55 protein-coding genes and 2 pseudogenes (2 of these 57 cut by a window edge) are annotated in these 55,073 nt (G+C 63.1%); 28 read left to right on the forward strand and 29 right to left on the reverse strand.

The window, feature by feature from the left end; all coding sequences use genetic code 11:
* Positions 1 to 1,053, reverse strand: partial view of an NAD(P)-dependent oxidoreductase gene (locus JNC62_RS13005; RefSeq protein ID WP_374839402.1) — the 5' portion only. The gene continues 309 nt to the left of window position 1, outside the view; the window shows 1,053 of its 1,362 coding nt (coding positions 1–1,053); its start codon is at positions 1,051 to 1,053; its stop codon lies beyond the left edge, outside the window.
* A 255-nt stretch (positions 1,054 to 1,308) separates the two neighbouring features.
* On the opposite strand from JNC62_RS13005, the gene JNC62_RS13010 reads away from it, so the two are divergent.
* Positions 1,309 to 2,262, forward strand: coding sequence for a sugar-binding transcriptional regulator (locus tag JNC62_RS13010; protein WP_374839404.1), 954 nt, complete (start codon positions 1,309 to 1,311; stop codon positions 2,260 to 2,262).
* 40 nt (positions 2,263 to 2,302) lie between these two features.
* On the opposite strand, the gene JNC62_RS13015 is transcribed toward JNC62_RS13010, so the two are convergent.
* Positions 2,303 to 3,316, reverse strand: a complete 1,014-nt coding sequence (locus JNC62_RS13015; RefSeq protein ID WP_374839406.1) for an HAD family hydrolase — start codon at positions 3,314 to 3,316, stop codon at positions 2,303 to 2,305.
* 236 nt (positions 3,317 to 3,552) lie between these two features.
* Positions 3,553 to 3,771, reverse strand: coding sequence for a hypothetical protein (locus JNC62_RS13020; RefSeq protein WP_374839408.1), 219 nt, complete (start codon positions 3,769 to 3,771; stop codon positions 3,553 to 3,555).
* A gap of 264 nt (positions 3,772 to 4,035) precedes the next feature.
* On the opposite strand from JNC62_RS13020, the gene JNC62_RS13025 reads away from it, so the two are divergent.
* The 8 genes from JNC62_RS13025 (at position 4,036) to JNC62_RS13060 (ending at position 12,974) form a co-directional block, all read left to right on the forward strand.
* Positions 4,036 to 5,349, forward strand: coding sequence for an ABC transporter substrate-binding protein (locus JNC62_RS13025; protein WP_374839411.1), 1,314 nt, complete (start codon positions 4,036 to 4,038; stop codon positions 5,347 to 5,349).
* A 226-nt stretch (positions 5,350 to 5,575) separates the two neighbouring features.
* Positions 5,576 to 6,448, forward strand: coding sequence for a carbohydrate ABC transporter permease (locus JNC62_RS13030; protein WP_374839413.1), 873 nt, complete (start codon positions 5,576 to 5,578; stop codon positions 6,446 to 6,448).
* 4 nt (positions 6,449 to 6,452) lie between these two features.
* Entirely contained in the window at positions 6,453 to 7,283 is an 831-nt protein-coding gene (locus tag JNC62_RS13035) for a carbohydrate ABC transporter permease (RefSeq protein ID WP_374839415.1), read from the forward strand.
* Between the two features lie 12 nt (positions 7,284 to 7,295).
* Entirely contained in the window at positions 7,296 to 8,297 is a 1,002-nt protein-coding gene (locus JNC62_RS13040; RefSeq protein ID WP_374839417.1) for an ABC transporter ATP-binding protein, read from the forward strand.
* Positions 8,294 to 9,067 (forward strand): L-iditol 2-dehydrogenase, encoded by a 774-nt coding sequence (locus tag JNC62_RS13045; protein ID WP_374839419.1) that lies wholly within the window; start codon positions 8,294 to 8,296, stop codon positions 9,065 to 9,067. Before JNC62_RS13040 ends, JNC62_RS13045 begins: the two co-directional genes overlap by 4 nt.
* Positions 9,068 to 9,152: 85 nt before the next feature.
* On the forward strand, positions 9,153 to 10,637 hold the full coding sequence (locus JNC62_RS13050; RefSeq protein ID WP_374839421.1) for a mannitol dehydrogenase family protein: 1,485 nt from the start codon (positions 9,153 to 9,155) through the stop codon (positions 10,635 to 10,637).
* Between the two features lie 62 nt (positions 10,638 to 10,699).
* Positions 10,700 to 11,386 (forward strand): HAD family hydrolase, encoded by a 687-nt coding sequence (locus JNC62_RS13055; protein ID WP_374839423.1) that lies wholly within the window; start codon positions 10,700 to 10,702, stop codon positions 11,384 to 11,386.
* A gap of 4 nt (positions 11,387 to 11,390) precedes the next feature.
* Entirely contained in the window at positions 11,391 to 12,974 is a 1,584-nt protein-coding gene (locus tag JNC62_RS13060) for an FGGY-family carbohydrate kinase (RefSeq protein ID WP_374839425.1), read from the forward strand.
* A 193-nt stretch (positions 12,975 to 13,167) separates the two neighbouring features.
* Here JNC62_RS13060 and JNC62_RS13065 read toward each other — a convergent pair whose 3' ends face one another.
* Positions 13,168 to 13,974 carry a response regulator gene (locus JNC62_RS13065; RefSeq protein WP_374839427.1) on the reverse strand — a complete coding sequence of 269 codons (807 nt, stop codon included), beginning with the start codon at positions 13,972 to 13,974 and terminating at the stop codon, positions 13,168 to 13,170.
* 129 nt (positions 13,975 to 14,103) lie between these two features.
* Between JNC62_RS13065 and JNC62_RS13070 the strand changes: the two genes are divergently transcribed.
* From JNC62_RS13070 to JNC62_RS13080, 3 genes are all read left to right on the forward strand, one after another.
* A complete protein-coding gene (locus JNC62_RS13070; protein ID WP_374839429.1) occupies positions 14,104 to 14,301 on the forward strand; it encodes a NepR family anti-sigma factor in 198 nt (65 codons plus the stop codon).
* A 5-nt stretch (positions 14,302 to 14,306) separates the two neighbouring features.
* Positions 14,307 to 14,858 (forward strand): RNA polymerase sigma factor, encoded by a 552-nt coding sequence (locus JNC62_RS13075; RefSeq protein ID WP_374839431.1) that lies wholly within the window; start codon positions 14,307 to 14,309, stop codon positions 14,856 to 14,858.
* A gap of 198 nt (positions 14,859 to 15,056) precedes the next feature.
* On the forward strand, positions 15,057 to 16,571 hold the full coding sequence (locus tag JNC62_RS13080) for a sensor histidine kinase (RefSeq protein WP_374839433.1): 1,515 nt from the start codon (positions 15,057 to 15,059) through the stop codon (positions 16,569 to 16,571).
* A 39-nt stretch (positions 16,572 to 16,610) separates the two neighbouring features.
* Here JNC62_RS13080 and JNC62_RS13085 read toward each other — a convergent pair whose 3' ends face one another.
* From JNC62_RS13085 to JNC62_RS13110, 6 genes are all read right to left on the reverse strand, one after another.
* Positions 16,611 to 17,051 carry a hypothetical protein gene (locus tag JNC62_RS13085; RefSeq protein ID WP_374839435.1) on the reverse strand — a complete coding sequence of 147 codons (441 nt, stop codon included), beginning with the start codon at positions 17,049 to 17,051 and terminating at the stop codon, positions 16,611 to 16,613.
* Between the two features lie 101 nt (positions 17,052 to 17,152).
* A complete protein-coding gene (locus tag JNC62_RS13090) occupies positions 17,153 to 17,530 on the reverse strand; it encodes a hypothetical protein (protein WP_374839437.1) in 378 nt (125 codons plus the stop codon).
* 98 nt (positions 17,531 to 17,628) lie between these two features.
* On the reverse strand, positions 17,629 to 18,417 hold the full coding sequence (locus tag JNC62_RS13095; RefSeq protein WP_374839439.1) for a heme ABC transporter ATP-binding protein: 789 nt from the start codon (positions 18,415 to 18,417) through the stop codon (positions 17,629 to 17,631).
* Between the two features lie 35 nt (positions 18,418 to 18,452).
* Positions 18,453 to 19,544: a FecCD family ABC transporter permease gene (locus tag JNC62_RS13100; RefSeq protein WP_374839441.1), complete on the reverse strand. Its 1,092-nt coding sequence runs from the start codon at positions 19,542 to 19,544 to the stop codon at positions 18,453 to 18,455.
* A gap of 4 nt (positions 19,545 to 19,548) precedes the next feature.
* Positions 19,549 to 20,496 carry a heme/hemin ABC transporter substrate-binding protein gene (locus tag JNC62_RS13105; protein WP_374839443.1) on the reverse strand — a complete coding sequence of 316 codons (948 nt, stop codon included), beginning with the start codon at positions 20,494 to 20,496 and terminating at the stop codon, positions 19,549 to 19,551.
* 12 nt (positions 20,497 to 20,508) lie between these two features.
* Positions 20,509 to 21,561 carry a hemin-degrading factor gene (locus JNC62_RS13110; RefSeq protein ID WP_374839445.1) on the reverse strand — a complete coding sequence of 351 codons (1,053 nt, stop codon included), beginning with the start codon at positions 21,559 to 21,561 and terminating at the stop codon, positions 20,509 to 20,511.
* A 318-nt stretch (positions 21,562 to 21,879) separates the two neighbouring features.
* Between JNC62_RS13110 and JNC62_RS13115 the strand changes: the two genes are divergently transcribed.
* The 3 genes from JNC62_RS13115 (at position 21,880) to JNC62_RS13125 (ending at position 24,051) form a co-directional block, all read left to right on the forward strand.
* On the forward strand, positions 21,880 to 22,308 hold the full coding sequence (locus JNC62_RS13115; RefSeq protein WP_374839447.1) for a hypothetical protein: 429 nt from the start codon (positions 21,880 to 21,882) through the stop codon (positions 22,306 to 22,308).
* 46 nt (positions 22,309 to 22,354) lie between these two features.
* On the forward strand, positions 22,355 to 23,257 hold the full coding sequence (locus JNC62_RS13120; protein WP_374839449.1) for an energy transducer TonB family protein: 903 nt from the start codon (positions 22,355 to 22,357) through the stop codon (positions 23,255 to 23,257).
* 404 nt (positions 23,258 to 23,661) lie between these two features.
* Positions 23,662 to 24,051 carry a DUF2325 domain-containing protein gene (locus JNC62_RS13125; RefSeq protein WP_374839589.1) on the forward strand — a complete coding sequence of 130 codons (390 nt, stop codon included), beginning with the start codon at positions 23,662 to 23,664 and terminating at the stop codon, positions 24,049 to 24,051.
* 120 nt (positions 24,052 to 24,171) lie between these two features.
* Here the strand turns inward: JNC62_RS13125 and JNC62_RS13130 are convergent, their stop codons facing one another.
* A complete protein-coding gene (locus JNC62_RS13130; RefSeq protein WP_374839451.1) occupies positions 24,172 to 24,546 on the reverse strand; it encodes a DUF423 domain-containing protein in 375 nt (124 codons plus the stop codon).
* Positions 24,547 to 24,556: 10 nt separating this feature from the next.
* On the reverse strand, positions 24,557 to 24,964 hold the full coding sequence (locus JNC62_RS13135; RefSeq protein WP_374839590.1) for a globin domain-containing protein: 408 nt from the start codon (positions 24,962 to 24,964) through the stop codon (positions 24,557 to 24,559).
* 162 nt (positions 24,965 to 25,126) lie between these two features.
* Between JNC62_RS13135 and JNC62_RS13140 the strand changes: the two genes are divergently transcribed.
* Together JNC62_RS13140 and JNC62_RS13145 are read left to right on the forward strand one after the other, a co-directional pair.
* Positions 25,127 to 25,687, forward strand: a complete 561-nt coding sequence (locus JNC62_RS13140) for a TetR/AcrR family transcriptional regulator (protein ID WP_374839453.1) — start codon at positions 25,127 to 25,129, stop codon at positions 25,685 to 25,687.
* 37 nt (positions 25,688 to 25,724) lie between these two features.
* The gene (locus tag JNC62_RS13145; RefSeq protein ID WP_374839455.1) at positions 25,725 to 26,066 is read left to right on the forward strand and encodes a DMT family transporter; all 342 of its coding nucleotides are present in this window, start codon (positions 25,725 to 25,727) and stop codon (positions 26,064 to 26,066) included.
* Positions 26,067 to 26,166: 100 nt separating this feature from the next.
* On the opposite strand, the gene JNC62_RS13150 is transcribed toward JNC62_RS13145, so the two are convergent.
* Positions 26,167 to 26,526, reverse strand: a complete 360-nt coding sequence (locus JNC62_RS13150) for a DUF488 domain-containing protein (protein WP_374839457.1) — start codon at positions 26,524 to 26,526, stop codon at positions 26,167 to 26,169.
* A gap of 215 nt (positions 26,527 to 26,741) precedes the next feature.
* Entirely contained in the window at positions 26,742 to 27,170 is a 429-nt protein-coding gene (locus JNC62_RS13155; RefSeq protein ID WP_374839458.1) for a GFA family protein, read from the reverse strand.
* 240 nt (positions 27,171 to 27,410) lie between these two features.
* Here JNC62_RS13155 and JNC62_RS13160 point away from each other — a divergent pair, with 240 nt between their 5' ends.
* Complete coding sequence (locus JNC62_RS13160) at positions 27,411 to 27,881, forward strand: aminoacyl-tRNA deacylase (protein ID WP_374839460.1); 471 nt, start codon at positions 27,411 to 27,413, stop codon at positions 27,879 to 27,881.
* Between the two features lie 258 nt (positions 27,882 to 28,139).
* Here JNC62_RS13160 and JNC62_RS13165 read toward each other — a convergent pair whose 3' ends face one another.
* Positions 28,140 to 28,985, reverse strand: coding sequence for an EamA family transporter (locus JNC62_RS13165; RefSeq protein WP_374839462.1), 846 nt, complete (start codon positions 28,983 to 28,985; stop codon positions 28,140 to 28,142).
* On the reverse strand, positions 28,982 to 29,596 hold the full coding sequence (locus tag JNC62_RS13170; RefSeq protein ID WP_374839463.1) for a nitroreductase family protein: 615 nt from the start codon (positions 29,594 to 29,596) through the stop codon (positions 28,982 to 28,984). The genes JNC62_RS13165 and JNC62_RS13170 overlap by 4 nt, the downstream gene beginning before the upstream one ends.
* Before the next feature lie 107 nt (positions 29,597 to 29,703).
* Between JNC62_RS13170 and JNC62_RS13175 the strand changes: the two genes are divergently transcribed.
* The 8 genes from JNC62_RS13175 (at position 29,704) to JNC62_RS13210 (ending at position 36,073) form a co-directional block, all read left to right on the forward strand.
* Positions 29,704 to 30,600 (forward strand): LysR family transcriptional regulator, encoded by an 897-nt coding sequence (locus JNC62_RS13175; protein WP_374839465.1) that lies wholly within the window; start codon positions 29,704 to 29,706, stop codon positions 30,598 to 30,600.
* A gap of 93 nt (positions 30,601 to 30,693) precedes the next feature.
* Complete coding sequence (locus tag JNC62_RS13180) at positions 30,694 to 31,044, forward strand: ArsR/SmtB family transcription factor (protein WP_374839467.1); 351 nt, start codon at positions 30,694 to 30,696, stop codon at positions 31,042 to 31,044.
* A 121-nt stretch (positions 31,045 to 31,165) separates the two neighbouring features.
* The gene (locus JNC62_RS13185; protein WP_374839469.1) at positions 31,166 to 31,693 is read left to right on the forward strand and encodes an arsenate reductase ArsC; all 528 of its coding nucleotides are present in this window, start codon (positions 31,166 to 31,168) and stop codon (positions 31,691 to 31,693) included.
* Positions 31,693 to 32,751, forward strand: a complete 1,059-nt coding sequence (gene arsB, locus JNC62_RS13190; protein ID WP_374839471.1) for an ACR3 family arsenite efflux transporter — start codon at positions 31,693 to 31,695, stop codon at positions 32,749 to 32,751. Before JNC62_RS13185 ends, arsB begins: the two co-directional genes overlap by 1 nt.
* On the forward strand, positions 32,748 to 33,176 hold the full coding sequence (gene arsC / locus JNC62_RS13195) for an arsenate reductase (glutaredoxin) (RefSeq protein ID WP_374839473.1): 429 nt from the start codon (positions 32,748 to 32,750) through the stop codon (positions 33,174 to 33,176). The genes arsB and arsC overlap by 4 nt, the downstream gene beginning before the upstream one ends.
* Complete coding sequence (gene arsH / locus JNC62_RS13200) at positions 33,133 to 33,879, forward strand: arsenical resistance protein ArsH (protein WP_374839475.1); 747 nt, start codon at positions 33,133 to 33,135, stop codon at positions 33,877 to 33,879. Before arsC ends, arsH begins: the two co-directional genes overlap by 44 nt.
* On the forward strand, positions 33,876 to 35,177 hold the full coding sequence (arsK, locus tag JNC62_RS13205) for an arsenite efflux MFS transporter ArsK (RefSeq protein WP_374839477.1): 1,302 nt from the start codon (positions 33,876 to 33,878) through the stop codon (positions 35,175 to 35,177). The genes arsH and arsK overlap by 4 nt, the downstream gene beginning before the upstream one ends.
* Before the next feature lie 200 nt (positions 35,178 to 35,377).
* Entirely contained in the window at positions 35,378 to 36,073 is a 696-nt protein-coding gene (locus JNC62_RS13210; protein WP_374839479.1) for a VIT1/CCC1 transporter family protein, read from the forward strand.
* Between the two features lie 42 nt (positions 36,074 to 36,115).
* Here the strand turns inward: JNC62_RS13210 and JNC62_RS13215 are convergent.
* The 7 genes and pseudogenes from JNC62_RS13215 to JNC62_RS13245 form a co-directional block, all read right to left on the reverse strand.
* Positions 36,116 to 36,487: pseudogene (locus JNC62_RS13215) on the reverse strand (DUF302 domain-containing protein); the annotation flags it as partial.
* Between the two features lie 183 nt (positions 36,488 to 36,670).
* Positions 36,671 to 36,937: a hypothetical protein gene (locus tag JNC62_RS13220; protein WP_374839596.1), complete on the reverse strand. Its 267-nt coding sequence runs from the start codon at positions 36,935 to 36,937 to the stop codon at positions 36,671 to 36,673.
* Positions 36,938 to 37,047: 110 nt separating this feature from the next.
* The gene (locus tag JNC62_RS13225) at positions 37,048 to 39,513 is read right to left on the reverse strand and encodes an arsenate reductase (azurin) large subunit (protein WP_374839481.1); all 2,466 of its coding nucleotides are present in this window, start codon (positions 39,511 to 39,513) and stop codon (positions 37,048 to 37,050) included.
* 12 nt (positions 39,514 to 39,525) lie between these two features.
* Complete coding sequence (locus JNC62_RS13230; RefSeq protein WP_374839483.1) at positions 39,526 to 40,050, reverse strand: arsenate reductase (azurin) small subunit; 525 nt, start codon at positions 40,048 to 40,050, stop codon at positions 39,526 to 39,528.
* Between the two features lie 372 nt (positions 40,051 to 40,422).
* Positions 40,423 to 43,653 carry an efflux RND transporter permease subunit gene (locus JNC62_RS13235; RefSeq protein ID WP_374839485.1) on the reverse strand — a complete coding sequence of 1,077 codons (3,231 nt, stop codon included), beginning with the start codon at positions 43,651 to 43,653 and terminating at the stop codon, positions 40,423 to 40,425.
* Complete coding sequence (locus JNC62_RS13240; protein WP_374839487.1) at positions 43,650 to 44,846, reverse strand: efflux RND transporter periplasmic adaptor subunit; 1,197 nt, start codon at positions 44,844 to 44,846, stop codon at positions 43,650 to 43,652. The genes JNC62_RS13235 and JNC62_RS13240 overlap by 4 nt, the downstream gene beginning before the upstream one ends.
* Before the next feature lie 348 nt (positions 44,847 to 45,194).
* Entirely contained in the window at positions 45,195 to 46,235 is a 1,041-nt protein-coding gene (locus JNC62_RS13245; protein WP_374839489.1) for a 2Fe-2S iron-sulfur cluster-binding protein, read from the reverse strand.
* Between the two features lie 183 nt (positions 46,236 to 46,418).
* Here JNC62_RS13245 and JNC62_RS13250 point away from each other — a divergent pair, with 183 nt between their 5' ends.
* A complete protein-coding gene (locus JNC62_RS13250) occupies positions 46,419 to 46,613 on the forward strand; it encodes a heavy-metal-associated domain-containing protein (protein ID WP_374839490.1) in 195 nt (64 codons plus the stop codon).
* A 70-nt stretch (positions 46,614 to 46,683) separates the two neighbouring features.
* Positions 46,684 to 46,776, forward strand: a pseudogene (locus JNC62_RS13255) (IS5/IS1182 family transposase); the annotation flags it as partial.
* Between the two features lie 69 nt (positions 46,777 to 46,845).
* Here the strand turns inward: JNC62_RS13255 and JNC62_RS13260 are convergent.
* The 6 genes from JNC62_RS13260 to JNC62_RS13285 all read right to left on the reverse strand — a co-directional run.
* Complete coding sequence (locus tag JNC62_RS13260; protein WP_374839491.1) at positions 46,846 to 48,102, reverse strand: adenylate/guanylate cyclase domain-containing protein; 1,257 nt, start codon at positions 48,100 to 48,102, stop codon at positions 46,846 to 46,848.
* 189 nt (positions 48,103 to 48,291) lie between these two features.
* Positions 48,292 to 48,741 carry a Cu(I)-responsive transcriptional regulator gene (cueR, locus tag JNC62_RS13265; RefSeq protein ID WP_374839492.1) on the reverse strand — a complete coding sequence of 150 codons (450 nt, stop codon included), beginning with the start codon at positions 48,739 to 48,741 and terminating at the stop codon, positions 48,292 to 48,294.
* Between the two features lie 55 nt (positions 48,742 to 48,796).
* Positions 48,797 to 51,271: a heavy metal translocating P-type ATPase gene (locus JNC62_RS13270; RefSeq protein ID WP_374839493.1), complete on the reverse strand. Its 2,475-nt coding sequence runs from the start codon at positions 51,269 to 51,271 to the stop codon at positions 48,797 to 48,799.
* A gap of 757 nt (positions 51,272 to 52,028) precedes the next feature.
* Positions 52,029 to 52,346 (reverse strand): EF-hand domain-containing protein, encoded by a 318-nt coding sequence (locus JNC62_RS13275; RefSeq protein ID WP_374839591.1) that lies wholly within the window; start codon positions 52,344 to 52,346, stop codon positions 52,029 to 52,031.
* Positions 52,347 to 52,795: 449 nt separating this feature from the next.
* On the reverse strand, positions 52,796 to 52,993 hold the full coding sequence (locus tag JNC62_RS13280; RefSeq protein ID WP_374839494.1) for a DUF2933 domain-containing protein: 198 nt from the start codon (positions 52,991 to 52,993) through the stop codon (positions 52,796 to 52,798).
* Positions 52,990 to 55,073, reverse strand: the 3' portion of a protein-coding gene (locus JNC62_RS13285) for a copper-transporting P-type ATPase (RefSeq protein ID WP_374839592.1). The gene runs 7 nt beyond the window's last position; the window shows 2,084 of its 2,091 coding nt (coding positions 8–2,091); its start codon lies beyond the right edge, outside the window; it ends in the stop codon at positions 52,990 to 52,992. Before JNC62_RS13285 ends, JNC62_RS13280 begins: the two co-directional genes overlap by 4 nt.

Genomic DNA, 55,073 nt, shown 5'->3' on the forward strand with positions numbered 1-55,073 from the left:
TTCGACCTCGATACCGACGACGTGGCCGTCCTTGCCGACAACCCGCTTCGGCTGCAGCCAGTGACGGATCATCACGCCCTTGGAGGTGGCAAGATCCTGTTCGAACGCCGAGGCGTTCATGTGCTCCTTGCCGCGGCGGTAGCAGATCGTCACCTCCTCGGCGCCGAGCAGTTTGGCCTGGACGGCGGCGTCGATCGCCGTCATGCCGCCGCCGATGACGACGACGCGGCGGCCGATTGCGATATCGGCCTTGTTTTCGACCTGGCGCAGCGCGGCGATGAAGTCGACGGCATCCTCGACGCCGGCAAGTTGTTCGCCCTCCACCTGAAGCGCATTGACGCCGGCAAGGCCCATGCCGAGGAAGACGGCGTCGAAATTGTCGGTCAGTTCGCCAAGCGTGAAGTCGCGGCCGAGCCTTTGGCCGTTGCGCACCTCGATGCCGCCGATGGCAAGAACATAGTCCACCTCGCGCTGGGCAAAATCATCCGTCGCCTTGTAGGTGGCGATGCCGTATTCGTTCAGTCCGCCGGGCTTGACCCGGGCGTCGAAGACGACGACGTCATGGCCGTTCATGGCAAGCCGGTGGGCGCAGGCAAGGCCGGCCGGGCCGGCGCCGACGACGGCGACGCGATGACCCGTGCGGGCGGCGCGCTGGTAGAACTGGATGTTGCGTTCCATCGCCGTATCGGTGGCATAACGCTGCAGCCGGCCGATCTCGACGGGGCGCTCTTCCGCGGTGTTGCGCACGCAAGCCTGCTCACACAGCGTCTCGGTGGGACAGACGCGGGCGCACATGCCGCCAAGGATGTTCTGGTCGAAGATGGTCTTGGCCGAGCCTACCGGATTGCCGGTCGAGATCTGGCGGATGAACATCGGAATGTCGATGGTGGTCGGACAGGCCGTCATGCACGGCGCGTCATGGCAGAAGTAACAGCGATCCGCCGCCACCAGGGCCTCGTGATGATCCAGTGGCGGATGCAAGTCGGAGAAGTTTTTCTCATAGTCGGCCGGCGAAAGCCTGCCGCCATGAATCCCAGATGCGTTTGTTCCCATTGTTATCTCCCATTCGAGTGGGCTTTGAAGGCTGAAACGGTAACACGCTTTATTTTTTTATCAAACGGTAAAAGTTTTCCTGGAAGTGCCGGATTTCCAGGCGGTTGAGCTGAATAAATCCTGACTGCGAAAGTCATAAATGCGGTTTTGTTCGATGCTGCGATGCAAGCTTTTGGTTGCAGTGCAACCTCAACGACCGATTTGACAGCGCTGCTGAAATGATGTCAGCACATCGAGACAGTTTGAGGTCAGACCATGGCAAGGCGATCCGAAACAGGCGGCAGGCTGGACGATGCGGCGAGAGCCGGCTGGCTCTATTACGTCGCCGGGCGCACCCAGGACGAGATCGCAGCCGCCATGGGCATATCGCGGCAGTCCGCGCAGCGCCTTGTCTCGCTCGCGGTCGCCGAGCGATTGATCAAGGTGCGGCTCGATCACCCGATCGCCGAGTGCCTCGAGCTGGCCCAGCGGCTCAAGCAGCGCTTCGCGCTGCGCTACGTCGATGTCGTGCCCACCGACCCGGCCTCGACCTCGACGACCGTCGGCATCGCGGAAGCGGGGGCGGCGGAAATCGAGCGCTGGCTGAAGCGTCCCGACCCGATCGTGCTCGCGGTCGGAACCGGCCGCACGCTCAAGGCGGCAATCGACCAGTTGCCGGCCATGGAGTGTCCGCAGCATCGCATCATGTCGCTGACCGGCAATCTCGGACCGGACGGCTCGGCCGCCTATTACAACGTCATCTTCAGCATGGCGGACGCCGTCAAGGCGCGGCATTTTCCGATGCCACTGCCCGTTCTGGTTTCCTCAGCAGAGGAGCGGGAGCTCTTGCACAGACAGAGCCTCGTGCAGCGGGCGCTGAAGCTCGGAGAGGAGGCTGACGTTGCGTTCGTCGGGATCGGCGAGCTCGGTCCCGACGCGCCGCTCTGCGAGGACGGCTTCCTCGGGCGGGATGAAATGGCGCGCCTGATGGAGCAGGGGGCGGCAGGCGAGATCTGCGGCTGGATGTTCGACCGCGAAGGCGTGCTGATGCCTGGAAGCATCAACGAGCGCGTCGCGTCTGTCCCGCTTCCCTCGACCGACAGGGCAACCGTCATCGGCCTTGCCAAGGGCAAGCGCAAGCATCTGGCTATCCTTTCGGCCCTGAAGGGGCGGATGATCAACGGTCTGATCACGGACGAGGCGACGGCGCGCTATCTGCTGTCGGTGTGAACCGCATGCGAAAGCGCCTTCGACATCGCTGCGGCCATGGTTACTTGTGCGGAAATATTTCCTTCCAGTCGGATTTCATGTCGACGACCGTCCAGCCGTTTATCGGTGCGATGGCGAGCGCTTCGTCCAGACGGCCGAAATCGGTGTCGCGATCATAGGCGTATTCCCTTTCGGCATCCGTATGGTGAATGATCATCCCGAAGCGGGGTGTCGATGCCCCCAGCGTCGTCCACTGCAACATCTGCAGGTCGCCGTCGGAATTGCCGACCGCCGCGATCGGCCGTTGTCCGATGTGTGCATTGATGCCGACCGGTTTTCCGGCCTTGTCGTCGACAAAATTAACCTGCGGCAGGCGCAGTAGCACCGGTACGCCATCTCGCATGAAGAACTCCGTCTTGATCGACGAGCCGACCACCTGGTCGGGCGGGACGCCGTAGACGCTCTCGGACCAGGGGCGCATGAACTCGATGCCACCGCCCGAAACGATGAAGGTCTTGAAGCCGTTCGCCCGTAGGTAAGCGAGCAGTTCCAGCATCGGCTGGTAGACAAGTTCGGTATAGGGACGCTTGAACCGAGGGTCCCGAGCCTTAGCGAGCCATTCGGTCACGATCGTTGCGAACTGGTCATCGGTCATTCCCGCGTGAGTGGTCATGATGAGGTCCACGAGACCCTTTTCGCCGGCGGCTGCCAACGCCTTCAGGTCACCTTCCAGAACAGCCTTGAACGGTTGCTTATCCTTCCATTCCGGATGGTCCTTCGCCATGGTCTTGACCCGGTCGAGGGCAAAGACGAGCTGGGTGTACATTGGATGCTCGGTCCACAACGTACCGTCATTGTCGAACACCGCGATGCGCGCCGGTGCCGGCACGAAGTCGGGTGATCCCTCCTTTGTGACCCTCTCGACAAAGGTGACGATCGCCTTCTTCGGGGCGGTGTCGTTCCATGAAGGCAGGGGATCGGACTGCGCCTGCACGGCGGTGGCAATTGCAAACCAGGCAACGAGGCCAAGTGCGGTGTTGCGAGCAAAAATCAGACATTCCGAAGCCGAAATCATCTTGAAAACTCCTTGCTGGCATTCAGTGGCGCCGGCCGCGCAAAGCGTGGCAGCTATCGCAATTCAATTGCCGGCTGGCGTTGCCAAGCCGAGGACTTCCTTTTGCGTTGTGTCTAATGGAACCGCTGATAGATCGATATTGTCAGAGGCCCGGTTCAGGTCAAGCGCTGCGTCTTTTCCGGCCGTTTCGGCTCCCGGCTGAAAGCAGCCGAACGCAATCGTTTGCCGGCACCGCTCTATGCGAGGCGCTTGAAGGTCCATTTCACGACGTAGCTGCCGTTTCGCTTGATCTTGGTCTTCATCTTGACCTTCACCGGCCCGCCGAGCGCGGTTTCGGCATTTTCGAAGGCCCGGCGGGCTTCGGCGACGGCCGCGTGATAGGCGCTGTTGTCGCGCCTGGGGCTCTTCGCCATCGCGTCGAGAAGGGCGACGATGTCCAGCGTGTCTTGGCCCATGCGTGTACGTGCTCCATCGCGATGCTATCGGGGCGTGCCCGATGCGGATTGGGAAAGCCGGGAATAACCAACGCCCGCGCTCTTCTCAATCCGCATCCTGCGCTGGGCTGAAGAAGGCAAGGCGAAAAATTTGTCGAGGCACATCAATCGCCGTTCCCCGCTCTTCGGCGGCGCAGCAAAGAATCAGCGTTGACATTTGGCGGCAATGGGTGGGTAATTGCCCACGAGCGAAGCAAATGCTCATTTGGCTTCTGGGAGGAAGAGATGAAACTGAAAACGCTTCTGCTGGGCGCCTGCTCGGCCGTTGTTCTGTGCGGATTTGCCAATGCGGAGACGCTGACCATCGCCACCGTGAACAACGGTGACATGATCCGCATGCAGAAACTGACGGACGACTTCACCTCCAAAAATCCGGACATCCAGCTCGACTGGGTCACGCTCGAGGAGAACGTGCTGCGCCAGCGCGTGACGACCGACATCGCCACCAAGGGCGGCCAGTACGACATCCTGACGATCGGAACCTATGAAGTGCCGATCTGGGCCAAGCAGGGCTGGCTCCTGCCGCTCGACAATCTCGGGGCTGACTACGACGTCAACGACCTGTTGCCGGCGATCCGCTCCGGCCTGACCGGCGAGGACGGCAAGCTCTATGCCGCACCCTTCTATGGCGAAAGCTCCATGGTGATGTACCGCAAGGACCTGTTCGAAAAGGCCGGGCTGAGCATGCCAGAGGCGCCGACCTGGGACTTCATCGCCGACGCGGCCCGCAAGATCACCGATAAGGACAAGGAGATCTACGGCATCTGCCTGCGCGGCAAGGCGGGCTGGGGCGAGAACATGGCCTTCCTGACGGCGACCGCGAACGCGTTTGGCGCACGCTGGTTCGACGAAAACTGGCGGCCGCAGTTCGACCAGCCTGAATGGAAGAACACGCTCGACTTCTATGTCAAGCTGATGAACGACGCCGGCCCTCCGGGCGCCTCCTCGAACGGCTTCAACGAAAACCTCGCGCTGTTCCAGACCGGCAAGTGCGGCATGTGGATCGACGCCACGGTCGCCGCTTCCTTCGTTACAGACCCGAAGGCATCGACGGTCGCCGACAAGGTCGGCTTCGCCTTGGCGCCCGATACGGGCCTCGGCAAGCGCGGCAACTGGCTGTGGGCCTGGAACCTTGCGATTCCGGCTGGCACGCAGAAGCAGGCTGCGGCGGAAAAGTTCATCGCCTGGGCGACCGGCAAGGACTACCTGAAGCTGGTGGCCGAGAAGGATGGCTGGGCGAACGTGCCTCCGGGTACGCGCACTTCGCTCTATGAGAACCCCGAGTACCTGAAGGCCGCACCGTTCGCGAAGATGACGCTCGACAGCATCAACGCGGCCGACCCGAAGAGCCCGGCCGTCAAGCCGGTGCCCTATGTCGGCGTGCAGTTTGTGGCGATCCCGGAATTTCAGGGTCTCGGCACGGCGGTCGGCCAGCAGTTCTCGGCAGCGCTTGCGGGGCAGACGAGCGTGGATGATGCGCTCGCCGCGGCCCAGCAACTGACGACGCGCGAGATGACCAAGGCCGGCTACATCAAATAAGGCTCCCAAGGCCTGGTGCGCGCGACAGTGTCGGCGCGCCGGGTTGGGGTTCCCAGCTCCTTTTCTCCGGGGAAGGGAACCTCCCTGCCGGCGCCGCCGGGACAACTGTCGAGCCCAAGCGGCAGGTGTCCTGAAAGGTTGCGCCGGCTTTTTTACAACCGGACTTGCCGCCTTCCTATCGCCCAGTGGAACGGAAGGCTGGCGGTCAAACTGACCGGGAACTGCCATGGCGACACTCCACACCCGATCCGCCGCCCGCCTGATGATGGCCCCCTCGGTGCTGCTTTTGCTTGCCTGGATGGTGGTGCCGCTGGCGATGACGGTCTACTTCTCCTTCCTGCGCTACAATCTGCTGATGCCTGGCATGGAGGAGTGGGCGGGCCTCGATAACTACAGGTATTTCCTGACCGATCCCGCCTTCTTCCAGGCAATCTTCAACACGCTTGCAATCGTGCTTGGCGTCCTTCTCATCACCGTGCTCGGCGGCATCGCCTTAGCGATCCTGCTCGACCAGCCGATGTTCGGGCAAGGGATCGTTCGCATCCTGGTGATTGCGCCGTTTTTGATCATGCCGACGGTGGCGGCGCTCGTCTGGAAGAACATGTTCATGAACCCGGTGAACGGGCTCTTCGCCTACCTGGCGAAACTGGTCGGCCTGCAGCCCTTCGATTTCCTCAACAACGCGCCGCTGATGTCGATCATCCTGATCGTCGCCTGGCAATGGCTGCCGTTTGCCACCCTGATCCTTTTGACCGCGCTGCAGTCGCTCGACGAGGAGCAGAAGGAAGCGGCGCAGATGGACGGGGCCGGCGCCTGGTCGCGCTTCGTCTACCTGACACTGCCGCACCTTTCGCGCGCGATCACCGTCGTCATCCTGATCCAGACGATCTTTTTGCTCTCGGTCTTCGCCGAAATCCTCGTCACCACCAATGGCGGACCGGGCACGCAGAGCACCAACCTGACCTTCCTCGTCTATGCGCAGGCGCTGCTGCAGTTCGACGTGGGCGGTGCATCGGCCGGCGGCATCATCGCCGTCATCCTCGCCAACATCGTCGCATTCTTCCTGATGCGCATGATCGGCAAGACCCTGGAGGCGTGAAACCATGGCCCGCACCGTTTCCAGCCAACGCAAGATCGTCAACACGGTCGTCGCATGGACGATCGGCGTCCTGATCTTCTTCCCGATCCTCTGGACGGTCCTGACGAGCTTCAAGACCGAGGCCGAGGCGATCGCCTCGCCGCCGTCGCTCGTGTTCTTCGACTGGACATTCGAGAACTACCGCGAGGTCCAGGTTCGTTCCGACTACGTCAAGCACTTCATGAATTCGGTGGTGATCTCGTTCGGCTCGACGCTCCTGGGGCTGCTCATCGCCATTCCCGCCGCCTGGGCCATGGCGTTTGCGCCGACGCCGAAGACCAAGGATGTGCTGATGTGGATGCTGTCCACGAAGATGATGCCGGCGGTCGGCGTGCTGGTGCCGATGTATCTCTTGTTTCGCAATACCGGGCTGCTCGATACGCGCATCGGTCTCGTCGTGATCCTGACGCTGATCAACCTGCCGATCATCATCTGGATGCTCTACACCTACTTCAAGGAGATCCCCGGCGAGATCCTCGAAGCGGCCCGCATGGATGGCGCCTCGCTCGCCAAGGAGATCGTCTACGTGCTGACGCCGATGGCCGTGCCGGGGATCGCCTCCACGCTCCTGCTCAACATCATCCTCGCCTGGAACGAGGCGTTCTGGACACTCAATCTGACGGCATCCAAGGCCGCACCGCTGACGGCGTTCATTGCCTCATATTCAAGTCCCGAGGGTCTCTTCTACGCGAAGCTCTCGGCCGCCTCGACCATGGCGATCGCTCCGATTCTCATTCTCGGCTGGTTCTCGCAGAAGCAGCTGGTGCGCGGGCTCACCTTCGGCGCCGTCAAATAGGGAACAAGAACAATGGGAAGCATAACGCTCAGGAATGTGTCGAAGGTCTTTGGCACCCATACCGTCATCCCGTCCATCGATCTCAGTATCGATAACGGTGAATTCGTCGTCTTTGTCGGCCCCTCCGGCTGCGGCAAGTCCACGCTGCTGCGCCTGATCGCCGGCCTTGAGGATGTTTCCGGCGGCCAGATCGTCATCGACGGCAAGGATGCCACCAACCTTCCGCCGGCCAAGCGACGGCTGTCGATGGTGTTCCAATCCTATGCGCTCTATCCGCATATGAGCGTCCGCTCGAACATTGCCTTCCCGTTGAAGATGGCCGGCGAAGACAAGACTGCGATCGAGCGGAAGGTCGAGGAGGCCGCCCGGATCCTGAACCTCACCGACTATCTCGACCGCAAGCCGCGGCAGCTTTCGGGCGGCCAGCGCCAGCGGGTGGCGATCGGCCGGGCGATCGTCCGCCAGCCGGTCGCGTTCCTGTTCGACGAGCCGCTGTCCAACCTTGACGCGGCGCTGCGCGTCAACATGCGACTGGAGATCAGTCAGCTGCACCAGCAGCTGAAGACGACGATGGTCTACGTCACGCACGACCAGGTTGAGGCGATGACCATGGCCGACAAGATCGTCGTTCTCAACAAGGGCAATGTTGAGCAGGTCGGCTCGCCGCTGGAGCTTTATCGCCGGCCGGCAAACCTCTTCGTCGCCGGCTTCATCGGCTCGCCGAGAATGAACTTCATCACCGGCGACATTGCGAGGAGCCAAGGCGCGCACACGATCGGCGTGCGACCGGAGCACATCGATCTGTCCACTTCGGCCGGCGCCTGGCGCGGCACGGTCGGGGTCGCCGAGCATCTCGGCTCCGACACCTTCCTGCACGTGGCGGTCGACGGCGTGGGCACGCTAACGGCGCGCGTCGGTGGTGACTTCCCCGTCAGGCATGGCGATCAGGTGTATCTGAGCCCGCAGGAGGGGCGCATACACCGTTTCGACGACGAAGGACTGGCGATCCGATGAAAAGATTGGACGGAAAGAGCGCCCTGATCACCGGGGCAGCGCGGGGGATCGGACGCGCATTCGCCGAAGCCTACGTGCGGGAAGGTGCGCGCGTGGCGATCGCAGATATCGACATCGGGCGCGCGCAACAGACCGCCGCCGAGATCGGTCCCGCGACCTATGCGGTGGAAATGGATGTCACCAGCCAGTCCTCGATCGACAATGCCGTTGCGGCTTGCGTGAAGGAGGCGGGCGGCATCGACATCCTCGTCAACAACGCGGCCCTCTTCGATCTTGCGCCGATTGTCGAGATCACCCGCGAGAGCTACGAGAAGCTGTTTTCGATCAATGTCGCCGGTACGCTGTTCACGCTGCAGGCGGTGGCCCGGCAGATGATCGTGCAGGGGCGCGGCGGTAAGATCATCAACATGGCCAGCCAGGCGGGACGGCGCGGCGAGGCCCTTGTTGCGGTCTACTGCGCCACCAAGGCCTCTGTCATCAGCCTGACCCAGTCGGCAGGCCTCGACCTCATCAAGCACCGCATCAATGTCAACGCGATCGCGCCCGGCGTGGTCGACGGCGAGCATTGGGACGGGGTCGATGCACTCTTTGCCAAATACGAGAACCGGCCGCTCGGCGAGAAGAAGCGGCTGGTCGGGCAGGAGGTGCCGTTCGGGCGCATGGGCACGGCCGAGGATCTGACCGGCATGGCGATCTTTCTCGCCTCTGCCGAAAGCGACTATGTCGTCGCCCAGACCTACAACGTCGACGGCGGCAACTGGATGAGTTGAAGCTTTGCTGCACCGGCCGCGTTGCAGGCCGCAAATTGCGTGAACGGGAAGCGGCCTCGTCGCTCATGCCCGGAAGGAAGAGAACATGACGACCAAACTGTCGCTGGCAAACCTGGAACAGGTGAAGAAGACCGCAGGGGTGCCATCCTATCGCCGATCCGCGTTGACGGCCGGGATCGTTCATTTCGGCGTCGGCAATTTCCACCGGGCGCACCAGGCGGTTTATCTCGACGCGCTGTTCAACGCCGGCCGGGATCACGACTGGGCCGTCGTCGGCGCGGGCGTGCTGCCATCGGACGAGACGATGCGGGTCAAGCTCGAGAGCCAGGACTTTCTGACCACCGTCGTCGAGCAGGACAACAACCGTACCGGTGCGCATGTGACCGGTGTGATGATCGGCTACCTGAAACCGGGCGACGTCGCGGCGACCGTGGCACAACTGGCCGACCCGGCCATCCGCATCGTCTCGCTGACGATCACCGAGGGCGGCTACTTCATCGATCCGGCCTCGGGCGTGTTCGATGCGACGCACCCGGCGATCGCAGCGGACGGCGCCGATCCGGAGAACCCGAAGACCGTCTTCGGTCTGATCGTCGCCGGGCTGAAGGCCCGCAGGGCCAAGGGCGTTGCGCCGTTCACCGTCATGTCCTGCGACAACATTCCCGGCAACGGCGAGGTGACGCACGCTGCCGTCTGCGGGCTTGCAAGGCTGTCCGATCCGTCCTTCGCCGAGTGGATCGACGCGAACGTGGCCTTTCCGAACGGCATGGTCGATCGGATAACGCCGGCGACGGGGCCTCGCGAGATCGCGATTGTCGAGGCCGACTACGGCATCGAGGATCAGTGGCCGGTGTTCTGTGAGGAGTTCAAGCAGTGGGTGCTGGAGGACAAGTTCCCACTGGGGCGGCCCGCGCTCGAGACGGTCGGCGTGCAGTTCGTACCCGAGGTGGCGCCTTACGAGCACATGAAGATCCGCATCCTCAACGGCGGTCACGCGGCGATCGCCTATCCCGCCGCACTCCTCGACATCCATTTCGTGCATGAGGCGATGGAGGACGCCGACATCCGCGCCTTCCTCGCCAAGCTCGAACGCGAGGAGATTATCCCGGTCGTCCCGCCGGTGCCGGGCAACGACCTTGATGACTATTTCAAGCTGATCGAGAGGCGCTTCTCCAACACCAAGATCGGCGACACGATTCCGCGCCTTGCCCAGGACGGATCGAACCGGCAGCCGAAATTCATCCTGCCGTCGACGGCCGACCGGTTGCGGCGCGGCGAGGACGTCATCGGACTTTCGCTCGTGTCAGCGCTCTGGTGCCGCTACTTTGCCGGCACCTCCGACAGCGGCAAGAACATCGTCTTCAACGATGCCAGCGCCGACCGCCTGCACGCGGCCGCCGTCAAGGCGAAGGACGATCCAGCCGCCTTCCTTGCGCTCTCCGACATTTTCGGGGAGGTTGCAGCCTCCGAGCTGTTCCGGCGTCGATTCGCCAAAGCCTTGAGAACACTGTGGAAAAAGGGAACGCGCACAACGCTTCGGCTCTACCTCGACGACCGTCTGGCAGACTGAACGCAAAACCCGCACGAACGAAACAGGCCGTTTCCGCGGCCGAACGGCCTGGAATGGAGAGCATGGCTGCACGCCCGATCGACCTGATAATCTTCGACTGCGACGGCGTGCTCGTCGACAGCGAGCCGATCTCCCTTGCCGTTCTGGTCGACGCGCTCGACGCGGCCGGCGTGACGATGGATGCAGAGGAGGCCACGGACCGGTTTCTCGGCAGAAGCCTCAAGAGCATGTCGGACATTCTGCACGAGGACTATGGCCTGGCGATCGACGACCATTTCCTGGAAAAGATGCGAACGGCGCTCTATGCGCGCTTCCGACAGGAATTGCGGCCGATCGACGGTGTCCGGGCTGCGGTGGAAGCCCTGCCGATACCGTTTTGCGTCGCCTCCTCCAGCCAGCCCGAACGCATCCGGCTGTCGCTTGCCGTGACGGGACTGCTCGATCGGTTCGAGCCGCATATCTTCAGCGCCTCGATGGTGGAACGCGGCAAGCCGGCACCGGACCTCTTTCTCCACGCCAGCGCGGCGATGGGCATCGTGCCCGATGCCTGCGTGGTGATCGAGGACAGCCCGGCCGGCGTGATGGCCGCGCAGGCCGCCGGCATGCGGGTCTTCGCCTTCGCCGGCGGCTCGCATGCGCGAGGCGAGCGCCATCGACAATCTCTCTCCCGTCTGCAACCCGATGCCCTGTTTGACGACATGCGGGATTTGCTCCAGTTTGTTCGAAAAGAGCATCCGACGGGAACATGAATACATGCGCGATCTGATGGTTGCGGTCGATGTCGGGACCGGAAGCGCCCGTGCGGGCGTGTTCGACCGGGGTGGTGCGATGCTGGCGCGCGCAGAGCACCCCATCGCGATGAACCGGCCGTGCGAAAATCATGCGGAACACGATTCAGAAGACATCTGGTGCGCCGTCTTAAGCGCGGTGAGGCGGGCGCGCGAGACGGCTGGTGTCGGCGCGAACCGGGTTGCGGCCCTCGGCTTCGACGCCACCTGTTCCCTCGTGGTCCGGGATCGCCACGGAAGACCCCTGGCCGTTTCGGGCCGAGAGGATTCGCGCTGGGACACGATCGTCTGGCTGGACCATCGCGCGCTGGCTGAAGCCGACATCTGTACGGCGACCGGGCATCCGCTGCTTGCGCATTCCGGAAAGGTGATGTCGCCGGAGATGCAGATGCCGAAGCTGATGTGGCTGAAGCGCCATCAGCCTCAACAATGGAAAAAGGCCGGCTATTTCTTCGATCTCGCCGATTTCCTGACCTGGCGGGCGACAGGCTCGCTGGCTCGGTCGCGCTGCACGACCACGGCGAAGTGGAACTATCTGGCGCATGAACAGGACGGCTGGCGCGAGGATTTTCTTGCTCAGATCGGTCTTGAGGATCTGCGGGAGCGGGGGGCGCTGCCAAAGGAGACGCTGCCGGTCGGCACCGCGGTCGGGCGGTTGACGGAACAGGCAGCCGCCGACCTCGGCCTCGATACCGGCTGCGTCGTCGGCCCCGGGATGATTGACGCCTATGCCGGGGTGATCGGCGTGCTTGGTGAATTTCTCGGCGATTGCGGGCGTCTGGAGGGTCAGCTGGCGCTGATCGGTGGGACCTCGAGTTGCGTGGCGGCGCTGTCGCGGGACAAGAAATTCGGCTTCGGCATGTGGGGACCATACTACGAAGTGGTTCTGCCCGGGCACTGGCTGGTGGAGGGTGGCCAGTCGGCAACCGGGGCGCTGCTCGATCACATCGTCCGCCTGCACAGTGCAGGTGGCGATCCGGTTGCCGCGACCCATCAGCGCATCGTGACGCGCATCCGCGAGCTGCGAGCCAAGGAGGGCGACGATTTTGCCTCCCGGCTGCACGTCCTGCCGGACTTCCATGGCAATCGCTCGCCGCTGGCCGATCCGCACGGACTCGGCGTCATCAGCGGCCTTTCGCTGGATGCCTCCTTCGATGGATTGTGCAGGCTGTATTGGAAAGCCTGCCTGGCCATTGTTCTGGGCATCCGGCACGTCATCGAAAAGCTGGGCGAGGGCGGCTACGCGCTCGAGACGTTGCATGTGACTGGCGGGCACCTTCGCAATCCTCTGTTGATGGAGATCTATAAGGACGTGACTGGCTGCAAGGTCGTGGTGCCGAAGACGAGCGACGCGGTGCTGCTCGGGACGGCGATGGCTGCAGCGGTCACGGGCGGGCTCTACACGAACCTGGCGTCGGCGGGGGCGGGCATGTATCCGGGAGGGATGGAGTATCTTCCCGATCCTCGCAAGCGCGCTCTTTACGATCGTGAATACAGGCGCTTTTTGGCCATGTACCGGCATCGTGACGAGCTGGAACGGATCGACTGACGAAAGAAGAAGCGCCAACAGCCGGAACCTTTCCCCGGCAACGGCGTTTTGGGCAATGTCACCGGCAAAACCCGCATCCCCCAATGCGAGGCCCTTGAAGTCGGTGAGAGGACCGCGGCCGTGTCCCCTCCGGCACGCGGACAATCAAGCAGCCAGTGCTCCCCGCACTGGCTGCTGTTTTTTGACGCTTGCTTCAAGCGGCCGCCCGATGCGACAGGTTCGTCAGCAGTGCCTGGTTGATGAGCACCTTTATCGTTTCGGGATTGAAAGGCTTGCTGATGAGATAGGCCGGTTCCGGCCGCTCGCCGGTCAGCAGCCTGTCCGGATAGGCGGTCACGAAGATCACCGGCAAGTCGGTGCGTGACAGGATGGAATTGACCGCGTCGATGCCGGAACTGCCGTCGGCGAGCTGAACGTCCGCCAGGATCAGTCCGGGCAGGGTTTCGCTCCAGACCTGTTCCGCCTCGGCCCTGGTGCGGGCAATTCCGCTCACGTGATGGCCCATGTCGATGATCATGTCGGCCAGATCGAGCGCGATCAGCGGTTCGTCCTCGATGATCATGATTCCCGTTTCGGCCTGCGCCGCGATCTCGCGGTAGGCGCTATCGAGCAGGTCGCGCACTCCGCTTTCGTCCAGTTCCAGAATTTTCCCCGCCTGTGTTGTGGAGAAGCCTTCCATCGTCACCAGCAACAGGACCTGCCGGACACGCGGCGGCACAGCCGCAAGGTCGAGCGGCGCCTCCGCGCCGCTGCGGATTGGCATGGTCACGCTTAGCGACAAAGGACCTGTTGAGATCATCCTCGACAGCAGCCGGAAAAGGCACAGACGGTCATCCTCCTCCCCATCACCATCATTGCTGCCGAGGATCTGGGAGTCGGACAGCGCCGCTTCCAGCGTGGCGGCCACGTATGCATCACCAGAAGACTGAGAGCCCGTCAGGGCGCGCGCATAGCGCCGAAGGCCCGGCAGATACGGCAGGATGCGATCGGAAATCGGCATGGAACTCTCCGGTGGTGCGGACCATTAACCTGTCACGATGAACGCTCCCGTTCATTTTCGGTTCCCTCAAGCGGAACCTTTTTGGTTGTCGTGCATTTGTGCGAGATATTGCCAGAGTGTTTTTGAAAGATGCTGATCGTGACACAACGCCAACAATCAGATCCGACGATGCCGACCGGCGCGGAAGCCCAGATCGCGCAGAAATTGCGCTCGTTCTATCTCTCGGTCGAGAATGAGCCGATCCCCAAACAGTTTCTTGATCTTCTTGAGAAACTCGACGGTGCCGAAAAACTGAGCGAACTGCAGATGGAGGACCGAGATCGGTGAGCGAAATGGAACAGGCCACCAATTTCAAGCGGGAGTTGCTCGCGAACCTTCCGAGTCTCAGAGCGTTCGCCATCTCCCTCGTCGGTCGTCACCATGAGGCCGATGACCTCGTGCAGGACACGATCGTGAAGGCCTGGGCCAAGCAAGAGCAGTTCGAGATGGGCACGAACATGAAGGCCTGGCTGTTCACGATCCTGCGCAATGAGCTCTACAGCAAGTTGCGAAAGCGTGGCCGCGAAGTGCAAGACAGCGACGGCTTGCTGACGGAAAGTCTCGCCCAACATCCCGCACAGTACGGCGCGCTGGATATGCAGGATTTCCAGAAGGCCTTGGCCCAGCTTCCCGCCGAGCAGCGGGAAGCGATTGTCCTCGTCGGCGCCTCTGGTCTTTCGTATGAAGAGGCGGCGGAGATCAGCGGCTGCGCGCTCGGCACGATCAAAAGCCGCGTGAACCGGGCGAGACAGAAACTGCAGGAGATCCTGAAAATTTGCGACGAGGATCAGTTCGGCCCGGATGCGGTTTCGGCGCCGCTGACATCACGGGCCTTCGTGTCCTAAAGCGTATCTGCCAAAGCGGAAGGGGGCGAGGCAGGGACATGCGAAACGCCAGGAGCCCAAGGCGCGGCAAACCAACCGGAAGGACTGCGCCAGGGGGAACAATTCAAGCGGGTTGAGTGGGGACAATGTTGTGAGAGAAGCAGGTTCTGGCAACCGAGACGGGGTAACGTCGAGCCGCAGCCGCGGGGTGGTGCGGAAATGACGGGAGCCACGATAAGGAGCGCCAAGCCGCCGCTGTCCGTCGCCGCCGCGCTTTCGTCGCCCGAGCGGCTTGCCGCTGTGCATGCGACGTTACCGGCCTATGCGGGACCGGATTCAGATTTTACTGGAATTGCAGATCTTGCGGCTGGGCTCTTTTCAGCGCCGATCGCGCTTGTCAGTCTGATTGATGATGCCACCCAATGGTTTCTGGCGCGCAAAGGCATCTCCGAGATCAGTGCAAATGCGCGGGAGACCTTCTGCGCCCACCTGCTGACGGGCAGCGGCGCACCGCTCGTCGTCAGGAACGCATTGAAGGACCGGCGTTTTTCCAGACTGCCCACTGTCACCGGCGAGCCCCGCTTGCGCTTCTATGCGGGGGTGCCGATCATGCATGTCGGTCACCCGATCGGAAGCGTCTGCGTCTTCGATGTTGCTCCCCGCGCCGACGTCCCGCAGGACGCCCTGCTTCACTTGCACCAGTTTGCCAAGCTTGCCGGCACGCTTCTCCTGCTCAAGGAGGAGGCGCGGCGCAGGGCCACCGCGAACGAGGCCATCGCGCGAGAGGAGCAGCGACATGCGTCCGCATTGGAGGCCGCCAATGTGGGAAACTGGCTGTGGAACCTCAAGACCGGGACGGTCGTCGGCAATCCACCGCTGATGCGTATGCTCGACCTCAAGCCGGGAGCGCCGCTGACCGCGCGCAAGGTTTTTTCGGCGATACATCCGGAGGACAGGAAAGCGACGATCGCCAGTTTGCGTGAAGCGCTGAAGACGGGCGCCGAATACGATGGCATGTTTCGGGCCGTTGCCACGGGCCGCTGGCTTCTTGGACGGGGGCGGGTCCATGAGTTGGACGGCGAGGGGCGTCCGCTGATGTTTCTTGGCATCACGCTCGACGTTACGGAAGGACAGATTGCCTCGGAACGGATGCGGTTGTTGTTGCGTGAACTGAACCATCGCGTCAAGAACACGCTCGCCATGCTGCAATCGCTCGCGCGTCAGACGCTGCGGCGGACGAATGATCCGGTCGCTTTCATGGAGGCCTTTGCCGGCCGCCTGCAAGCGATCTCCGAGGCGCACGGCCTCTTGAGCGACTATGAGTGGGGCCGCATTCGCCTGACACCACTGCTGCAGGCGCAGATCAAGCCCTATGTCGATGACTTGGATGCGCAGGTGGAAATCCACAAGGACGAGGTGCAACTGGGACCGGATCAGGCGATCGGCCTGGGCCTGGTGCTGCATGAACTCGCGTCGAACGCCCGAAAATATGGTGCCTTGTCCAGGGTCGGCGGCAAGCTGGTGCTGACCGCCCGCGTTGTCAAGGACGAAGGCAAGCCGGTGCTGCACATGACCTGGCACGAGACCGGCGGTCCGCCGGTCGAGCCGCCGAAGCGCGACGGGTTCGGCATCGTGCTCATCGAGCGCAGCCTCGACAAGGTGTTGGGCAGTAGCGTGCATCTCGAATTTTTGCCAAGCGGGCTTACGGCGCTCGTTCGACTGCCGCTGGAGTAAATCGACGGATGTTCGAACCGGTCTGCGCTGCGCGAGTGACTACTCGTCCGGGCGGCGGCGCCGGCGCGAATCGGGCTTGAGAAAGAGGGCAAGGGCGAGCCCAAGCGCGGCGGTCGCCAGCGGCTGGCGCGCGGCGGTCCCGGCGGCAAGCGCAGCAAGCTGCCGACGCGCCTGCATCTGTTTTCGCCGGCGTTGGCGTATCTGGGCGTCGCGGTTGTTGAGATGGAGGAGAATGGCGATGAGCACCAGTGCGATGGTGGTCACGCCGCCTGCAAGGCCGAGCAGGGCTGGGACGGTGCCATAATGGTTGGCCAACGTCACGCAGAGGGCGGCGACCCCCAGCACATAGGCGGTCAGCAGCAGCAGGAACGCTGCTCCGACGAAGATCGCGTTGCGCTTCGACCGGGCCACGGTCTCCTCGATCCTGTCCTCGATCCTGAAAATCAGGCTCTGGGCGAGGGCCGCTACGATCGAACGCATGGATTGCCGCTCCTGTTTTCGGGCCTGTAAGCACCAATCACGATCGATCCCTTCCTCAGCGAATGGCGAAAGACCTTCCCGGCTTTGTCAAAACAAACGGGTCAGCGTCGAAGGATTGCGGCGATGACGAAGCCGGCCAGTGCTGCGGCGCCCAGCGTTGCGAGTGGATGTTCGCGCACCGTCCGGCGCATCTCGCGGCCGGCGTCGCGATACTTCTCCGACAACTCGGCCAGGATCTCCTCGCCGCTGGCGATCAGGTCCTCGAGGTTGGCTTCGGCGTCGCCGCGGGCATCTTCGGCGCGCTTGCGGAACGCAGAAAAGCGGCTGCGCGCATCACCGGCGCCATCCGTCACGTCCCGGGCGACCGCCTTTGCGAGCTCCGAAATCTGATCGCGCAGTTCGGCGATCTGATCCTCGATGGTTTCGGCTACTTCGGATGTGGTGCGATCTTTGCCGCGCGAGAACATTCCGGATGACATTCGCTTTCTCCTTGCCCGGTTGACGTGCAAACCCCTGCTCTGCGAGCACAACGCCGACGGGACGCCTTGGTTCCACCTGTGCGCGCAGGGGAGGGCCGTCAGGCGACGGCAGTCTGAGGCAGAATGAACGGAGTTCCCGCTTCAGGCAAGCCGCCGACGCGCATTCTGCAACCGAAAACCTCCTCCATGGTTTCATCGGTGAGAACGCCGGCCGGCGCGCCGGCGGTCACGATGCGACCGTTCTTCATCATCACGATCACGTCGGCGAACATCGCCGTCAGGTTGAGGTCGTGCATGACGGCGATCACGCCGCCGCCTTCCTTGCAGTAGCTGCGGGCGAGGCGCATGATGGTCAGCTGGTGGCGAACGTCGAGGCTGGAGACCGGCTCGTCGAGCAGGAGGAAGCAGGGCTCGCCGTCCAGCACTGGCTCCCAGATTTGCGCCAGGGCCCGGGCCAACTGGACGCGCTGTTGCTCGCCGCCGGACAGCTCCTGGAAGAAGCGCCTTTCGAAACTGGCAAGACCGACGGCGCAAAGCGCCCGTGTTGCGATTTCGTCGGCGTGTGCGGCGCGACGGTTCCGCCGCGTCGACAGTCCCATACGCACGATCTCGCGAACGGTGAAGGGAAAGGCGATGGTGGTAGCCTGCGGCAGGACGGCCCGGCGGATCGCAAGCTGCCAGGGCTCCAGCGCGCGAATGTCACGACCGTTGAGGGTCAGTTCGCCGGTGCTGGCGATCTCGCCGGCCATCGCCCTCATGCTGGTGGTCTTGCCGCTGCCGTTGGGGCCGACAATCGCCGTCAATTGGCCTGCCTTCGCCTCCAGCGAAAAATCGGCGACGATTGGCTTTCCGGCTAGGCGGACGGAGAGGTTCTTGGCGCGGATCATGACGGTTCCAAACGGTCTCGGGGCGAACGGAAATCCTAGAGGCCGGCGGATGGGCGGTTCCGCAGCAGCATCCAGAGGAAGAAGGGTGCGCCGGCCAGTGCGGTGATGATGCCGATCGGCAGTTCGGCGGGCGCTACGATCGTCCTGGCGGCCATGTCTGCGGCCAGCATCAGGGTTGCGCCGAGCAGGGCGGACGCCGGAAGCAGGTAACGGTGATCGGGCCCGATCACCCTGCGCAGGAGATGCGGCACGACGATGCCGATGAAGGCGATGCCGCCACTGACGGCGACCGAGGCGCCGACCGCTGCGGCGACGCTGACCACGGCGATGTTCTTCAGCTGCTGCACCTTCACGCCCATGTGGAAGGCCGCCGCCTCGCCGAGCGTGATCGCGTTCAGCCCGCGGCCGAGAAACGGCAGGACCGTCAGCGAAACAAGGATGATCGGGCCTGCGGTCAGGACCTTCGGCCAGGTGGCGCCGGCGAGCGAACCGAGGTTCCAGAAGGTGACGTCGCGCAGTTGCTTGTCGTCGGCCGTGTAGATCAGGATGCCGGTGACAGCGCCGGCGAGTGCGGCGATCGCAATCCCGGCCAGCAACATCGTCGCGACCGAGGTCTGGCCGTGTCGGGTGGCGATCCGGTAGAGCAGAAACGTCGTCAGCAGGCCGCCGGCAAATGCGGCGAGCGCCAGCGCGAAGGATCCGACGAGGCCGAGCAGGGTTGCCGGCAGGTATCCGCCGAGCACGATCATGACGACGGCACCGAGGGCGGCGCCAGAGGAAATGCCAATCAGGCCGGGGTCGGCGAGCGGGTTGCGGAAGAGGCCCTGCATGACCGCGCCGGAAACGGCCAGCGCGGCCCCGATCAACACGCCAAGGAGCGCCCGTGGAAGCCGGATGTCGAAAACGATGATCCGGTCGCGGGCACTCAGCAGCGTGGCAGGTTCGCCCCGGATCAAGGAGGCAACGACGTCGAAAGCCGAAGCATCGGACGCGCCGGTTGCCGCCGAGGCAATCATCGCGAGAACGGTGAGCATCGCCAGGAAAGCGATCACCAGTCGCGCCAGGCCGGACCGGTCGCCATCGGCGGCAGGCCGCAGGCGACCGAGAAGGCCGCCCCGGGTTCGCATGGCCTCACTCAGAGACATTGGTCTTGCGGTAGATCCGCTCGTTCAATTCGCGGATCGCCGAGGCCGTGCGCGGGCCGAAGCCGAGCAGGTGCAGGCTCTCCATGCGAATGACGGACTTCGTTGCGGCGGCCGGCGTCAGGGCGATCGCGGGATGCGCCAGAATTTCCGCGTCGCCGGTGTCGTGCGCGCCGCCGCGTGTCATCACCAGGATCACATCGGGTCTGGCCTCGATGATCGCCTCGTCGGAAAGCGGCTTGTAGCCCTGAAAGGCGCCTTCGGTGGCGTTGACGGCGCCGGCGAGCGTCAGGATGCCGTCGGCAGCCGTGTGTGCGCCGGACGCCATGACCCTGCCGTCCTGGAAGCTCAGGATGAAGAGGACGCGCTTGCGCTCCGCGACCGGGCGTCTGTCGGCATCGGCGATGGCTGCGTCGAGATCGGCGCGGACCGTCTCCGCCAGCGCTTTGGCCCTGTCGGGAACGCCGAGCAGGTGGCCAACGGCCGTGATCTTGTTCAAGATGGCTGCCCGGTCAAACCCTTCGGGAATTGTTTCAAACGGGACGCCGGCGCTTTTGAGAACCGCCAGAGCGTCCGGCGGGCCGCTGCCCTCGATCGAGAGGATCGCGCTCGGGTTCACGGCGAGGACGCCTTCCGGCGAGAGCGCGCGCATGTAGCCGATGTCCGGCAGAGCTTGGGTCGCTTGGGGATAGGTGCTGGTGGAATCGCGGGCGACCAGCCGGCCCTCCTCGCCGAGCGCGTACACGATCTCGGTGATGGCACCCCCAATCGAAACGAGCCGGGAGGTGTCGATCATCGGCATTTCTTCAGCGACGGCGTGCGAGACCAATCCGGGCTGGTTGATGCCCAGAGGCAGCAGCAAGGGAGCCGACAGCGCAAAGGCGGTGAGCGCCATTTCCCGGAGGCGGCGGCGGCGGAGCGAAAGGCGGCTTGCCATCTTGCTGTCTCCTCAGGCCGCGGCGCTGGCGTCGGCGCGCGGAAGAGCGTCGAGGATTTCGCGCCATTCGGCGAGTTCGCCCGACCCTTCCTTTCGCTTGCCGAAGAACTGGATCACCATCTCGCTCTTGGCATCATAGGCTTCGAGCGAGGTGACGTGACCGTCCTTGGTCGGCTTGCGCACGACCCAGCATTCGGCAATGTGGTCCTGGCGAAGGTGCAGGTGGAAGGTGGGATCCATGACGTTGATCCAGGGACCCATCGCCTTGATGTTCTCGACAGGGCCGGTGTGGATCTGGATCGCGCCGTGGTTGCCGACGAAGCACATGATCTCCGTGACCTTTTCGGCCGCCGCGCGCATCATGATCTCGGCTGACCGGCGGTCGACCTGCCAGGCGAAGTCTTCGCCGACGCTGCGCACGGCGTCCTGCCGGCCGATCTTCAGCTTCTTCAGCATGCCGAAGAACTGGTGGGTATCGGTCATCTGGCTCCAGTTCTCGCGCAGAAGCGGAACGTCGACCGGACCGGTCTCCTCCGCCGCGGTCGCGGCGACGGCGAGGAACGCCTGCGATTGGTCCTCCAGGCGGAAATCGGCGACGATCGCGTCGTAGGCTTCCAGATTGGAAGCGGGGCGCAGGTGGATCTTCTGCACGGCATTGCCGGCCGCATCGAAGTACTGAAGGCTTCGCCGAACCTCGCCGCCTTCGCTCTTTTTCGTCACGGCGAACCCGTGGGTCCAAACGCCGGGGAAAATGCGCAAATCAACGTTCTCGCCAAGAACCATCGAGGCATGCTTTCCGGTCGAGACATTCTCGTAAACCCCGATCTTCTCGTGGACTGCGCTTTCGTTGCGGGTGAGGACCATGACCTCGCCCAACGCCTCCGCCCGCTCCAGCAGGCGATTGGCGCTGCCGTCGATCCGGATCGCCGTCAGTCCGACCTCGGCGGCGATGAGAGCGGCCTCCGAGATACCGAGCTGGGCAGCGAGGTCACGCTCGCGCATGTTCGGGTTTTCGAGCCTGTATGCGCGGATTTCGGAGGGGGTGGGCCGGTGATGTTCGGTCATGACGTCTGCCTGTCTCAGGTTCAATATGGTCGCGCCCACAGGTCCGCATACGACCATGGAGGGTGCCCGCTTCACCCGGCGCTTTGGCATGCGCGCGGCAAATCGGGCGTCTCCAGGTCCGTTGCGCTGAAAAATCCTCAGCCGGATCAGTGGTTTGACGTTGTTCTCGGTCAAATCTATCTTGACTTTCATACTCATATTTATTTAAGGACGCAAGAGTGGATCGACCGCCGGCCGAAATGTTTTTGCAATCCATAATTGTCCAGTAGGCCGATGGATGATCCCGACACCCGCAAGCGTCGCAAAAGGGCAAAAGCAATGAAACTTCGTAGCGCAATCCTCTCTGTCGCGGCTTCCATGACGCTTGCCGGGTCGCCATGGGCGCAGGACGCCGTAGCGGAAGGGCTCCGGGTTGACCTCAATGCGCTGGCCACGTCGCAGAAGGGATGCGCCTTTATCTTCGTCATCGACAACCGTCTGGCGCGGAGCGTCAGCAAGGCCTCGTTCGAGCTCGTGCTGTTCAACGTGGCCGGGACGGTTGAACGCATGGTGGCGCTCGACTTCCGCGACCTGCCGCAAGGCAAGACGAAGGTGCGGAAGTTCGATCTTCCGGGAACGAAATGCGAGGACGTCAAACGGGTGCTGATCAACGATTCGTCGACGTGCGAGGGGGAAGGGCTGACGGCCGGCGCATGCATGGACGGCATCGTGACGAGTTCCAGCACGCAAGTGGCCCTGGACGGATGAAGCAGGCGTGCGCTCTTTGTGAAGCGGCTGGAGAAAGGGACTGGACATGGTCAGTAGCAGAGCAACCTGGAGCGCTGCGATCGTCCTTTCGCTGATGGCGCACGCGGGCCCAGCGGCAATCCTGACCCTTTCGCCGGAGCCCGAGCCCGAGGCGGCGCAGACCGCTGGCGGCGTTGTGGCCGAGGTTGCGATGCTGGGAAACAATGCCTTCGAAACGATCGAGTCGGGTCGTCCGGATGAGACCGAGCGCCCCGACGAAATCCAGCCTGAGATACTGGAGCCCGTTCCGCCACAACTCGCCGATATCATGCCCGACGATCTCGTCCTTCAACAGGTGATGCCGGTCGAGCGTGCCGAGGTGCCAGAGGCCGATGCGATCGTTCCGCAGGCGAGCGAGGGGAGCGAGCTTCAGGATGCGGCCGTCGAGAGCGCCGCCGTTCCCGTTCCCGGCATCAAGCCCAAGCTTACGGAAAAGCCTCCGGCGGCTGCCCGTCCGCTTCATGCGGACGTAAAAAGGCAGCAGGAGAAGGTCGAGAGGAAAACTGGGAAGAAGGCGGGCGAGAAGGGCGAGAGTGTTCAAGCCACCAGCAAGGGGCACGCTGATGGCGCAGCCGACGTCAAGACGGCCTCGCTGGGCGGGCAAGCGAAGGGAAATGCCTCGGCCGCCGGAAACGCTGCGGTCGAAAATTATCCCGGCAAGGTGCGCAACAAGATCAATCGCGCCAAGCGTCGCGTCGCAGGAACGGGCGTCGGGACCGTGACGGTGAGCTTCACCATTTCCGCTTCGGGGCAGGCGACCGGCATCAAGATTTCGGCCAGCTCGGGCCAACCGGAACTCGACCAAGCCGCCATGGAAGCCGTTCGTCGGGCGGCGCCGTTCCCGGATATCCCGGAGGAATCCGGCCGCTCCTCCTGGTCATTCCGAGTTCCCATCGCCTTCAAGCGATAGTGTCCGGATGCCATGCCGCTTTGGGTCCCCCCGGCGCGGCTGCGTCGGGACATTCCTGCGCGGCGAGTTCGGATATTTGCCATTCATCAAAAAAGATGACAAAAAATCTCAAGTTATACTTTACGACGAAAATCAGGTTTTGTACGGTCGCGCCATCGATCAGGGGCTTCCGGAGCCAGCACGAGGAGCGATAGATGCAGACAGGTAGGGACAGTCAGCGCGAAGCGGTGCTGAGAGCGATGATTACCGCGCGTGACGCCCGTATCGCCGCGCTCGAAAAGGAGGTGGCATCGCTCAAGGCACGGCTTGCCGCACCGCGCCCGCCGGTTGCCGAGCCGCGCGCGTCGCGCCCGGTCGAGGTTACACGGCTGAAACGACGAAGCATCGAGATTGACAGAAGGCCGATGCAGGACCGGGAGAAACAGCAGGCTGGTGGCGGCGACCCGGCCGATGCGGAAGGGGCGGCGAAATCGGCTCTTAAGGGACGCAGCTTTCTCTATGTCGGCGGTCGCGACTGCCAGGTGGCGCACCTGCGGCAGATCGCCAGCGCCTTCGGCGCCAATCTGATCCATCACGATGGCGGCCTTCGCGAAGCGGTCTCGCGCATCGACAACGTGCTGCCTTCGGTCGACTGCGTCTTCTGCCCGATCGACTGCATCAGCCACGACGCCTGCCTGCGGGTCAAAACGGGCTGCAAGAAATGGGAAAAGGCGTTCGTGCCGCTGCGCAACGGCAGCAAGTCCAGTTTCGAGAGGGCTCTGCAGAACCTCAGCGACGGAAATCCCGTCCAATGATCGGTCAGGGGCCGGAGGCGCGGAAGCAGACAAGCGACAACGTGATCGCGTTTCCAATCCGCGCAGTGCCGGCGGGGCGGCAAACCGCTCGATCGTGTCTGGGCGGGTATCGCCGTGGCTTCATTCCGTCATCGTGCGACGGCCGAACGCGCCGAAAGCGACCGTGAGCCAGCCGGCCATCATCAACATGCCGCCGGTTGGGGCCGACATCGGAAACAGCCCGTGGCCCGCCGCGTGCCGCATGGCGAGGTCACCGGCGAACAGAAGCGTTCCAACGACCAGAAGGGCTGCGGCAAATGCCGCCCTGCGCACGGTCGGCCAGGCGGCGTAGAGCGCGATCAGGGCAGGGGCATGCGCGAGGCACATGGCCGATGCGCCTCCGAGCAGGCGCGGATCTGCGCTTGCATGCGACGCCAGCGCGGCGCTCGCCACCCCGGCCACACCGATGATGCCCGCAAAGAAGAGCGTTGCAGAGCGTGCGATCGATCCTGCCATCGGGGCTGTCCTACTGCTGATTGACCATGTGATGCGCCAGGCGCGTCACCGGATCGAGGATGATGGTTCGCAACTGTCGGCTCGAAATCGTTTCCTCCAGTGCCCGGGTGAAGCACAGGAGCCAGCCGTCGCGTTCAGCCTGCCCGATTGGAGCGACAAAGTGACGGCGGCGCAGCATCGGGTGGCCGCGCTTGTCGGTGTAAAGCGGTGGGCCGCCGAGCCAGCCGGTGAGGTATTCGTAGAGTTTTTCCTCGCTGTCGGCGAGGTTTGTCGGGTGAATGGCGCGACAGGCGGCGGCTTCGGGCAGCGTGTCCATCAGCGCATAGAACCGACTGGTCAGGGCACGTACCGTCGCGTCGCCGCCGATGGCGTCGTAGAGCGTGGTCGTCGCTTCCTGCTTGTCGTTCTGCACTGGCATTCCCGCTTGTTGCGTCCGGCTCTTCAGATAGATCAGCGGACGCGCGAGGGCAATGACGGCTCGGAAGCCGTGGCGAGGAATCGCAGGGAATCGTCGAGGGTCGACGCGTCGGCATCCGAATAAGGCAATTGAAATAAAACCGTCCAGACGGTATGTTTCGGCATGAAAACGGCCCATCACCGCAAGAAGCAACCCGAAGCCGTCCGCCAGCTGCTGCTGGGGGTCACCGCCGGCCTTTGTGTCGAGAAGGGGGCGAGCGGCGTCACTTTGGATGCGGTCGCAGCGGCGGCGGGCGTCAGCAAGGGCGGTCTCCTGCATCATTTCCCCAGCAAGGCCGCCTTGCTGGACGGGCTTCTCGACGACCTGATCGACCGGCTGGATGCGGCGATCCATCGGGCCATGACCGACGATCCCGAACCGCGCGGCCGCTTCACCAGAGCGTATCTGAAAGTGTGTTTCGTGCCGGGCGGAATGGCCGAGGAGGAGCGTTGGAAGGCAATGACGATGGCGCTGCTTGGCGAGCCGCACCTGCGCCAGCGCTGGCGCCGCTGGGTGGAAGACCGGTCAGCACTCCACGCCGGAACGGACCTGTCGATCAATTGTGAACTGGTCCGCTTCGCCACCGATGGCCTCTGGCTCGCGTCCCTGCTGGAAAGCCACCGGCTCGATCCGGCCCGCGAGCAGGCGTTGATGCACCGGCTGGTCGAACTCACCCGAACCTGAACATTCCTTTAACTCGTGCGCTGCGCCGGAGTTTGTCATGAACCTTACCCTTGTCTATTCGGTCCTCGTGGTCGCGATCGTGTTCGAGGTGCTTGGCACCTCGGCGATGCAAGCGGCGCAGCACTTTTCGCGTGCACTGCCGACGGTGATGATGGTGGTGTGCTACGCGATCGCGTTCTATTTTCTCTCCTGGAGCCTGCGCTACGTGCCGGTCGGCATCGCCTATGCGATCTGGAGCGGGCTGGGCATCGTGCTGATTTCACTCGTGGGGTACTTTGTCTTCGGACAGACGCTCGATCGCGCGGCCGTCATCGGGTTGGGCCTGATCATTGCCGGCGTCCTTGTCCTGAACCTGTTCTCGAAATCGACATTTCACTGACACATGGCATCGCCGTGCCGTCGACGCCGCCATCCCTGGGACGCGCAACGACGCGCCGCGCCGGCCGGCTGACTTGAACGGCGCTCCCTTAGAAACGACGTCAGCCGTGCCGGTCCAGCCATTCCTTCAGGGCGACGGCATTGTTGTACCGTTCGTCTTTGGCGGCATAGAGCAGGGTGACCGGACCTTTCCGGAGCAGCGCCCGCAGTTCCGCTGCCGCCGCCTGCGTCGCTTCGCCCTGCAGTTCCTCCGCGTAGGCGCTGCGAAAGGCATCCCAACTCTCCGGCTTGGCGTGGAAGCGCTTGCGAAGGTCGTCGCTGGGCGAAATATCCTTGAGCCAAAGGTCGATGTTCGCCTTCGCCTTCGAAATACCGCGCGGCCAGAGTCGATCAACGAGGACCCGCGTCCCGTCGCCGGGTTCGGAGGAGGCATAGATGCGCTTGACGGTGATGTTGCTCATTGTGCGACGTCCACGAAAGCACCTCAGCTAAGCCAGGCGACGCCAGGCGTTTCCCGCGACGGATCTCCGTGTCGAAGAGCCTTGATCGGGTGATGCACGTAGCCGCAGGCATCTTACTCTAGATTGTAAGGCGAGACTTTTCAAATGCCGGGCTTGGATCGCTGTCTCACGGTGCGCAGAGTACAGGGCCGGCCCACCAAATGCCCGCTCGACCTTCATTCCGCCACCATCTCGCCAGATCCGCCGGCTTCGGCTGGAAAGTCCTTCAGTTTGGCCAGGCCGTCGCGTATCGGCAGCACGCATTCGGCATAGTTCAGGTGCACGGTCGGCTCAAAGGCGAGGCCCGAAACGACCGCGGCCCTCACGTCGGTCAGGCCAAGACCGGGATGCTCGGACATGATGTGGCCGCCGCATTTCATGCAGAACTGCCGGTCGCTCATCCCCGATTTGTTGTAACGGCCAATGAACTCTGCGCCGCGTTTCACCTTCACGTCCTCGGTCATCCAGAGGGCGTAGGCGCTGAGCGGCCCACCGGAGTAGGCGCGGCAGGAGTTGCAGTGGCAATAACCCATCTCGAGCGGTGCGCCGGTTGCCTCGATCTCGATTGCCCCGCAGAAGCAGGTTCCGGGATAGCTTTTCTGCATGGCTTGCTCCTTCCGTGTGCGACGGATCGTGAGCGAAGTGTACCGCATCGGTCCGAGAAGTGGAGCCAGGTGGGAACCATGCGGGAAGCGAGGTGCAAATGGCCTTCTTCCCTCGCGGTTGTGCGATCGGCGGCAGGATAGGGGACTTCGGCGAAGGCGCCTTTCGCCGTTGACTTCACCGATGATGGGAGGAGAATGGACCCGTTTCGCGTCACTATGAAAGCAGAAGGGGCGCCGACGATGACAATTGCCAGGAAGCTTCAGGAATATATCGACCGCGAAGGTGTTGCATACGATACCGTCGCGCACCACAGAACTGCCACCACCAGCCAGTCGGCGCAAGCCGCCCATGTTCCCGGACGAAGACTGGCCAAGAGCGTGGTCGTGCACCATGAGACGGGCTACGTCCTGGCGGTGGTTCCGAGCACGCACCGGATCGAACTGACCACCCTGCAGGAAGTCATGGACCGGCGCCTCGGCCTCGCCTCGGAGGAGGAGGTCAGTGCGCTTTTCTCCGACTGCGACGAGGGCGCGGTACCGCCCATCGGACTGGCCTATGACGTTCCGGTTGTTCTGGACGAGAGCCTGGAGAACGGCGGCGACGTTTATTTCGAGGCGGGAGATCATCGAACGCTGGTGCACGTCAGCGGTCCCGCCTTCCGCACCCTGACGAAGGACGCCCGCGTCGCCCGGTTCAGCCATCCGGCCTAGGTCGTCAAGACGAGCTGCGGGCCGAGCACAGCGTCGCGGGGTTCGAGAACGTCGCGGCCACTTCCCTCAGAACATGGATTGCTTCCGCTTCGAGACGCGCTCGCGGGCATGCCTGGTCCTTAGCCGCAAGTTCCGCTCGGTCTTGCGTTTACCGAAACAGGATGGCCGATAGCCGAGGCGGCGCGGGGATCTCGGCTTCCGTCGCACGTCAGCAATCGCCACGGCGCACCTGGGCAAATCCGGTCCGGCACCCCAGGTTCAAGCAGCGCGCTGGCTGAGCCAGATGCTGCCAATCACCAAGCCGATACCGCCAATCTGAAGTGCTGTCAGTGTCTGATCCAGAACACCCCACCCGAGCAGCACCGCCGTCAGCGGACTGAGGAGCAGGAGCGACGACACGACCGTGGAATTCAGCCGCCCGATACCCCTGAACCAGAGGGCATAGGTCAGGGCGGCCCCGATCAGCCCGAGCCAGGCAAGTCCCATCAGGTTGAAGAACGTCGGAACCGGAATGGAATGACCGGCGAGCAAAACGACTGGGACCAGAAGCAATCCGCCGGCGGTCAGTTGCCACGCCGTGAAGGTCAGTGGCGATACCGGGGGCTGCCACTTACGCACCAGGATGATGCCCAGCGCCATGGCGGATGCCCCGGCCAACCCGGCTGCAATGCCGATGGCGTCGAGCGCGGCACCGGGGGTCAGCACCAGCAAGGCAACGCCGCCCATGCCCACCAAGGCACCGATGATCGCCAATGGCCGCACCGGACTGGACAGAAGAAGGGCGGACAGAACGACAACGATCAATGGTTGGGCCGCAAGAACCGTCCCTGCAACTCCGCCAGGGAGCCGGTAAGCGGCGACAAACAGCATGCTCAGGAAGATCGAGATGTTGAGAGCGCCGAGCAGGAAGGAGCGGAGCCACCAGGTGCCCGTCGGCAACTGGCGCACGATCGCCAGCAGGAGCAAGCCTGCAGGCAGCGCCCGCAGCATGGCGACGGTGATCGGAGGAAAGCCCGCAAGGAACTCGGTCGTCACGATGTAGGTGCTGCCCCAGACAACAGGCGCGATTGCGGTCAGCAGAAGATCGGAGATGTTGGATCTCATGATATGCGAAGAACCTCCGAAAGCGGACGGCGCGGCTTCTGCGGCCAGTTGCCAGGCGCTGCGCGACCGACGGGAAGAAGCATGACGGGAACTTCGCCCTCGGTCAGGTCGAAGTCGCGGGCCACGGCGTCGGCATCGAAGCCGACCATGGGGCCGGAGACGAAACCCATGGCTTCGGCGGCATAGATCAGCGTTGCCGCGCCGAGTGTGGCCGAACGGATGGCCTCGTCCCGGGCCGCTTCGCGATCGGCATACTTCGCCTGTGCGTCTTCCTGCCAGCCGGCAGCCATGGCTTGCGGCATCAGCCCGGTTTCGACAAACGGGCGCAGCCGTTCGGCCAGGGCGGTGTGATCGGGCAGCTGGCCACAGACGATGAACGTCACGGCCGCGGCCGAAACCTTGGCCTGCCCATAGGCGAGTTTGCGCAATCTCGCCTTCGCATCCGGTGTCCGGACCGCGATGAAGCGCCAGTTCTGCAGATTGTAGGCAGTGGGCGCGCGCGTCGCGAGATGGACGAGGGTCTCGATCTCGGCATCTGCCAGCGTGTGTGAGGCATCGAAAAGGTTGGCGGAAATCCGCCGCTCGATGAGGTCGATTGTTGAATGCTGCATCGGAAGAATCCCGGCTGTTTTCGTTCGTCAGCAGTGATACGGAATTTACCCGAAGCAGATAATCTGCAAGATTTGCAAGACATTATTATCTGGTGGAGAACAATGGAATGGACCGCTTCACGGCGTTGCAGGTGTTTCGGCACGTGGCGGAACTGGGCAGCTTTGCGGCGGCTGGACGGAAGCTTGGCCTGTCTCCTCCCGCCATCAGCAAGAATGTGGCGGAACTGGAGGCCCATTTAGGGGTGCGTCTGATCAACCGGACAACGCGACGCATGGCTTTGACCGGGGAGGGCAAGACCTACCTGGAACATGTCTCACGTGGTCTCGACGCGCTGATCGAAGCCGAAGCGGCCCTGTCCTCGGCCAAGGCGTCGCCGACCGGCACGCTGCGGGTGAGTGCGCCCATGACGGTCGCGCTTACGCGCTTTTCCGAGGCAATCCCGGAATTTCTCTCGCGATACCCGGATCTGAAGCTCGACCTGCATCTCGACGACCGCCGCGTCGACATCATTCGGGAAGGGTTCGATCTTGCCATTCGCGGTAGCAGCAATCTTGAGGATTCGAGCCTGGTGGCAAGAAAACTGACGGTGATGCCGCATGTTCTCTGTGCTGCACCCGCCTATTTCGAGGCGCATGGAAAGCCTCAAACACCATCCGATCTGAAGACGTTGGCCCACATTCGTTTTCCTTTTGGCGTGAATGCGGACTTTTGGGAGTTCACGAAGGCCGGACACACGGAACGGATCGCGGTCGAGGCGCGCTACTCCGTCACATCGAGCCTTGCCGTCCGGGATGCGCTGCGCGGCGGTTTCGGGGTCAGCCTGATCCCGCTTCCCTATGTGGCGAAAGATTTGGAGGCCGGGCGGCTGCAATCGGCATTAGACGATTGGACGACAGCGGCAACGACCCATTACGCAGTCTATCCATCGCGCCAGCACGTCGCGCCCAAAATCCGGGCCTTTATCGATTTTCTGATCCGGCAGTTCGGCCGCGATCAGAAATAGGGCTGCCTGAGCGAGATTTTCTGCAGAAACCGTCTTGTCGAACGCGCGAACCTGCGTTATGTCTCGCTTCAATTTTTCAAGGATTGTTGAAATATGGATCAACGTCAGGCTCTCATCTCGTTCGGCGCTCTTTCACAGGAAACGCGGCTGCAGATCGTCAGGATCCTGGTCATCGCAGGGCCGCACGGATTGGCAGCCGGCGTGCTTGCCGAGAAGGTCGGCGTTTCGCCATCCAACATTTCGTTCCATCTCAAGGAACTGGAGCGGTCTGGCCTTATCTCGCAGCAGCGGGAGTCGCGATCGATGATCTACCGGGCCGACTATGAAGCGCTCGGTGGTCTCGTCCGGTTTCTGATGGAGGACTGTTGTTCCGGCCATCCGGAGATCTGTGCCCCGGCTGCGGCGGCTGCCGCCTGCTGTGTACCTGCGAGAGAGACTGCATGACGCCCTCATTGGAAGTCATGTCAACTCCGATGGCAATCCTGAACGCCCGGCAGGCGGCTTCGCTCTGTCCGGCATCGGCAACCCTGATGAAGAACGATCTGACGAACTAGGGATCACGATCATGTCCGACCCCGTCTACAACGTGCTGTTCCTCTGCACGGGCAATTCCGCTCGCTCAATCCTCGCCGAAGCCATTCTGGAGAAGGAGGGGGGAGGCCGCTTCAAGGCCTACTCCGCCGGAAGCCAGCCGAAGGGCGAAGTCAATCCGCATGCCCTGCGCGAACTGCAGGCTCTCGGTTATCCGTCTGAGGGCTTCAGTTCGAAGAGCTGGGATGTCTTTGCCGAGCCGGGCGCTCCGCAGATGGATTTCATCTTCACCGTCTGCGACAGTGCTGCGGGTGAGGCGTGCCCGGTCTGGCTCGGTCATCCGATGACGGCGCACTGGGGCGTCGAGGACCCGGCGGCGGTCACGGGCTCCGACATCGAAATCCAGCGGGCATTCGCACAGGCGGCACGCTTCCTGAAGAACCGCATCATGGCCTTCCTGAGCCTGCCGCTGGAGTCCATCGACCGGATCGCGCTGGAAACCCGGTTGCGGCAGATCGGCACGATGGATGGCGCGACCAGCCCGCACGGAAAGGCGAACTGATGTCGACGTTTGAACGCTACCTGACCGTCTGGGTCGCCCTCTGCATCATCGTCGGCATCGCGCTCGGCCATCTGATGCCGGGCGTCTTTCAACTCATCGGTGCAGCCGAGATCGCCAAGGTGAACATCCCGGTCGCGATCCTCATCTGGCTGATGATCATCCCGATGCTCGTGAAGATCGACTTCCGCTCGCTGGCGCAGGTCGGCACCTACTGGCGGGGGATCGGCGTGACGCTGATCATCAACTGGGCCATCAAGCCATTCTCCATGGCGCTGCTCGGCTGGCTCTTCGTCGGTTGGCTGTTCCGCCCCTACCTGCCCGCGGACCAGATCGACTCCTACATCGCCGGGCTGATCATTCTCGCCGCCGCTCCCTGCACCGCCATGGTCTTCGTCTGGTCGAACCTGACGCGCGGCGAGCCGCTGTTTACGCTGTCGCAAGTCGCCCTGAACGATGCGATCATGATCGTGGCGTTCGCGCCGATCGTCGGCCTGCTGCTCGGCCTCTCGGCGATCATCGTGCCGTGGGACACGCTGGTGATTTCGGTCGTCCTCTACATCCTCATTCCGGTCGCGATCGCCCAGATGCTCCGCGGCCGCCTGGTGAAAAATGGAACAACGGCCGCACTCGACAGCCTGCTGTCGAAGCTGCAGCCGCTGTCGCTCGTGGCGCTGCTGGCAACGCTGGTCCTGCTGTTCGGTTTCCAGGGCGAGCAGATCATCGCGCAGCCGGCGATCATCGCACTCCTCGCTGTTCCGATCCTCATCCAGGTCTACTTCAATTCCGGTCTTGCATACCTTTTGAACCGCATCTCCGGCGAGCGTCATTGCGTGGCCGGGCCCTCGGCTCTGATCGGGGCCAGCAACTTCTTCGAGCTTGCGGTCGCCGCCGCCATCAGCCTCTTCGGCTTCCAGTCCGGCGCCGCACTTGCGACCGTCGTCGGCGTCCTCATCGAGGTTCCCGTGATGCTGTCCGTCGTCTGGATCGTGAACAGATCGAAGGGCTGGTACGAAGCCGCCCCCGCCGTCGCCAGAAACTCCATCACCGAAAGGGCATGACAGTGGACGTCACCATCTACCACAACCCCGATTGCGGGACGTCCCGGAACACGCTGGCGATGATCCGCAACGCCGGTATCGAGCCGACCGTAATCGAATATCTGGACACGCCTCCGACGCGTGACCAACTCGCTAGGATGATCGCCGATGCCGGACTGCGCGTCCGCGACGCGATCCGCGAGAAGGGAACGCCCTATGCCGAGCTCGGCCTCGACAATCCGGGCCTCACCGAGGATCAGTTGCTGGACGCGATGCTCGCGCATCCGATCCTGATCAACCGCCCGTTCGTGGTCACGCCGCTCGGCACGCGTCTGGCGCGACCGTCCGAGGTCGTGCTGGAGATCCTGCCGGACACCCACAGGGGAGCATTCGCGAAGGAGGATGGCGAGCAAGTCCTCGACGAAAAGGGGCAGCGCATTGTCTGAAGCATTTCCCGCGGCCGATCCCAGCCACTTCCGGCAGCCCGACCTTGACGCGCTGCGGCCGACATTCTCGACGCACAGGCCGAAGATCCTGATTCTCTACGGGTCTCTCCGGGAGGTCTCCTACAGCCGCCTTCTGGCGCATGAGGCCCGGCGGCTGCTGGAGCACTTCGGATGCGACGTGAGGATCTTCGATCCGCGCGGGCTTCCGCTTCCCGACGAGGAGCCGGCGAACCATCCGAAGGTGCAGGAACTGCGCGCGCTGTCCGAATGGTCGGAGGGACACCTCTGGGTGAGCCCCGAACGCCACGGCGCGATGACCGGCATCATGAAGGCGCAGATCGACTGGATACCGCTCGCTGTCGGCTCGGTGCGCCCCACGCAGGGAAAAACGCTGGCGGTCATGGAAGTCTCCGGCGGCAGCCAGTCGTTCAATGCGGTCAACCAGATGCGCATCCTCGGCCGCTGGATGCGGATGATCACCATCCCCAACCAGAGCAGCGTCGCCAAGGCCTATCAGGAATTCGATGCGGATGGCCGGATGAAGCCGTCGTCGTTTTACGATCGCGTCGTCGACGTCTGCGAGGAACTGGTGAAGTTCACCCTCTTGACGCGCGATGCCTCCGCGTACCTGACCGACCGCTACAGCGAGCGGAAGGAGGACGCCGCCAAGCTCGAGCAACGGGTCTCGCTGACATCGATATGAGCCATACGCGCCTGCCTTGGGCGGCGATTGCCGCGCTCGGCCTGACCCAGAACATCGGCTACGGCACCCTCTACTATTCCTTCTCCATCCTCGCGTCGGACATGGCGCGGGGCTTCGGCCTCTCGACCGAGTGGATATTCGGCATGCTCTCGATCGCTCTGCTTGCGGGCGGTCTGGCCGCTCCGTGGTTGGGCAATGCACTGGACCGTTTCGGGGCAGGCAGGGTGATGACGTTCGGCTCGGCGATCGCGGGGGCCGCGCTGCTGCTCTGCGCATTGGCACCCAATGCAGCCTTCTTCGGAATTGCGTTGGTTCTGACGGAGATGGCCGCAAATCTCGTCCAATATGGTGCCGCATTTGCGCTCCTCGTCCAGCTGCGCCCGGAGGTGGCCGCAAGGAGCATCACCTACCTGACACTTATCGCCGGGTTCGCCTCGACGATGTTCTGGCCGATCACCGCCGCTTTGCATCAGGGCCTGCCCTGGCAGGGCGTCTACGCGGTCTTCGCGGCCGCAAATATCCTGATCTGCGCGCCGGTGCACCTCTGGCTGGCGCGCCAGCTCGGACACGGCATGAGCCGAAGCGGGGTGAACACGGCTGCGGCTGCGGCGGTTCGGGGATCCCTGAGGCCGGAGCAGCGGCAGCTCGGCTTCATCCTCATGGTCGTCGGCTTCTCGTTCCAGGCCCTGGTCAGCTCGGCGATCCTGGTCCATATGGTTCCGCTCTTGTCCGGTCTCGGACTTGCCGCACTCGCCGTCACCGTCGGAAGCCTCTTCGGCCCCTCCCAGGTTGCGAGCCGTCTCATCAACATGCTGCTCGGGCGTGACCTGCCGCCGCTCTGGCTGGCGGCGATTTCGGCGGGGCTGATGGCGATCTCGCCGGCCGTTTTGCTGCTGGGTGCGCCTTCGACCGTCGCCGCCGTCGTCTTCGCCTGCCTGTTCGGCTTCGGCAACGGCCTGTTCAGCATCGTCTCCGGCACGCTTCCGTTGTCGCTGTTCGGCAGCGCTGGCTATGGCGCGCTGCAGGGCAGGGTGATGGCCGCACGGTTGATTGCGTCGGCGGGCGCGCCGTTCGCGTTCGCCTTCGCCATTGGCCATGTCGGCATCCCCTGGTCGCTCGGAAGCGTCATGATCGGCGGTGTCGCTGCCGTTCTGGCGCTTGCGGCGATCGCAGGTCTTGTCCGGACATCGAAGCCCTGCCGGGGCGAAGGCTCAGGGCAGGAGCCGCCGCCATCGCTCACGGCTAAGTCGGCTAGTCAGGCTGCCAGCACCTCGACGGTCAAGTGTGACAGATCGTGAATGGCGGCCAGCCTTTCCTTGTAAGCAGCGACGGGCTTGGGATTGGACGAGACAACCGATACGTTCGCCGCATGATGTCCCGGTCTGCCGCAGCTGATGAATTTGGTTCTCACCCGGTGATTGCAATTGACAAATTCGTTGAATAACTGGAGCTTTTTGCCGATCAAAAACTCGACCGCGCAGACGCGGGGAGCGAATTCATGAGCAGGTTGCATTCCGAGAGCCATCTCGTCTCCCGTATCGGCTGGCTCCGGGCCGCGGTACTCGGAGCCAATGATGGCATCGTCTCGACGGCGAGCCTGATCATGGGTGTGGCCTCGGCCTCGGCCGGAACCTCGGAGATTTTGGTGGCGGGCGTTGCAGGCCTCGTGGCCGGCGCGATGTCCATGGCGGCCGGGGAATATGTGTCGGTCAGCTCACAGTCCGATACCGAGGCGGCCGACCTCGCCCGTGAGCGCCGGGAACTCGCAACACAGCCGGAAGCGGAACTTGATGAACTGACCGAGATTTATGTGGGCCGTGGCCTGACGCATGATCTGGCGCGGCAGGTGGCGGTGCAACTGACTGCCCACAATGTTCTCGATACCCATGCGCGAGATGAACTCGGCATCGTCGAGCATCTTTCGGCGCGCCCCGTCGAAGCGGCGCTCACTTCGGCGGTGACTTTTGCGGTGGGTGCCGCTCTGCCCCTACTGATGGTAGTGCTCTCCCCAGCGTCCATTCTTGTTTATGCTGTCGCCATCGCCTCGCTCATCTTTCTCGCGATCCTCGGTGCCGTCGGGGCTAGGGCCGGTGGCGCAAACGTGATCAAGGCGACCGCACGCGTCACGTTCTGGGGTGCGCTGGCGATGTCACTGACGGCCGGGATCGGCGCGCTGGTCGGCACGGTCGTCTGATTGGCTTGATAGGTTTGCGACGTTCAGATCTCGGCAATCACCCTCCGCAAGCATCGACCGCACATTGCCCGCCAGCCCTTTCAGCGTTGCATTGTCGATGGCCTGCATGGATGCAACCGGATCGATTGCGCTTACCACCACATTGCCAGCTTCGACCGATCTCACGATCACATTGCAGGGCAACATCGCACCGACCTTCGGTTCGAGCTTCATTGCTTCGAAAGCCATGCGAGGGTTGCAGGCACCTAGGATCAGGTAGTCCGCGACGTCGGCATCGATCTTAGTCTTCATCGTGGCTTTCACGTCGATCTCCGTCAGCACCCCGAAGCCATGTTTCGATAGCGCGGCCTTCGTCCGTTCCACGGCAGCCTGGAAGCTAATGTTGGAAAGCGTCCGATCCAAAGTGTAGGACATTTTCAGTCTCCATCCGTCAGCTGAAAACCGGTCAACGGCAGCATGGGTCTACGACCGCGGCCAATTCAAATCGAAAGTATAGACCCCTGCCGGTAGATCGGCCATCTGGCGGTTGGGAAGGTGCTCATTGACCTTATTGGGAAATTCCGAGGGATGGCCTGCTGCCGGTTTTCGGACACGGGGTTAAGCTAGCCTAGCTTCGCCGAGGGGATCTGCCCTGGCGTCATCCCTCGTCCCGTAGACCTTGCGGGCTGTCCGCTCGGTCTTGAGCGATGAAAAGAAGCTCTCCATCGCAGCGTTGTCCCAGACGTTTCCCGACCGGCTCATTGAGCAGGCGATGTCGTCGGGTCGCCAGCTGACCAGACGACCCAGGAAGTCATCGGTCAGCAACTGCTCGGCCCTTCGAACTTTATCGGACCTTTCCAATATGGCGTTGAAGTCTTCATCCATGCTTGGTCGTTGAGCGCCTTCGTCCGGACATCAAGGCCTCGGCTTGCGCGCCTGAAGAGGCAACAGGGATTTCGTGGAAGGATGGGAGGGCGGTCGAGCCGCCCCCGAGGTCAAGCTGACTTGTATTCCGGAGACTTGAAGGTGAGATGAGCGACGCTTTGCGGGGCATCCGCGATCTTGCGGATGTCGGCCCATGTCTGCTTGTAGTTAGGCAGGATCAGCTCGTTCGTGCCTGAATTGACGACGTTGCCCTGCACGCCCGTCGGGTAGCCGAACATCATGAAGGTCTCGCCGCGGCGCGCCGTCGGCGTCGGATAGACCATCGCCTGCGTCGCGCCGGCATCATTGAAGATTTCGACAAGGTCGCCCTCGTTCAAACCGGCATTGGTCATGTCCTGCGGGTTCATCTGGATGAACGGGTAGGGCCAACGGTCCATGACGAAGTCGTTCTCCTGGTCGAGATAGGCCGACTGCCAGACGTGGTTCGTGCGACCATTGTTGATCAGGTACTTGTACTTGTCCTTCTGAGCCTGCTTGCCCGGTGCTTGGAGACCGCGCCACTCCGACACCATGAACTTGGCCCTGCCGTCTTCCGTGCCAAACTTCCCGTCCTCGTAAAGCCTCTTAGTGCCTACCAGTTTCCCGCTCTCGTAGCCCGTGGCGGGCTCCTGGACACCGTTGTTGCCTGCTTCCCGCAGACGCTCGTAGGTGACGAACTCGCCGCCTTTGGCGACCTTGTGGTATCCGTCCATGAAGGCGTCTTCCTCGGTCTTCCAGTCGAAGCCCTTGAACTTGTCGGCGTAGTCCGCGTCGCCCATGTCGCGCAGCACGCGCTCCATGTGGTTCGCGAGCCTGGCCGCGATCAGGCAGTCCGCCATCGCTTGGCCGGGCGGGTCCATGTAGCGCTCGGTGAGGCGCATCCGACGTTCGCCATTCATTGACGTCAGGTTCATTTCGCCCGACGTCGCGGCGGGAAGGATGACGTGGCAGGCCTGGCCGATCTTGGTTGGGATGATGTCCACATTGACCGCGAAAAGACCACCTTGGTTGATCCCATCGACGATCGCCTTGACCATCGCGTCCCGGTCGCCGTAGGGCGCGGCGCTCATCGCGTCCTTCACGATGTCCGTCCGCTTCTTGTAGACTTTCTTGAACTCAAGGGCGTTCAAGGTCGTCTTGTAATGGTCGCATCCCCAGATGTGATGCACAGCTCCCTGTCCGCCGATCAGCAACTGGTCGACATAGGGGGCAGGCTTGCCGACATGCGCGTCGGACGGGCGCGCGTAGCCTTCCTGATGGCCGCCGAGGCGCACGCAGCCACCGCCCGGACGGCCTATGTTTCCGGTCGCCAACGCTATGTTCACAAGCGCCGCGTTGGTGCGGTAGTTGTCGTTGCCCCAGATCAGACCCTTCTCGTAGGGCATCATCGTTCGGCGGCGCTTGCCGTCCGACTTCGGTTCGGCGATCCATTGAGCCGCCTTTTCGATGTCAGCCGCGGGCACCCCGCAGATGTTCGACGCCTCTTCGAGTGTCATCCTGTTGCCATTGACGGCGTCCTCGAATCCTGTCGTGCTGGTGTCGATGAAGGCCTTGTCGGTCCAGCCCCTTTCGACAACGTGCGTGAAGATCGCATTGAACAACGCGAGGTCCGTGCCCGAGTTGATCGCGAGGTGCAGCACGTTGTCCGGGCCGACTTCCGCCTCGCATGCATTTATGCTGACGGTGCGCCGCGGATCGACGAAGACGATTCTGACGGGAGGATGTTCCTCGCCAGGCAACTGCTCGCTCTTCTTGCCGGCCGTGGTGCCGCGCATGTTCGGAACCCAGTGGTTCAGGAAGTAGTTCGTCTGGGTTTCGAGTGGATTGGCACCGACGCAGAAGATCGTGTCGGCGAGTTCCGCATCCTCGTAGCAGTTGTTCAGTTCGCCGACGCCCATGTCGCGGGTCGCGTGAACCTCGGAGTTGTATGCGGGGCGGTTGTGGATGCGGATGTTCTTGATCTTCATCGCCTCGAAGTACAGCTTGCCCGTACCCCAGGTGTTCTCGTAGCCGCCGCCAGCACCGCCGTGGTCGTAGGCGGAGACGAAGAGCGCATCCTCGCCCTTTTCTGTAATGACGGCTGCGGTCACGCGGGCGACGAGATCGAGCGCATCCTCCCAGCTGGTCGGCTGCATCTGGCCGTAGCGCCACACGAGCGGATCGGTGAGCCGCTGCTGCTGGGTGTTGCGGGCTTCCGAGTAGCTCATCTCCGCCATGCGCGCGCCGCGGACCGAGCCTAATCCCGAGTTAACGCTACATTCGCGATCTGGCATGATGACGATGTGGACGTCCTCGCCGTTCTGCTTGACGATGTTGTACATCGAGGGCGCATACCAGGCGACGGTTTCGGCCTGTTGCTGCTTCGAGAGGTCGACGCCGAAAATGTTCCTGTTAGGTTCCGTGCCGCCCTGTTTGTTCACTGGCCAGGTATAGGCGTGATAGCCGCAACCGACGATGCAGAACTGGCAGGTGACGTTGTGATGCTTTGCGTCCGCGGGAATGATCGGCAGACGGTCGATGTTGCGTTTGTAGGCCATCGTCCTCCTCCCTCAGAGCACGTTCGAAAGGCGGCCGTAGATCAGTTCGTCGACGCCCTCGGCGAAGATGTCTCCATTGTCGGCAATCCGGAGGGCGTACTGCGGCAGGTTCTGCGTGGCCTGGCCCCAGACCTGCTGGCCTCCCTTCTCGGGATCGAACACGGAGTAGTGCCCGGGACAGTTGAAGGTCTTGCTGGCGGCCGAATAGGTAAGGGGGAAACCCTTGTGCGGACAGATCGTTGAAAACCCGACGATGTCGCCGTCGAGACCGGCCCCGCCCTCAACCCGTGTCCCTAACTTGAGAAGAACTCCCGGAGCGCCAGCGTCCGGATAGGTTACCTCCAATGGCTCGTTCAGCTTGAGTTCGGAGACATTGGCAAGACGGTTCGACGGATACTCGACCCTCGCGGGGGACGTTGCCGCCTCAGCCCGAGGCGCGGCTCCAGCAGCGGCAACCGTCGCGCTGGCGGCTACCAGAGCGCTCCCGCGCAGGAATTGACGGCGGCCGATATCGACCATCGCTCTACATCTGTGCATCGATCTCTCCTCCCGCTGACCTTGGTCTGACGGGCCGGAGCGACACCTTTCTGGATCAACGACTCAATTCCAATTTCCGTCGCTGACCAAAGTGTCACGCGGATAATCAGACACTTTGTCTATAATTCGTTATGTCTGGAGTGCCCGACATGAAGGATAGTCGAAATATGTTGACTTGTCACCGCCGCGCCGCTCGGCAACTGAAGAGGCGGTGCTTGCAGGAGATTCCATGAAGAACGCGACGCTAGCCGTTGTCGGACACGCGCAAGGATCGCGGCCGAGCCCACTTTCCGAGCGAAATGGGAGCCAGGTAAACTCTGGCCTCCATTTCGGAAAAGCTGACGGCCCGGTCAACGGCGATTCCTCTCGTGGTCAATGATGGATATCTTCATGGTTAGACTGCAGACCGATACTGCGGGCTTCTAAATGACCTATCGGCTCTATTCGACCCAAGGAAGCGGTTGGCGTGCCTGCCGCTGCAGTCGATGACATGCGGCGGACGAAGACGTAGAACGCGGGCGTCAACACAAGGCCGAAAAGCGTCACGCCGATCATGCCGCCGAACACTGCGATCCCCATTGCGCTCCGCATCTCCGCTCCCGCACCCGTCGCCAGAACCAGAGGCACCACGCCCGCTATGAAGGCAACCGACGTCATCAGGATAGGTCGTAGACGCAACTTTGCGGCCTCGACCACTGCCTCAAGGGGCGCGATACCGTGCTTCTCCCTGTCTCGCGCGAATTCGACGATGAGGATGGCATTCTTGGCCGCGAGGCCCACCAGCACCACGAAGCCGATCTGGGTGAACACGTTGTTGTCTCCTCCCACAAGCCAGACAGCGCCCAATGCTCCCGTAATGGAAAGAGGTGCGATCAGCATGACAGAGAGCGGAATCGACCAGCTGTTGTATTGGGCGGCGAGGAACAGGAACGCCAGCAGCACCGAAAGCGGGAACACTATCAGAGCCGCGTTTCCGGCCAGCTTCTCTTGATAGGCGAGTTCGGTCCACTCCCAGTCGAAGCCCGGCAGTAGAGTTTCGGACAAGACCGCCTCCATTGCAGCGGTCGCCTGTCCCGACGAATATCCGCGAGCCGGTCCGCCGGAGACGTCAGCTGAGGGAAACCCGTTGTAGTGCATCACCCGGTCTGGTCCGTTGGTGTGAACGAGTTCGACGAGGGTGGACAGAGGAACCGTTGCGCCGTCCCGGTTCCGCACATACAGGTCCGACAGCGCATCTTCAGTCTGCCGAAACGGAGCCCGGGCTTGAAGCAACACTTTGTAGGTCCGCCCGTATGCGTTGAAATCGTTGACGTATGCGGTGCCAAGGTTCGCACGCATGGCCTCGAACACCGATGACAGAGGAACTCCCATCGCGAGCGCTTTGTCCCGATCCACCCGGACTTCGATCCGGGGAGCGTTGATGTCGTAGCTACCCATGATGCCCGAAAGTTCGGAGCGCGCCGTCGCGGCCCCGATGACTCGGCTGGTGACCTCCGCGAGCGCCTCGGGGCCGGCATTAGCGGTATCGAGGATATGCAGCTTGAAGCCGCCCGTAGCTCCCAGACCTGGCACCGGTGGTGGCGGAAAGACGCCGACGAAGCCGTCTTGGATAACAGCGAGCTTGCCCCAGAGCCGTCCAGCAATCGCGTCGGCACGCATGGAGGGGTCTCGGCGGACTTCGAAGGGATCGAGGATCGCGAAGACCACCGCTGCGTTTGGCAGGTTCGCGAACCCGTTGATCGAAACGCCGGGGAAAGCGACCACATCCGAGACGCCCGGCTCATCGAGCATCATACTGGTCATCTTGGTGACAACATCGTCAGTCCTGTCGAGCGAGGAGCCAGCGGGAAGCTGCGCGATGCCGACGAGGTAGTATTTGTCTTGCGGCGGAACGAATCCAGTCGGCGTGGACATGAGTCCCCAACCTGTCAGGCCAAGCACGACAACGTAGGCGACTGCGGCGACAACGCCGCGCCGGACGACGAGGCGGGTTGTGCTGGCGTATCCCGTAGCTGCGCGGTCGAAGACGCGATTGAATCGCCGGAAAAACCATCCGAACAACCAGTCGATGGCGCGTTGCACATGATCGCGCCGGTCGCCGTGCGCCTTGAGCAGCATCGCCGACAGCGCGGGTGAGAGCGTCAGCGAGTTGATCGCGGAAAGAATCGTAGAGACGGCGATGGTAACGGCGAACTGCCGATAAAACTCGCCCTGGAGGCCCGGAAGAAATGCCGCCGGCACGAAGACTGCGGCGAGAACGCTGGTGATCGCGATCACAGGGCCCGTGACTTCATCCATGGCGTCCCGGGCGGCTGCGAGCGGAGTCTTTCCCAGCGCGATATGGCGTTCGACGTTCTCGACCACCACGATCGCGTCGTCGACCACGATGCCGATCGATAGGACGAGGCCGAAGAGCGAAAGAGTGTTGAGCGAAAAGCCGAGCCCGAGCAAGACCGCGAAGGTGCCGACCAGCGAGACCACGACCGCGGCCAGCGGTATCAGTGATGCCCTCCAGCTCTGCAGGAACACGATGACGACGAGCACCACCAGCACCATTGCCTCGAACAGGGTGACGATCACCGACGCGAGCGATGCCTCGACAAAGACGGTTGGGTCATAGGCGATGCGGTACTGAATGTCCTCGGGAAACCTTCGGCCCAGTTCGGCCATCCTGGACCTGACGGCGGCGGCAACATCGAGCGCGTTCGCACCGGGGGCCTGCAATATCTGCAATGCGGCGGCCGGGTTGCCGTTGAGGGAGCCACGGAGCGAGTAACTGTCTGCCCCGAGTTCGACGCGCGCAACGTCGCCAAGGCGGACGAGTTCGCCCTCGGCCCCGGCGCGGACCACGATCCGTGCGAACTCTTCGGCGGTCTCCAGACGCCCCTGTGTGCCAAGCGCGACTTCGAAGGCGGCCGTGCCGCCCGGCGACTGGCCGAGGTTCCCGAGCGCGGCCTCGAGGTTCTGGTCCCGAAGAGCGGCGATGACGTCGCTTGCGGTCAGCCCGCGCGCCGCCAGCTTTGCCGGGTCGGTCCAGACTCGCATCGCGTATTCGCCCGCTCCCCATACCATCACATCGCCGACTCCTTGAATCCGGGCCAGCTCGTCGCGCACGTTCAGAATCGCATAGTTGGACAGAGCGAGTGCGTCCTTCGTCTTCTGGTCGGAGACCAGATGGACGACCATCAGGATATCTGGCGAGGTCTTCTGTGTGATGACGCCCATGCGCTGAACCTCCGCGGGAAGCCGGGGCAGGGCGCGTTGAACGCGGTTCTGCACCCTGACCTGCGCAGCCTCGGGGTCGACACCGTGAGCGAATGTGACCGTGGTGGTCATTCGGCCGTCGGTCGCCGTCTGCGAAGACATGTAAAGCATTCCTTCGACACCCATGATCGCCTGTTCGATCGGCGCGGCCACGGTTTCGGCGAGCGTCTTGGGATTGGCACCCGGGTAGGAAGCCATTACCTGGACGGTCGGGGGCGTGACGGCGGGATACTCCGACAGCGGTAGACGGAAGAACGAAAGCGCTCCTGCGATGACGATCAGGACCGACAACACTATCGCGAAAATGGGACGATCAATGAAGAAGCGGGGGAAACTCATAGTGCGCCCTCCACCGTCGGAAGCCGATCTCCGGGCATCGATACAAGCCTGGGGTCGACTGTCATGCCGGGGCGGACGAGGCCCTTGAGGATGACGCGGTCGCTGGGGGACAATCCGTGTTCGACCACCCGCAGGTCGCCTTCCGAAGCGCCGACCCGAATAGACCTCATAGACACCGTGTTCTTCTCGTCGAGCGAGAGGACGTACCGACCGCCCGGTGCCGTGCCGATCGCTGACTCGCTCACCAGAACCGTTTCGGCCGGCGGCTCGAGTGGCAATTGGACACGCACGAACATTCCCGGCTTGAGTTTTCCGTCGGGGTTATCGACCACCGCGCGGACACGGAGCGTTCCGGTCGACCGGTCCACTTCGGCGGAACCGAAATCCAGCTTGGCGGCGATGGGGTGGGCCTCCGCGGCGGCGGCGACTTCGATTGTTGCGGTCAACCCTGCGAGGTTCGTCGCCGACAGGCGCAGGAAAGTGCTTTCATCGATATGGAAGGTCACGTGCAGTTGGTCTACGCCCATAACCTTCGTCAGAACGCTGCCCGGCCCGGCCGCCACCTGGTTTCCCGGCTCGATGAACATGCGGTCGGCGACGCCGTCGATCGGAGAGCGGATTTCGGTCCACTGTAGTTCGAGCTCAGCCTGCCGGAGCGCGGCCCTCGCCGCCGCAAGCTCCGCTTTGCGGCTGCGCTGGAGAGCCGCGGCGTCTTCGCGCGCCTTTTTGCTGATCGCCCCGCTTCCAGAGAGGGAGGCTGCGCGAACAAGGTCGACCTCGGCCTGTTCGGCCAATGACAGCGCCCGTTCGACAGCGGCGCGGGCGGCGTCCACCTTCACTACGAAGGCTTCCGGGTCAACGCGGAAGAGGACATCGCCCTTCCTGACCCGCCCTCCTTCTCGAAAAGTGGCCTCTGTCAGGAGCCCACTTACCCTCGGAGTGATCTCGACATGGCGCACAGCTTCCAGGTGGCCCGTAAAGCGTGCGCTTGGAGCCATCCGACGCACGACGACGTCGGCGACGGGAACCGAGATCAATTGCGGTTGCGTCGTCGTTGGCGAGGAAGCTGCCGCAAAGGGGGTGACGTCGCTCCAAATCAGCGGCGAGGCGAAGGTCGCGATCGCGGCACTACCGAGCGCGATCACTGGAAGGCGAGGGATTTTCATGGCCATGCTCCGGCTGTTGTCGATCATGGCCCGAGTTTTGCTCGTTACAACGTTGGGAAGGTCAATGCCCTTCCAACGGTGTCAAGGTGAAAAAAGTTTTCCTGGTTGGAACTTGGATGTGCAAATGTCGGCACGATGATGCCCAGAATAGTGGCTGCTGGCGAAAGATTGCCCCGGTGCTGTTGTCGCTTGCGCAGTGGCGGCGAAATGATCCGCCCGCCACAACACTTCCCTACTCTGCGGGGACGGAAGCCGATTTCGCTCCCCTCAACACCACTAGCGCCGAAGCAGCGCCCGACGCGGCGACCACCGCCGCTCCAGATAGGCAGCCGTGAACCCGGGGTAGGGAAGCCCGGCGCTCGCCAGCGCCAGGGATCAGTCGGCGATCGCCTCGGGCGTGAAGAACACGTCGGCATGGAAGTCGTCCGTACCCAATCCGGCCGCGAAGACCCCCTCTGCCACCGCTTCGACCATCGCGGGCGGTCCCGCGACATAGGCCTTCCAGCCTTCGAGAAGGCAAAGGTCGGCGTCGATCGCGGCGCTGACGTGCCCAACGCGGAATCGCGCACTATCAGATCGCGAAGTCACGACCTGGTAGCTGAAATTAGGATGGTCGCCGGCCAACCGATCGAGGAGGTCGACATCATAGGCGTCGCGCTCTTCCCTGACACCGAAGTAGAGCCTGATCGGCTGCCGCATTCCGGACGAGAGCGCCGTCTCCACGATCGAGCGGATTGGCGCTAGGCCCGAGCCGCCGGCGACCGCGAGAATGGGTCCGGTGTGCAAAGACCGCAGATGCGCGTCGCCGAACGGCCCCTCCACCATGACCTTGTCGCCGACCCAAAGTTCCTCGTGGATGTGGGAAGACACCAACCCATTCGGCACCTTGCGCACATGGAACTCCAACTCGCGGCCGCCGGGCACGCTGGCGATGGAGTAGTCCCGCACGAGGCGCTTGCCGACGGTGAGCTTGACATACTGTCCCGCAGAGAACCTGAAGTCCTCGCCGCCCAAGGTGACATGCACCTTCAGGATATCATGGGTCGCAGACGAGACCGATGTCACGATGCCCTCCACCTGCTTGCGCCGATGCCCGGCTTCCGCGTCACCGCGGCTCCACATGACAGTCACGTCGCTTTGAGGAACCGCGCGACATGCGAGGATCAGCCCGGCCGCCTTCTCCTCGTCGGTCAGCGAGAACCTCGAATGCGGGAGCATCGTCACCGATCCGCTCGCAAGCCTGGACTTGCAGGAGCCACAGCGCCCGCTCTTGCAGCCGTGCGGATAGTCCACGCCGGCGGCGAGCGCTGCGGCAAGCAGGGTCTGGTCCGGGGCGGCGCGGATCGAGCTCCTCGCCAGCGGGAGAGTCACGAGGAAACCTTCGGGGTGCCTGGATTGGCGTTGAAGTCTTTTCATCTGATCGCATCCTTTCGTTCAGGCGACGGGTGTCGCGTCAGTCAGAATGCGGATTTCCAGCATTGGAAGGTCAATCCCACGCATGGGATTTGTCTTCCCAGAGACTTTCTCGATCCATGGGCTTGACCTTGTCACGCTGGCAAACCCCACCTTGCTTTGCGTGAGACAGAAAAGGAGTTCATCATGAAGTTTCACGTCGAAGACATGACATGCGGCGGCTGCGCCAAGGCGGTGACAAGCGCCATTCTCTCGCTGGACGCCAAGGCCAAGGTCACGGCTGACCCGATCACGCGCAAGGTGGAAGTCGAAACGGCGGCCTCCCGGGTCGAGATCGAGGAAGTTCTGATCGAGGCAGGCTATCCGGCGAAGGCGGCTTGAGCCGCAGACGGGTAGACCCCACCCGTCCTCCATGGATGTCTCGCTAGGACATCCATGGAGGACGGACGACATTCATGTCTTGAAATCTGGCTATCGGGATTGCCCGTCGGTCTACGGTCCCACCACCGCCTACAGTCGCTGGAACCGCTGGTCGCGGCGAAGGCGTCGACCGCATCGTACGGCGTGAAGACTTCACTCGAGCCATCCGCTCCGCCATGCGGAGTTCGTCAGATCAAACATAGGCGATGTCTAGCGGCAGCTTTCTCCCCGGGATCGTCACCGCCTTCGCGTTCCGCCAAGCCGTTAAAGTGCCGATCGTCTTAGCGGCCGACTTGAGCTCTTCGGACACCACAAGCGTCGCGCCCACCGACATAGAGACGGCCTGCAGCCGCTGCGCGACATTCACGACGTCGCCCAGCACGGTGTACTCGCTGTGGCACCCCGCCTCCAGCACTCCCGCCATTGCGGTCCCGGCATGCAGGCCGATGCCCGCCCTCAATGCCGGGCGGCCTGCGGCCTCCTCGCGCTTCCGCCATTGCTCGAGTTCGCCGACGAGTTCGACCGCGCATGCCAGCGCCCGGTCGGCGTCGTCGGCGCGTGGAGCGGGATGTCCGAACACGGCCATGACCCCGTCACCCAGAAACTTGTCGACAGCGCCGCCGTGCCTAACCACGGCAGCGGACACGATGTCGCGGAACTCGGACAGCATGTGGCGTAGTTGCCCGGCAACCGCGGACTCTGCGAAACTTGTGAAGCCTCTCAGGTCGACGAACATGACGGCGACTTTCCGACGTTGGAGTTGGAGGTTCTCGCCACCCGCGAGCTGATCGACAACGGTCGGGGAGAAGAACCGCGCGAGATTGCTCCCGCGCCGCCGAGCCGCCTCGGCGGCGGTCGCGGTTTCCGCATACTCGCGCACGATCACGTAGACCGCGAGCGCCGTGACACCGAAGCTGAGCGCAAGGCCGAGTTCGCGTTGGACTTCCGCGTCGATGAGGGCTTCGGAAAACCCGAGGCCCGTGTTGGCGACGGCGGCCGCGATTATGGACATCCATCCGACGAAAACGATCGACGAAAAGCGCACGACGTGTCTGGCGTCGGATGTGAGCGCGGCATTGATGAGCAGGACGAAGACGACAACCAGGCCAGGCGGCGTCAGCGCGTGCCCGTGATCGAGCGGCCCTTGCCCCGCATGCATGAAGAGCATGAGCAGGATGGCGACAGCATCGGCGAGTACGAACAACGGTTGCCGCCACTCGGCGTTCGGACGCCGGGCGGCAACGAAAAGCGACAGCAGCGTCACCGCCAGATAGCCGCCGATGAGCGCCGTGTGGACCGGACTTCTCTGGTAGGTGCCGATCACGAAATTGCCGACGAGGACCGCGACGGCGGCCACACGCAGAAGCTCGCTGCCGATCACCCTCATGCGGAAACAGCCGTCATCAGCGGTGTGAACACGTGCGCTGTGGCGCGCAGAATGGTTGGGCATGTCTATCCCTTGTCCGGTGTTCTGGTCTTCAAATCGTCTGGGAGGTGGGGAATGGAGGTCCTGCCGAGGACTTGAACCTGGATCGGCTGGTACGGAGCAGTTGCTCCGGCGTTGAGCTACCAGGGCCGTGATCCGTGCAACGCGCCGTTGACCTCCACCTTCAAGCTGATCGCGCAGTTGACGTTACCGTCACACCGCCGCGACCCCGAACTTGCGGCCTTCCTTTGCGGGGGTCGCGTCGACCTTTCCCTTGCCTTCGGCGAAGCCCTCGATGATCGGGCAGTCTGGGCGTTCATCGCCATGGCAGTGGTTGACGAGGTGCTTGAGGGTCCTGGTCATCTCGGCAATGGCCGCCGCCTTCCGTTCGAGTTCGGCCACCTGTTCCAGGGCGATCGCCTTGACGTCGGCGCTTGCCCGCGAGCGGTCGCGCCATAGCGCAAGCAATGTCTTCATCTGCCCAACCGAAAACCCGAGGTCCCGCGCCCGACGCACGAAGCGCAGCGTGTGGACGTCGTTGTCGGTGTAAGTCCGGTAGCTCGAGTCCGTACGGTGCGCGGGTTTGATCAAGCCGATCTGCTCATAGTAGCGGATCATCTTCGCCGAGACCCCGGTCGCCTTGCTCGCTTCTCCGATGTTCATGTCCATCTCCTTGGATCGTGGTGGCCCGCGCCGTCATCGGCGCGGGCGACTGGTTTCAAGCCGTCCGGAAGGTGCGCAGCCTCAGGGCGTTCGCGAGCACGAAGACGCTCGACATGCCCATGGCGGCGGCGGCGAGGACCGGGGACAGCAGAGCGCCGTTGACAGGATAGAGAACGCCAGCGGCGACGGGGATCAGGACCGCGTTGTAGGCGAAAGCCCAGAACAGGTTTTGCTTGATGTTCCGGATCGTCGCCTGGCTGAGCGCGATGGCGCGCGGTACCCCGGTCAGCTCGCCTGACATCAGGACGACATCGGCGCTCTCGATCGCGATGTCGGTACCCGTGCCAACGGCCAGGCCCACGTCCGCCTCGGTCAGTGCCGGCGCGTCGTTGATGCCGTCGCCGATGAAGGCCACCTTGCGTCCACCGGAACGGAGCCGCTTCACGGCGTCCACCTTGCCGTCCGGCATGACTTCGGCGACAACCTCGTCGATGCCCAGCTGTGCCGCAACCGCCCGAGCTGTATGACTGTTGTCGCCAGTGATCATCGCGACCTTCAAGCCGAGGGCGTGGAGGGATTTGATCGCCTCGAAAGTCGATTCCTTGATCGGGTCGGCGACGGCGATCACGGCGGCCAGCCTGCCGTCGACGGCGGCATAGAGCGGCGAGCGGCCAAGGCTGCCAAGTTCCTTGGCACGAGCCGTGAAACCGGAGACGTCGATGCCCGCCGCAGTCATCGCCCGGTCGGCACCGACGAGGACCTTGCGGCCGTCGACGGTTCCGGTGACACCAAAGCCCGGCTGGGCTTCGAACCCGGTGACGGCCAACGCACCGATGCCCAGGTCCTTGGCCCCTGCGACGATCGCTTCGGCGATTGGATGTTCTGAATTCGCCTCCACGCTTGCGACCAGGCGGAGGACCTCGGTCTTCTCGAAACCTTCGGCGATTTCGAAGTCGGTCAGCTCCGGCCTGCCTTTGGTCAGGGTGCCCGTCTTGTCCAGTGCCACGACGTCGACGTCACGCAGGCTCTGCAGCGCCTCACCCTTGCGGAACAGGATGCCGAATTCGGCGGCGCGGCCGGTGCCGACCATGATAGAAGTCGGTGTGGCGAGACCCATGGCGCATGGGCAGGCAATGATCAAGACGGCGACGGCGTTCACTAGCGCATAGGTAAGCGCGTGCTCCGGACCGAGGGCAAGCCACGCTGCGAACGTGATCGCCGCGGCGGCGATGACAGCTGGCACGAACCAACCTGTCACCTTGTCGACCAATGCCTGGATTGGCAGCTTCGACCCTTGTGCCGCCTCGACCATCCGGATGATCTGGGCGAGCAGGGTGTCGCCGCCGATCTTGGTGGCACGGAAGGTGAAGGAGCCTGTCTTGTTGATCGTGCCGCCGACGACTTCGGAGCCCACGACCATTTTCACAGGAACGGGTTCGCCCGTGATCATGGACTCGTCGACATATGACTCGCCGTCGATGACGGTTCCGTCGACCGGAACCTTCTCGCCGGGACGGATACGGACGACGTCGTCGCGCCGGACATCAGCGACTTGGACCTCGATGAACTCGCCGCCGCGCTGGACGAAAGCGGTCTTGGGCTGGAGCCCGATGAGATGCTTGATCGCCTGGCTTGTCTTGCCCTTGGCGCGCGCCTCAAGGAAGCGGCCGAGAAGGATCAGCGTGACGATGACGGCGGCCGCTTCGTAGTAGACGTTTTCGGTACCTTCGGGCAGCAGCTCGGGCAGGAAGGTCGCGATGACCGAATATCCCCAGGCCGCCGAAGTACCGAGCACGACCAGCGAGTTCATGTCCGGTGTCCAGCGCAGAAGGTTTGGCACGCCTTTCCGGAAGAAGCGCAGGCCGGGCCCGAACAGCACCAACGAGGCGAGGACGAACTGCAGATAGCGGTTCTCCTCCATGCCGATTGTCTCCATGACCCAGACGTGGATAGCGGGAACGAGATGCGATCCCATCTCGAGAACGAAAAGCGGCAGCGTGAACACCGCCGCGAAGGCGACCGACAAGCGAAGCGCTTTCAGTTCCTGCACCTTGCGGTCCGGCTCCGGACCGGCCGCCGCCTCGCGCGGATGGATGACCTCGTATCCGGCCTTGCGGACCGCGCCCTCGAGCGCGGAGATGTCGCCGCCGGTGAAACGGATGGTGGCCTTCTCGGTCGCGAGATTGACGTTGGCTTGAAGCACGCCCGGCACCGCCGACAGCGCCTTCTCGACGCGGCGGACGCATGACGCGCAGGTCATGCCCTCGATATGCAGCTCGCGGGTTTCCACCCGGGGTTCATACCCGGCCTTCGATATCGCCTGGATCACCGCGTCGGCCACCGACGGATCGCTGTAGGAAACGGTCGCCCGTTCGGTGGCGAGGTTCACGTTAGCGGCCTCGACCCCCGGCACTGCAGCGATCGCCTTCTCGACCCGGCGCACGCATGAGGCGCAGGTCATTCCGTCGATGCTGAACTCGGCCCAGGAGGTGTCGAAACGTTCTTGTTCAGTCTTCTTGAGCGCAGTCATGGAATTGTCCCTTTCACTAACTGCACAAGTAGATAATCCTTCCAAGCTTGGTAAGGTCAAGCGGCGCGTCGAAGATTTTGTGGGCTGTATCGCAGCCGACCGGAGGTCTATGGCTGCCCTGCAGACGGGGCAGGGGGTGCGCCGTCATCTGGCAGTGGCAAGCGACCTCTCAGGGGGCGGCTGGAACGCGCTTGATTGTTCTATTGATCACCTTCGCCGCCGCTACGCTACGCGGTTGTCCGCGCGGTCCCTCTCGTCGACGCGCTTCGCGGCCGGGCCAGGCAGGCCGACAATCTCGTCAGCAGATTGGTTCTTCGGCTACTAGGCCCGACCGAAAACGAACTGCCAATCCTCGCTCTTTTGATCGCGATCCTGGTTGGAGCAGCCTGGCTGTTCTTCGGGATCGCTGAAGACGTCATCACAGGCGATCCCCTGGTAACATTCGACAAATCCGTGTTTGCTGCAGGGCATCAGGACGAGCGTCGCCGACGCGGTCATGATCGGGATCACCGAGCTTGGCGACACGACGGTCGTGCTCGCAGTATCTGCCGCAGTCTTGGTCCCCCTCACTGCACGCCGGTCTTGGCGAACGGCAGGCTACTTTCTCGGCGCAGTCGTTGGAGCTTCAATCTTCAACACCGCGATCAAGGTCGCAGTTCATTGCGTGCGGCCGAGTCCCGACAGGCGTCGGTTTGAGGCGCGTGCAGGGCAAGTCGCGGGCAATCAGAAAGCCAAGCATCCGCCGCCCCATCGACGCTCATTGACCTTGCATAAAGGTCTGCATCTCTTCCAGCGTCACCTTGCCGTCCTTGTTCGCGTCCACGCTGTCGAAAATGCGCTTGTGGACTGCGGTGACCTCTTCGAAAGACAGTGCGCCGTCGCCATTCGTATCCGCTACAGCGAACATGATCTTCATCATTTGGCCGCGCATCGGTCCCATTGGCATCCCGCCCCTCATTCCCTGCATTCTGCCGCCCATCCCCATTCCAGGCATCTGGCTTTGCCCCGCCTGCGTTCCTTGGCTCTGAGTGTCGTCATCTCCTGATTGGGCGGAAACAACGGTTACGGGACCCATCGATAGAAGAATGGCGGCTACTGTCATGCATGTCAGTTTTCCCGGGGCCATTTGCGTGCTCCTTTTGCGTCCACAGATTGGTCGGTACGCACCCGAAGATTGGCGAACTACTGTATGGCCTCGATGTCAAACCCCATCGGATATGACCCGACAATCAGGAGGCGGGGGCTATCTGTCGTTTCCCAGACTTTGCGCGACGGTGGCCTCCGCTCGAGGATCGCTTCCTCTACGCAGAGCCTCATGCCGAGGATCGTACCGGTCATGCGTATCCGCCCGCCTATTTCCCGACCCTCGGTCTGATCGAACTCGTACGATATTCGACCGCCGAGCATCATCATCGAAGGTTGCCACATACGTCCGGCAACGCGGCGATGATTGTCCAGATACTCGAAGAGCGCCTCGGCCGACGCCTGGATGTGAACCCTTGGATTCGGCCGAGTGCTGGTAGCTCATTTTTCTTTGTCCGAAGTGCCTCGGTGACGGCCGTGGCCGCCGTGCCTGTGGAAGAGGTGCATGATGGGACACGCCAGCAGCACCAGGTAGGGCAGGAGCCCCAGCGCGTGTCCCCAATGCTCCCGAAGGACGAAGAACAGGACGATGATGGCCAAGGATGCAACCATCAGCGTCCAGGTCCGGGACGAAGTCATAGCTTGACGCTCCTCAATCTCAGCGAGTTGCCGATGACGCTCACCGACGACAGCGCCATCGCAGCCGCAGCGATGATGGGCGACAGGAGGAGGCCGAAGGCCGGATAGAGAACGCCCGCGGCAACGGGAACACCCAGGGCATTGTAGATGAAGGCAAAGAACAGGTTTTGGCGGATGTTTGCCATGGTGGCGTGGCTGAGCTGTCTGGCCCGCACGATGCCCTGAAGGTCGCCCTTCAGGAGCGTCACACCGGCGCTTTCTATCGCGACGTCCGTTCCGGTACCCATTGCGATGCCCACATCGGCGGCGGCCAGCGCCGGTGCGTCGTTGACGCCGTCCCCGGCCATGCCGACGATCTTTCCTTCGCTCCGCAGCCGCGAGACGATCTTGCTCTTGTTTTCGGGAAGGACCTCGGCTTCGACCTCGGTGATGCCGAGCCGCCGGGCAACGGCGTGAGCGGTTGTCTCGTTGTCACCGGTGAGCATGACGACGCGTATTCCCGCGCCCACCAGCGCGCTGACGGCTTCCGGGGTCGTAGGTTTGATCGGGTCGGCAATCGCATACAGCCCTGCAACGCGTCCATCCATGGCCATGAAGATGACCGTCGCACCGTCATTGCGCAGTTCTTCCGCCTTGGCCGTCATGGACGAGACGTCGATCCGCTCCTCCGCCATGATCCGGTTGCTTCCGAGGATCAGGGCGTGGCCGTCGACCATGCCGATGACGCCCTTGCCGACCGGGCTGTCGAAGCCTTCGGCGCTGCCAATCGGAATGCCGCGTTCCCGAGCGGCGTTGACGATCGCGAGCGCCAGCGGGTGCTCGCTGGAGTTCTCCAGGGTTGCCGCCAGGCGAAGGAACTCGGTCTCGGACAGATCGGTACGCGGAATCATCGCGGTGACCTTGGGCCGCCCCTCGGTGAGGGTGCCCGTCTTGTCGACGACGATCGTGTCGACCTTCTCGAAGCGCTCGAGAGCCTCCGCGTTTTTGATCAGCACGCCGAGACGAGCGCCGCGCCCGACGCCGACCATGATGGACATGGGGGTGGCCAGGCCGAGCGCACAGGGGCACGCGATGATGAGCACGGCAACGGCTGCCACCAGCCCATGGGCGAACCGCGGTTCGGGTCCGAACATCATCCAGGCGGCAAACGAGACGATTGCAACGATGATGACCAGCGGGACGAACCAGCCCGACACCTCGTCGGCGAGGCGCTGGATAGGCGCGCGGGAGCGCTGGGCGTCCGCCACCATCTGCACGATCTGCGAGAGCATCGTGTCGTGTCCGACCTTGCCCGCCTCCATGACGAAGGCACCCGTCTGGTTCATGGTGCCGCCGATCAGCTTCGCGCCGACCTCCTTGGTGACCGGCATCGATTCACCGGTAATCATCGACTCGTCCACCGAGCTGCGGCCCTCGACGAGGACGCCGTCGACCGGGACTTTTTCGCCGGGGCGGACGCGCAGGCGGTCACCGACGACCACTTGGTCGAGACCGACGTCCTCCTCCGAACCGTCCACGCCGATCCGTCGCGCGGTCTTGGGAGCCAAATCCAGCAATGCGCGGATCGCTCCGCCCGTCTGCTCGCGGGCACGCAGTTCGAGGACTTGCCCGAGTAGCACGAGGACCGTGATCACCGCCGCTGCTTCGAAGTAGACGGCAACGGAGCCTTCTGCCGATCGGAAGGTGGCAGGAAAAATCCCCGGAAACACGGTCGCGACCACGCTGTAGAGCCAGGCCACGCCTGTACCCATCGCAATCAGGGTGAACATGTTGAGGTGGCGTGTCACCAGAGACTGCCAGCCCCTCTGGAAGAAGGGCCAGCCGGCCCAGAGAACGACCGGGGTAGCCAAAACCATTTGCAGCCAGTTCGACATCTGCGGACCCAGCAGCATGTGCAGGTTTGTCAGATGGGCTCCCATCTCTAGGATAAAGACTGGCAGCCCGAGCACGAGGCCGACCCAGAAGCGGCGTCGCATGTCCAGGTACTCTTCGCTCGGTCCCGACTCGGCCGTGGCGATCACCGGCTCCAGCGCCATGCCGCAGATAGGGCAATTGCCCGGCCCGATCTGCCTGATCTGCG

Origin of the sequence: Mycoplana ramosa, assembly GCF_041930185.1 — a bacterium.
GTDB classification, from domain to species: domain Bacteria; phylum Pseudomonadota; class Alphaproteobacteria; order Rhizobiales; family Rhizobiaceae; genus Mycoplana; species Mycoplana ramosa.

What these genes read in the sequence shown, in the direction of transcription:
- JNC62_RS13010 (WP_374839404.1), top strand. Translation starts at nt 1,309, where the DNA reads ATGGCAAGGCGATCCGAAACAGGCGGCAGGCTGGACGATGCGGCGAGA.
- JNC62_RS13015 (WP_374839406.1), bottom strand. Translation starts at nt 3,316, where the DNA reads ATGATTTCGGCTTCGGAATGTCTGATTTTTGCTCGCAACACCGCACTT.
- JNC62_RS13020 (WP_374839408.1), bottom strand. Translation starts at nt 3,771, where the DNA reads ATGGGCCAAGACACGCTGGACATCGTCGCCCTTCTCGACGCGATGGCG.
- JNC62_RS13025 (WP_374839411.1), top strand. Translation starts at nt 4,036, where the DNA reads ATGAAACTGAAAACGCTTCTGCTGGGCGCCTGCTCGGCCGTTGTTCTG.
- JNC62_RS13030 (WP_374839413.1), top strand. Translation starts at nt 5,576, where the DNA reads ATGGCGACACTCCACACCCGATCCGCCGCCCGCCTGATGATGGCCCCC.
- JNC62_RS13035 (WP_374839415.1), top strand. Translation starts at nt 6,453, where the DNA reads ATGGCCCGCACCGTTTCCAGCCAACGCAAGATCGTCAACACGGTCGTC.
- JNC62_RS13040 (WP_374839417.1), top strand. Translation starts at nt 7,296, where the DNA reads ATGGGAAGCATAACGCTCAGGAATGTGTCGAAGGTCTTTGGCACCCAT.
- JNC62_RS13045 (WP_374839419.1), top strand. Translation starts at nt 8,294, where the DNA reads ATGAAAAGATTGGACGGAAAGAGCGCCCTGATCACCGGGGCAGCGCGG.
- JNC62_RS13050 (WP_374839421.1), top strand. Translation starts at nt 9,153, where the DNA reads ATGACGACCAAACTGTCGCTGGCAAACCTGGAACAGGTGAAGAAGACC.
- JNC62_RS13055 (WP_374839423.1), top strand. Translation starts at nt 10,700, where the DNA reads ATGGCTGCACGCCCGATCGACCTGATAATCTTCGACTGCGACGGCGTG.
- JNC62_RS13060 (WP_374839425.1), top strand. Translation starts at nt 11,391, where the DNA reads ATGCGCGATCTGATGGTTGCGGTCGATGTCGGGACCGGAAGCGCCCGT.
- JNC62_RS13065 (WP_374839427.1), bottom strand. Translation starts at nt 13,974, where the DNA reads ATGCCGATTTCCGATCGCATCCTGCCGTATCTGCCGGGCCTTCGGCGC.
- JNC62_RS13070 (WP_374839429.1), top strand. Translation starts at nt 14,104, where the DNA reads ATGCTGATCGTGACACAACGCCAACAATCAGATCCGACGATGCCGACC.
- JNC62_RS13075 (WP_374839431.1), top strand. Translation starts at nt 14,307, where the DNA reads ATGGAACAGGCCACCAATTTCAAGCGGGAGTTGCTCGCGAACCTTCCG.
- JNC62_RS13080 (WP_374839433.1), top strand. Translation starts at nt 15,057, where the DNA reads ATGACGGGAGCCACGATAAGGAGCGCCAAGCCGCCGCTGTCCGTCGCC.
- JNC62_RS13085 (WP_374839435.1), bottom strand. Translation starts at nt 17,051, where the DNA reads ATGCGTTCGATCGTAGCGGCCCTCGCCCAGAGCCTGATTTTCAGGATC.
- JNC62_RS13090 (WP_374839437.1), bottom strand. Translation starts at nt 17,530, where the DNA reads ATGTCATCCGGAATGTTCTCGCGCGGCAAAGATCGCACCACATCCGAA.
- JNC62_RS13095 (WP_374839439.1), bottom strand. Translation starts at nt 18,417, where the DNA reads ATGATCCGCGCCAAGAACCTCTCCGTCCGCCTAGCCGGAAAGCCAATC.
- JNC62_RS13100 (WP_374839441.1), bottom strand. Translation starts at nt 19,544, where the DNA reads ATGCGAACCCGGGGCGGCCTTCTCGGTCGCCTGCGGCCTGCCGCCGAT.
- JNC62_RS13105 (WP_374839443.1), bottom strand. Translation starts at nt 20,496, where the DNA reads ATGGCAAGCCGCCTTTCGCTCCGCCGCCGCCGCCTCCGGGAAATGGCG.
- JNC62_RS13110 (WP_374839445.1), bottom strand. Translation starts at nt 21,561, where the DNA reads ATGACCGAACATCACCGGCCCACCCCCTCCGAAATCCGCGCATACAGG.
- JNC62_RS13115 (WP_374839447.1), top strand. Translation starts at nt 21,880, where the DNA reads ATGAAACTTCGTAGCGCAATCCTCTCTGTCGCGGCTTCCATGACGCTT.
- JNC62_RS13120 (WP_374839449.1), top strand. Translation starts at nt 22,355, where the DNA reads ATGGTCAGTAGCAGAGCAACCTGGAGCGCTGCGATCGTCCTTTCGCTG.
- JNC62_RS13125 (WP_374839589.1), top strand. Translation starts at nt 23,662, where the DNA reads ATGCAGGACCGGGAGAAACAGCAGGCTGGTGGCGGCGACCCGGCCGAT.
- JNC62_RS13130 (WP_374839451.1), bottom strand. Translation starts at nt 24,546, where the DNA reads ATGGCAGGATCGATCGCACGCTCTGCAACGCTCTTCTTTGCGGGCATC.
- JNC62_RS13135 (WP_374839590.1), bottom strand. Translation starts at nt 24,964, where the DNA reads ATGCCAGTGCAGAACGACAAGCAGGAAGCGACGACCACGCTCTACGAC.
- JNC62_RS13140 (WP_374839453.1), top strand. Translation starts at nt 25,127, where the DNA reads ATGAAAACGGCCCATCACCGCAAGAAGCAACCCGAAGCCGTCCGCCAG.
- JNC62_RS13145 (WP_374839455.1), top strand. Translation starts at nt 25,725, where the DNA reads ATGAACCTTACCCTTGTCTATTCGGTCCTCGTGGTCGCGATCGTGTTC.
- JNC62_RS13150 (WP_374839457.1), bottom strand. Translation starts at nt 26,526, where the DNA reads ATGAGCAACATCACCGTCAAGCGCATCTATGCCTCCTCCGAACCCGGC.
- JNC62_RS13155 (WP_374839458.1), bottom strand. Translation starts at nt 27,170, where the DNA reads ATGCAGAAAAGCTATCCCGGAACCTGCTTCTGCGGGGCAATCGAGATC.
- JNC62_RS13160 (WP_374839460.1), top strand. Translation starts at nt 27,411, where the DNA reads ATGACAATTGCCAGGAAGCTTCAGGAATATATCGACCGCGAAGGTGTT.
- JNC62_RS13165 (WP_374839462.1), bottom strand. Translation starts at nt 28,985, where the DNA reads ATGAGATCCAACATCTCCGATCTTCTGCTGACCGCAATCGCGCCTGTT.
- JNC62_RS13170 (WP_374839463.1), bottom strand. Translation starts at nt 29,596, where the DNA reads ATGCAGCATTCAACAATCGACCTCATCGAGCGGCGGATTTCCGCCAAC.
- JNC62_RS13175 (WP_374839465.1), top strand. Translation starts at nt 29,704, where the DNA reads ATGGACCGCTTCACGGCGTTGCAGGTGTTTCGGCACGTGGCGGAACTG.
- JNC62_RS13180 (WP_374839467.1), top strand. Translation starts at nt 30,694, where the DNA reads ATGGATCAACGTCAGGCTCTCATCTCGTTCGGCGCTCTTTCACAGGAA.
- JNC62_RS13185 (WP_374839469.1), top strand. Translation starts at nt 31,166, where the DNA reads ATGTCCGACCCCGTCTACAACGTGCTGTTCCTCTGCACGGGCAATTCC.
- arsB (WP_374839471.1), top strand. Translation starts at nt 31,693, where the DNA reads ATGTCGACGTTTGAACGCTACCTGACCGTCTGGGTCGCCCTCTGCATC.
- arsC (WP_374839473.1), top strand. Translation starts at nt 32,748, where the DNA reads ATGACAGTGGACGTCACCATCTACCACAACCCCGATTGCGGGACGTCC.
- arsH (WP_374839475.1), top strand. Translation starts at nt 33,133, where the DNA reads ATGGCGAGCAAGTCCTCGACGAAAAGGGGCAGCGCATTGTCTGAAGCA.
- arsK (WP_374839477.1), top strand. Translation starts at nt 33,876, where the DNA reads ATGAGCCATACGCGCCTGCCTTGGGCGGCGATTGCCGCGCTCGGCCTG.
- JNC62_RS13210 (WP_374839479.1), top strand. Translation starts at nt 35,378, where the DNA reads ATGAGCAGGTTGCATTCCGAGAGCCATCTCGTCTCCCGTATCGGCTGG.
- JNC62_RS13220 (WP_374839596.1), bottom strand. Translation starts at nt 36,937, where the DNA reads ATGGATGAAGACTTCAACGCCATATTGGAAAGGTCCGATAAAGTTCGA.
- JNC62_RS13225 (WP_374839481.1), bottom strand. Translation starts at nt 39,513, where the DNA reads ATGGCCTACAAACGCAACATCGACCGTCTGCCGATCATTCCCGCGGAC.
- JNC62_RS13230 (WP_374839483.1), bottom strand. Translation starts at nt 40,050, where the DNA reads ATGCACAGATGTAGAGCGATGGTCGATATCGGCCGCCGTCAATTCCTG.
- JNC62_RS13235 (WP_374839485.1), bottom strand. Translation starts at nt 43,653, where the DNA reads ATGAGTTTCCCCCGCTTCTTCATTGATCGTCCCATTTTCGCGATAGTG.
- JNC62_RS13240 (WP_374839487.1), bottom strand. Translation starts at nt 44,846, where the DNA reads ATGATCGACAACAGCCGGAGCATGGCCATGAAAATCCCTCGCCTTCCA.
- JNC62_RS13245 (WP_374839489.1), bottom strand. Translation starts at nt 46,235, where the DNA reads ATGAAAAGACTTCAACGCCAATCCAGGCACCCCGAAGGTTTCCTCGTG.
- JNC62_RS13250 (WP_374839490.1), top strand. Translation starts at nt 46,419, where the DNA reads ATGAAGTTTCACGTCGAAGACATGACATGCGGCGGCTGCGCCAAGGCG.
- JNC62_RS13260 (WP_374839491.1), bottom strand. Translation starts at nt 48,102, where the DNA reads ATGCCCAACCATTCTGCGCGCCACAGCGCACGTGTTCACACCGCTGAT.
- cueR (WP_374839492.1), bottom strand. Translation starts at nt 48,741, where the DNA reads ATGAACATCGGAGAAGCGAGCAAGGCGACCGGGGTCTCGGCGAAGATG.
- JNC62_RS13270 (WP_374839493.1), bottom strand. Translation starts at nt 51,271, where the DNA reads ATGACTGCGCTCAAGAAGACTGAACAAGAACGTTTCGACACCTCCTGG.
- JNC62_RS13275 (WP_374839591.1), bottom strand. Translation starts at nt 52,346, where the DNA reads ATGGGTCCCGTAACCGTTGTTTCCGCCCAATCAGGAGATGACGACACT.
- JNC62_RS13280 (WP_374839494.1), bottom strand. Translation starts at nt 52,993, where the DNA reads ATGACTTCGTCCCGGACCTGGACGCTGATGGTTGCATCCTTGGCCATC.